The following is a 57,671-nucleotide window of genomic DNA, read 5'->3' as shown; positions in this document are numbered from 1 at the left end:
GTAATGAGATTGAGTTATAATTTGTGATATTCAAATGTAAACCCAATTATAAAACTGTGTAAGGGGAAAAACACCCTTTTGATGAAAGATTATTCTTAGTAGCTATACAATAAAACAAAGTGTTTAAAACGTATGTTAAACACTACTCACTTGTATTTCTTTTAACCTGGTCCGGGCTAGGATAGTTATCATCCCAATCCTTGACCTTAGGATCTCCCAGTTTATCCACACTTTTTGCAACCATCATAGAAACGGCAGCGTCTCCTGTTACGTTCACCGTGGTTCTACACATATCCAAAGGTCGATCTACTGCAAAAATAAGCGCCAAACCTGCTTCTGGAATTCCGGCTTGCGCTAATACGATCACAAGCATCACCATACCTGCTCCGGGTACAGCCGCTGATCCAATAGATGCTAACGTAGCCGTAGCAATAATTCCCAGCTGAGCTCCTAAACTCAAATCCATACCAAAAGCCTGGGCAATAAATACTGCTGCAACTGCCTGATATAAACTTGTTCCATCCATATTAATGGTAGCACCGATAGGTAATACAAAACTTGTGACCTCCTTCTCTACTCCTAAATGCTCCTCTACACGTTCCATAGTTACAGGTAATGTAGCTGCGCTGGAGCTTGTAGAAAATGCTAAGAGCTGTGCTGGAGATATCCCGTTGATAAAAAACAAAGGAGACCTTTTAGTAAATATCCAAACAATTAAAATATATACACCAATCATTAATAGAAGTCCTAGTACAACGCAAAAAGCGTACATCGCCAAGGCTGCAAATAAGTCAGTACTTGGAGACTCCACAATGAGCGCGGCAAGTAGTGCAAAAACACCGTAGGGAGCAACTAACATGATTAAATCAATTAGTTTCAGGATAACTTCGTTAAAGCCATCAAAGAATGCCTTAACGGGTTTTGATTGTTCTTCCGGAATCAGAATTAAACCAATACCAAAGAAAATTGCGAAGAATATAACTTGTAACATATTACGATTATCTCCTGCTGCACTAAAAATATTGCTAGGCACCAGATCCTCTAATGCTTGTAATGGTCCTGCATCTTTCTGTCTTTGAGCATCTGCAATTTTGCTGTTGGCATCGCCTTTATAACTCTCTATAAGCTCGGTTCTGGTTTCTTCAGTAATAGCACTTCCTGGTTTGATTATATTAACCACTAACAATCCAATACTAACAGCTATAACCGTTGTTACAATATAAGTACCTATGGTTCTTCCTCCCATTTTTGAGAGTTTTGAAATATCTTTTAAATCAGATACACCTTTGATCAAAGATGCTAGAATCAACGGAACTGCAATCAGTTTAAGAGCATTAATAAAAATAGTTCCAAAGGGTTTGATCCAATCCCCAATAAAATCAGCACCCCAGCTAAATTTAGAGAGTATGATGGCAAAAACAACTCCTGTTACCATTCCTATTAATATTTGCCAATGCAGTGCCAGTTTTTTCATAGTATGAGGTTCCTTAATTTTTGATGTTGCCGAAGATATAAATTTATAGTTTAAAAAGATAATATTCCCTTAATAACTAATTTACACTTGAATCTAACCGTTATTTTGATGATTCATAATCTTTTCAAAGTACAAATACAATTCTCCTTTAGTTATCGATGCACCTTGTTGTATGATATTGAATTTATCCAGATTCTTATCTTCGTTGTATGGCTTATTTGCATTAAAAAACACAACACGATCATCCAAAAGATTTTCTCGTAACCAGTCATACCCCCCTTGCGTAGTGATATCAATGGTGTCGTCTTCCACTTTGATAGCAATTAGTTTCATCTCGTCTTCCAAAAGCCTGAAAAGATGAATTTGATCTTTTGAAAAGTGTTCTAAAAACTCAGCTTTCGCCAATACTCCTTCCCAAACTAAATCACTAAAAATATCGATTTCTTCTTCAGCAACTGCCGGGCTATTTTGTTTAATAGTATCCCACTCCTCTGCAGTGATAGATTGTGTCGCCAGAAAGTTTATAAACTCCGGATGTAACTCTTCTAACTGCTCCTTTGTTAATCTCGTATACTTCATGATACTGTATTTAAAATTCTTAGTTAAAAAATCCGTCCCCAAGAAGATGGGAACGGATTTTAATCTCTATGTAATTAGATTTTTTTAGAAAATATATCTCAATCCTACTTGTGCTTGCCATCTGGATTGCAATGAAGCGTCATATCCAAATGTCTCTGTCAAATTAGGATCAAAAGTATAGGTTGGTTGATTATTATCATCAACCGTTACTCCTAAAATTTGAACGTTATTAGGTTGTTGCACTAATCCCCAATCAGAATTGATCATGTTCCCGATATTCAGTACATCGACACTAAATTGAATCGTATTAGTACGCTCTCCTACATTAATATTGAAATCTTGTAAAAACTTAAAGTCAATCTTGTTTCTCCATGGAGCTAAAGCTGCATATCGTTCAGCATATTGACCTCGATTGTTGCTTAAATACTCATCTTGTCTGATGTATTGCTCAAAAGCGGCTGCTTGCCCAGGATTACTAAAGTTCATTTGCTGAACTTCAGCTGCAGTAGGAATGTACATTAGGTCATTCACTGATGATCCGTCATTATTAATATCTCCTCCATAGGTATAGTTAAAACGTCCCCCTTCAGCAAATTCAGCAAATCCAGAAATGGTTGTTGCATATTTACCATCACCATACGTCCATTTCTTAGAAGCTACTGCAATAATACGATGACGATCTCCGTACTTAGAATTTCCTAAAACATCATTATTTACATTTCCGTTAGCCGGGTTAAATGCAAAAGCATCTCCGGTAATTTCTGCCTCTATCGAATTTACATCTTTAGAATCCAAATAACTATAGGCGACACTTGCGTATAAGTTATTTTTGAAATTCTTAGCTGCTTTAAAAGAAGCATTGATGACTCTACCTTTACTAGAGTTTGTTAAGACAAAAGCACTATTAGCTCCTTTATCATTAGCGCCATAAATTGCTCTATTATCAACACCCTGTAAAGTTTGTGTAGGAGCTCTCAATCCCCAGTTTTGAACGTGTGCCGCGTTGATGTCTTCTGTATAAGAGAAATCACCAGTTAAGATCACTCCATTTTTGAGTTTATAATCTGTCCCAAAACTAGATCTCCATACTTGAGGGAATTGAAATTCTGGATCCACAATCTGGAAAAATCCATCATCAGCTCCACTCACTTGATTTCCAACCCAAACAAATGGCAAACGTCCGGTAAAGATTCCTGTACCCCCTCGTAGTTGTAAAGTTTTATCACCTAGAACATCAAAGTTAAATCCTAAACGCGGAGATAATAATAAACGATCCGTTGGTAAGGTAGTTGAACTTAAATTTACTTCGCTATTCGTCTGCGGATTGAAATAGGTAATACTCTCATCACGACTGGCACCATTATCTGTATCTATATATTTTTGTATTAAATCAGAGGTGTCAAAGTATAATGGCTTATCAACACGTAATCCATAACTCAATTTGAAATCTTCGGTTACATTCCATTCTTCCTGTAAATATACCGCTAACTGGCCTACGTTTAGTTCTGCCAACTTCCAACCACCATCATTCCCATCTCCAGCTGCATTAAAAGCTGCATTTTGGTTTTGAGCATACTGTATGTTCTCTGCTAAACCTCCGGCTGGATTAGTAGCATCGGTCAAAAATTCATTAACACTACCATAAGGTCTGAAAAGTCCGTAATAATTGGACCCTCCAAAATTCTCATAAGCCGTTAAATTAAAAGAATTTTTAAATCTAAACATTTCAAAAGAAGCTCCTGCAGTAATCGTATGGTCTCCCACAAAAATGGTTAAGTTATTAGTGGCCTGAATAACTTTTTGATCTAGTTTGTTATTAATTGAAAAAGGTTCATGACCCGCAATTATGTAATTAGATCCACTTCCATCTTGTATAGTGATTACAGGTGCCGGGCTTGATAAAGGATTTCTAAAGTCATCAAAATGTGTATATCCCGCCTGAAACTTGTTAGAAACTTTATTAGAGAATGTAGAATTCACTTCTAATTGAAAAGAATTGATACGATTATTAATTTCATAACCAGAATTCTCAAACTGTAAAGTTGCTGCATTAGGTCCTCTAAAACCTAAAGCCGTTGGATGCGCAGGTTTCTCTTTTGAAGCCGTTAAGAAATTATAAATTAACGCAGCTCTGTGCTTATCATTAATGTTCCAATCTAGCTTAAAAATACCTTTTGTTGATTCAGATTCGTACGTAAAACCTTGGTATGCTCCAGGATTGTATCCTAAAGATTGTAACGCATCGCTTACCGCGATTAAATCTGACTCCAATACTCTAGATTCATTGACAGCGCCACTGTTAGTGTTTGGAACCCATGCAGAACCTAGATCTGTTCTTTGATCTCTTTCTGCGTTTGCAAAAAAGAATAATTTATTTTTTATAATCGGCCCACCAATACTAAATCCATATTGAATTTGCTCTAAGTCTGCTTTAAAAACCTCATTACCTTTTACCTCACCTCCGGTTAGATCTTCATTTCTAAAAAAACCATAGGCAGTTCCTTTAAATTCATTAGTTCCACTTTTGGTAACAGCATTTACAGATGCTCCGGTAAAGCCAGACAACGTAACGTCATACGGTGCTGTAGATACCTGAATTTGCTCAATTGCATCCAGGGATATCGGTTGAGAATCAGTTTGCCCTCCGGGTGTTGCAGCATCTAAACCGAATGGATTGTTAAAAACCGCACCATCAAGGCTAAAGTTGTTATACTGATCATTACGCCCTCCAAAAGAATTTCCACTCGCCGTAGGCTCTAATCTAGTAAAATCTGCAGCAGATCTTGAAATTGTCGGCAATGTAGTAAGCTCTCTTCGGCCAACACTAGTCTCTGCTCCTGTACGTTCACTACTAAAAGTAGCACTCTTATTAGAAGTAATTACTACTTCTTCTAACTGGTTATCATCTTCTACAAGATACACATCAAAATTTGATGTTTCACCTAGTTGCAGATACACATCTGTAATGGTTTGTTTTTTGAAACCTAAATAGCTAATAGTGATTTTATAAGGTCCGCCAACACGCATGTTGATAAGATTGAACCTTCCATCAAAGTTAGTTACTCCCCCATAATTAGTTCCTGTAGGTGTATGGAGTGCGGTGATGTTAGCGCCCGGTAACAGCTGTTTAGCATTGTCGTATACCACACCAGAAATATTGGAAGTAGTCACCTGTGCAGAAACTGCGGTAACCAATCCAAATAATAAAGCAAATAAAAGAATCCCCTTCTTCATGTTAAAATAAATAAATTAATTAATAGCTTATTAATAAAACACAAAAAATCGCTCTAACGAGCGATTTTTTGATATGTGATTGAATTTTTCAAGTAGAATTATGCTTGAGGAATTATTTCAAACGCTACCGATGTTATCACAGCTCTATGCAATCGCACAGCAGCTTCATATTGACCAAGTCTCTTTATAGTTCCACCTGGTATCGTGATAAACTTCTTTTCGATGTCAATTCCTTCTTTAGCGAAAGCTTCAGCTACATCTGCATTAGAGATCGATCCAAATAATTTGTCTCCACCACCAACTTTTGCAGTTAACTTAATTTCAAGGTTTCCTAATTTCTTAGCAATCTTTTCTGCTTCTTCAACTTCTTTCTTTTCTTTGAAAGCACGTTGCTTTAAGGTTTCAGACAATACCTTCTTAGTAGATGGAGTTGCCAAAACTGCTAATCCTTGAGGAATTAAATAGTTACGACCATAACCATTTTTCACTTCTACTACATCGTCAACGAATCCTAGATTCTCAACGTCTTTCTTTAATATAAGTTCCATAATGTTATGACGAATTTTATTTTAATAAATCTCCAACATAAGGCATTAAAGCCAAATGACGAGCTCTTTTTACTGCTACACTTACTTTACGCTGGTATTTTAAAGAAGTACCAGTTAATCTACGAGGTAAAAGTTTACCTTGTTCATTTACAAAAGCCATTAAAAAGTCTGGATCTTTATAATCGATATATTTAATACCAGATTTTTTGAAACGACAGTATTTTTTAGCTTTTGTTGTATCTATATTAAGAGGAGTAAGATATCTAATTTCTCCGTCCTTCTTTCCTTTAGCTTGTTGTTCTATAGATGCCATACGAATTACGCTTTTTGTTTGTTTCTATTTCTTCTTTTTTCAGCCCAAGCAATTGCATGCTTGTCTAGACGTACAGTCAAATAACGCATTACACGTTCATCTCTTCTGTATTCTACTTCTAGAGTATTGATAGCTTCTCCTGGTACGGTGTATTCAAATAAGTGATAAAACCCACTTTTTTTGTGTTGAATAGCGTAAGCAAGCTTTTTAAGCCCCCAGTCCTCTTTTGATATCATCTTGGCGCCGTTAGAAATAAGAATATCTTCGTACTTCTTAACTGTTTCCTTTATCTGTTCATCAGATAAAACGGGATTCAAGATGAAAACAGTTTCATAATGATTCATAAAAATGTATTTTAATTAATTTGCTGCAAAAGTAAGACTATTTTTAATATATTCAAATAATAAATGCACTTCGATGAAACACTCTTTTTTATCGGTTAAATGCGAAAATTGTTTGTCCAAATAAGATATATTCCTTAATATTGTAAAGTAATTAACTCAAACAAGTGGAACAAACCCAATTAAAATGCGCCGTTGTAGACGATTCGCGCCTTCAGAGACTGGCTATCGTTAAGCTGATAGATGAGCACCCTTCATTAGAATTGGTGGCAGAGTGGAACAATGCAATTGAAACTAAAAATGGCCTGCTGGATACAACGGTAGACCTTTTATTCCTTGATATTGAGATGCCTATTCTTACCGGATTTGATTTGCTTGATGATTTAGAGAATAAACCTCACATTATATTTGTTACCGGAAAAACAAAATACGCTTTTAAAGCTTTTGATTATGATGCAGTGGATTATTTACGTAAACCTTTAAAAAAGGATCGTTTTAATGCTGCTGTGGATAAAGCCCTGAGCATGACACGTCTCAATGCTGAACAAGCTGTTGTTGAAGATGACGATTATATTTTTGTAAAAAGTAATTTAAAGAAACGTAAAATTTATTTGAGTCAATTGAAGTATGTGGAAGCTCTCGGTGATTACGTTAAGTTAATTATGGAAGATGGTGATCCAATAGTTGTGCTTGCAACTATGAAATCATTTGAGGCAGAGTTGCCAAGTGAACGTTTCTTAAGAATTCATAAGTCTTATATTGTTAATCTTGATAAAGTAGAGCGCTACAACTCTAGGAATATAGAGATTGCAGATGAAAAAATACCATTGAGCAGACACAAAAAGCACTCGCTTATAGAGGCCTTGAACGGTTAATTTCAGTTTAATTTATTTTTTTTTATTAACCGCGTGGGAATTAGTAGTTTCCTTTTAGTATAGTTACATATATGGTATCTAATAGGTATCCACATTTATAATTATCCGTACTCCCGAGAATTCTTTAATGCTTTGAAAAGTTGCCAGTATCTTAGTGATAAGTTGCTTGGTCTTTTGTAGTGATTGACCTTGCGGAATTTTAATTAGTACATGTTTATGGTATTGATTTCTGATTCTCGCTATAGGTGGAAATTCCGGTCCCAAGACATTTTCCTTAAATACTGAAGTCAACGATGTGCCTAACCAGCGCATACTGTCATTTACGCGATTATAATCTTTATGTCTTGCTGTAATTTTAATTAATCGATAAAAAGGAGGGTATTTATACTGTCGACGTTCCTCAATTTGATCATGATACATGCTTACATAATCATTCACTGTAACCTGTTGCAATATTTGATGATAGGGATTGTACGTCTGAATTAGAACTTTACCTCTCTTCTTTGTTCTCCCCGCCCTACCCGATACTTGCTGAATCAATTGAAAACTTCTTTCGTGTGCTCTAAAATCTGGAAAATTCAGTAAGTTATCTGCATTCATGACCCCTACCAAGTGTACGTTTCTAAAATCTAAGCCTTTAGACAACATCTGAGTACCAACCAAAACATCTATTTCTTCTTGTTCAAAACTGGTAATAATTTTTTCATATCCATGCTTACCACGTGTAGTATCCTGATCCATTCTGGCAATAGTATGATCGGGTAATAATTGTTGCAACTCTTTCTCAATTTGCTCAGTACCGAAACCTTTAGTAGAAAGTTCTGAGCTGCCACATGCCAAGCATTGAAGCAGCATTGCCATATGATATCCGCAATAATGACAACGTAACTGATCTTTATGACTATGAAAAGTTAAACTTACATCACAATTTGGACATTGCGGTGAGTGTCCGCAAGTAGTACATTCAACAACCGGTGAATACCCTCTGCGATTCTGAAATAAAATAACCTGACCGCCTTCACTCAACGTATGTTCTATCACTTTAATAAGGGTGTCACTAAAGTGACCTGTCATTTGTTTTTTCTTGTATTTTGTTTTTATGTCAACCAAATTCATTTCTGGCATCATCACCTCACCATATCGGCGATCCATCACTACAAGACCATATTTTTTTTGCAATGCATTGTAATAAGTCTCTACAGATGGCGTTGCTGAACCTAAGAGAATTTTAGCCTTAAACATATTTGCTATAACTACTGCTGTATCTCTGGCATGATAGCGTGGTGCGGGATCAAATTGCTTAAAACTTGTTTCATGCTCCTCATCAACTATTACCAATCCCAAATCCTGAAATGGTAAAAAAATGGATGAACGCGCACCTATGATGATCTTAGCTTTTTCAGAATTTTTCTTGACATTATTCCAAACTTCAATACGTTCATGAACATTAAATTTAGAATGATACACACTAAGAGAAGTACCAAAATACTGTTGTAATCTGGTTATTAATTGTGTTGTCAATGCTATTTCCGGCAGTAGATAGAGCGTTTGTTTGCCTCTTTCTAATTGCTCTTTAATCAGTTTTACATATACCTCGGTTTTACCGGATGAAGTTACACCATGAAGCAAGCACACGGCTTTACTTTCAAATTCCTTTTTAACTTCATCAAAGGCTTGAACTTGTGCACTACTCAAGGTTTTGATCGAAACATCTTCGCCACCATCATAAACAATACGATCCTCTCTACGCTCGAAAATTTCTATAATATCTTTCTCTGCTAAACTTTTAATTGTAGTCGTTGTCGTAGCAGCTTTATCTTTTAAGTCATTTAATTTGATAGGTTTTTTTGAGGAAGCCTCCAGAGAAAATAAATTTAAGACTACTTCCCGTTGCTTTGGGGCTCTGGACAATTCACTCAATAATATTTTGAGTGCTTCGTCCTCACTATACTTTTGATGTAGCCGCACAAACTTTACAAGCTTGGGTTTGTATTGTTCGTATAATTCTTCTTTAATTAACACCACACCTTTTTCAATTAAGGTTTTAATCAAAGGGAGCACTGTTTTTTTGCCGACAATAGTTATAATTTCATCTATCTTGAGTAAACTTTGGTACTGAAGTGCTTCAAAAATCAGAAACTCCTCATCAGTTAATGTTTGCTCATCGCCTGAAAAATGTTCGTTTTTTACTACCAGTGTTTCACTTTCCAACAAAAATGCACTTGGCAGTGCTGCTCTCATGACTTCACCCTGCGTACACATGTAATAGTCAGCAATCCATCTCCATAAGTTCAATTGTTTTTCTGTCACAATAGGAGTCTCATCCAGGATATGCTCAATCTCCTTGGCCTCGTACACAAGAGGCGCTGTATGATGAAGATTTACTACCAAGGCTGCATATACCTTACTTTTGCCAAACTGAACAGCAACTCGCATCCCTAATTCTAAAAAACCATGCTCTCTTTCTGATACTTGGTAGGTAAAAGTATTGGACACGGGTACAGGAAGAATTACATCAATGAAATATAACATATAGTACGCAAAAGAAAATTAATCAGGTATTACGAGGTAAAGGTATGCAGCTTATAGAGAAGTTGAAACTTTAAACTAAAAAGATAGTACGTATTTCATAGTTTTTTCCATTGCTGCGTTCTATAAAAAAAGGCGATATAACCTCTAACATTTAGAATATCCGGATTATCGTCATCTATCCAAAGCTTACAACGATAGGTTTTTCCATTTTCTGGATCTGTAATAGTTCCATCCTCATAACTACTTCCGTCAGGTTCCATATTCTTAATAATCTCCAACCCTTCGATCGGTTTATTATAGTCACTACCGCTACAGTAAATACACGTTTTAGAACGATCAGACTCCTTCAAAACGCGAATAATTTTTCCGAATACCTTATTCCCTTTCTTATATATTTCAACAATTGACCTTTCTTTTCCTGTTTGATCATCTATCGTTTTCCATTTTCCAATAATTGCAGATTGTGCGTTGGCAAAAGTTACAGTTAAAAAAAAGATGAAACATATTCTATAGAGCATTGTGTGAAAGTGTTTATTAATACAAGGTAAAAGATAGTGAAATATCAAAATAAAAAAAACGATCTAAAAAAAATTTAGACCGTTTTTTTATATGATAATGAATTGAAGAGCTATTGCAATCCAAGCATTCCATCCTTAATTCCTTGACTGGCAGGTTCATCACCTAACCAAATTTTAAAGAGCGCATATTTAAAGTCTCTTCCTTCAACAACACCTAATTCTTTTCCATTCTTGTAGGCCTTAACTCCAACATCTTTGATATATACAATATCAAAAATATCATTCTTTACAATAGGTTCATTAAAGAAGTTGATAAACTTATTGATTCTTTCTTCAAGCGGCTTAATATTACCGAAGGTAGCTTTTTCAAAGCCATCCTGCACAGCCTTTATCATTTTTGACTGTGTTACGAAACCTGAAACAATATTCAATTTGATCGACATGGTTTCATCAAGATCTAAAATTGCTTTAGGGTCTTTATTTTTGTTTTGTAAGTAGAGTCCTCCTGCATAGAGATCTATCCATAACATTTCACGCATACCAGCCCCATTCAATTTTAAGGTGACATCTCCTCGCGTTTCTTCATAAGGCAAGATAGCCTTTCCGATTCTAATTTGTGCAGTAGCACTTGATAATGAAACCAATGCCACGATTAAAAGAGTAATTTTTCTCATACTGTATTTAAGTTTATCGGGGGTATTAAAATAAATTTTTACCTTGCAAATATATAAGATTTATACATTCAATTACGTATAAACCGTAATAAATTTATGCATTTTAACGTTAAAATATGTATTTCAACCTTAAAATGATCCCAAAAGCTCAGCTTTTAGTCCTTTGTCAGCAGGTTTATGTCCTATCCAAATATTAAATAATGCCTTTTTAAAATCCAAACCTTCAACATATCCTTTTTCTTGTCCGTTTTTATATATGACGCTACCTTTTCCCTTTTCATACACCAAATCATAGGTTTGTCCCACTTCAATCTCATCAGAAACAAAACCTACAAATTTATTGATTCTTTTATCTAGAGCCTTCGTATTATCATTAGTAGCTTTTTTGAATCCTTCCCTTAATGCATCTTCCATTTTACTTCTAGACATCATACCTGACAAAATGTATAATTTAATTGCCATGGTTTCGTCTGCGCTTGCGATGGTGCCGGCAGACTTCCCCTTTTGTTTTACATACAGTGCGCCTGCATAAATATCGAAAAAGAATTTTTCTCGAAGCCCTGCTCCATTAATAACTAATTCTTCATTATTAAAAGTAACTTTTTCTGGCAAAGAAGCGTCACCTACTTTAATTTGAGCATTCGCAAAAGAAATCGATAAGAAAAGTGTCAAAAGGGTTGCAATTTTTTTCATGTGTTAGATGTGTTTGTGTTTGTGTTAGAAATTCTTACGTAATTTAGTCAATGAAGCGTTAAGCTCAAAACCCAACAGTAAAATATTTGAATTAAGCCAAATATAAATCATCAATATTAACATAGCTCCAATAGAACCATATAATTGATTATAATTTGAAAAATTATCAATATAGACTCCGAATAAATACGTAGTTATAATAATTAAGATTGTAGTTAAAAATGCTCCAGGAGAGAAAAATCGATTCATTTTACCCTCCGTAGTTCCAAAATAAAACAAAGTAGCGGTTATCAAAAAAATCATAATAACCAACAATCCATATTTACCTATAGTTAACCACAATAAAGTATCACTAACCATTCCCAACCGACTTAAATTATCTACCAAATACGTGAGATACAAAGTACCTACTACAGTAATTAACAACAACAATGCCACTATTAGAGAGACTCCTAATGCTACTAAATATTGCCGTATAAAACTACGATTGAGCGTGACATGGTAGGAGTATTCAAAACCTGAGAATACTGCATTAATCCCATTGGTCATCAAAAAAAGTGATAAAATAAAAACCGTTGATAGTAAGCCTCCTCTTGGATTGGAGGCAATATCATCAAAAATTCCTTTAAAAAAAATTGCTGATTGTCTGGGCAATGCACCACTTATAAATTCGAAAAGGTTTTCCTGAAAATTTTCAATCTGAAGATAGGGAATCAAATTTAGAAGAAAAAGTAAGAAGGGAAACAAGGATAAAAAGAAACTCCAAGAAATCGCGCTCGCCCGAGCAGAGAAAGTGCCTTTAAGGATCCCAAGAAAATAAATTTCAAACAGATCGTATAGTGATAACCCTTCAAAGCCTGGTAGAATAATTTTTTTACCGGTTCTAACCAAAAAATTAATTCCTGGAATCTTTTCTAATTTATCTTCAATAGTTTTTGACATGCTTATGACTATACAGCTTTCAAACTAAGATCTAAATTATATACCGAATGTGTTAGCGCTCCGCTACTGATATAATCCACTCCGCACTCGGCGTACTTACGAATTGTTTCCTCATTGATACCACCACTGGATTCTGTGAGACATTTGTCTCCTATTAATTCAACTGCTTTTTTAGTGTCTTCGTAATTAAAATTGTCAATAAGAATTCGATATACCCCACCTGCTTTTAAAATTGCATTTATTTCTTCTAAATCTCGTGCTTCTACGATTATTTTTAAATCTAAATTGTTATTCTTCAAATACATCTTCGTAAGCTCAATAGCTTCATCAATTCCTCCCGCAAAATCAATATGATTGTCCTTAAGCATAATCATGTCATACAATGCAAACCTATGATTTACACCCCCACCAATTTTAACCGCCCATTTTTCCAAAGCTCTAATTCCAGGCGTGGTTTTACGAGTATCAAGAACTTTTGTACCTGTTCCTTCCAATAAACTGACGAAATGATTGGTTTTTGTTGCAATAGCACTCATGCGCTGCATCGCATTCAACACTAAGCGTTCTGCTTTGAGAATAGATTGAGAACTTCCGTGAACATAAAAAGCAATATCACCATACTTAATCTGATCTCCATCGTTTAGCAGAACTTCTATCTCTAAGGTTGGATCCACGTAGGCAAAAACCTGTTTCGCAAATTCCACTCCCGCCAAGATACCTTCATCCTTGACCAATAACTTGGCTTTTCCTTTTGCTGTATCAGGTATGCATGCCAGCGAACTGTGATCTCCCTCCCCTACATCTTCTCTAATTGCATTACTGATGATTAATTCTATTTCTTTCTCAAATTGCGCTTTGCTAATCATATTGAATAGTTATTTTTGCTAAAGTAAAAAAAGATAAGAACAGTAGCTTCGCTCCGGTAGTTGTTTTTCTGAATATTTTATCTTCGTATCACCTAATTTATTAGCGCATCGTTTAAACAATTATATGCATATTAAAATCTTAGCCATCGGCAAAACAGATGATAAAGCTTTAACTCAATTAATTGCTGATTATGTAAAACGCTTGAGTTTTTATGTCAAATTTTCTTTAGAAATTATTCCGGATCTAAAAAAGGCAAAAAACTTAAGTGAAACACAACAGAAGGATAAAGAAGGCTCCTTGATTCTGGACAAGATAACAACTGCCGATACCTTAATTTTGTTAGATGAAGGAGGAAAACAATATAGTTCTGTAGCTTTCTCAGAATACCTGCAAAAGCACATGAATAGCGGAATAAAGCAATTAGTATTTGTAATTGGCGGTCCTTATGGTTTTAGTGATGCGTTGTATGCCCGTGCCAATGGAAAATTATCCTTGTCCAAAATGACTTTTTCTCATCAAATGATTCGATTATTTTTTATCGAACAGATATATCGTGCCTTTACAATTTTAAAGAACGAACCGTATCATCACCGTTAATATACGAACCCACCAAGTCTAATTTATATGCTAATTTTATGAATCACTACCTCAAACTTATCAAAATTGAATCCTTGCTTCTCATATTACTTGTGCAAATTGCAATCAAATTTGGGTTATTTCGACCTTTTGATGTTGCGATCACACTCAATGGATATGGTTTTATACTTTTACTAATTGCAACCCTGTCGATTGCTGCCGGTGGCAATGCGCTAAACTTTCAAAACAGCAACAGTAGTACTCGCGTATTCTCTGAACGCTTTATCAATCGTTTTTTTGTTGCGCTAAATATACTCGGAGTCGGACTTGGCTTCTATTTATCAAATATTATTGGTAGACCCGGTTTTGCAGCATTATTTATCATTGCCTCGGGCCTTTATTATAGTTACAGTATTTATCTAAAAAATATCGTGGTAGTCAACATTCTGGTAATAGGCCTCTTAAGCATGCTTCCTATTCTGATTGTTGGAATTTTTGATTTGATTCCCGTTTTGAACGCAAACAATCAGGCTTCTCAAAAAGTAATCTTCTCAATTCTTTTGGATTATGCATTCTTTGGTTTTATGGTGGTGGTTATCCGAAAAATGTTAGTAGCCTGTACCACAATGGATACCGATCATCGTCAAGGAAAACAAACAGTTGCCCTTGTTTTAGGCAAAGATCGTACGCTTCAGCTTGTTGGTGCGCTTACAATACTACCTGTTGCCGGGGTCATTTATTACTTATATAGCTATCTATTTTCTAATAGCTTAGCTGTGTTTTTAGTATTGATTGGTATCGTAGCTCCGCTGCTCTATGTAGCTATCAAATCATGGATCGTTACCTCTAACAAATCAATAAAACAGTTGACAGGCGTATTACAAATCATCCTTTTTATAGCGGCCGGATCTTTATTTTTATACCAATATATTCTTCTTTAATATGATACAATCATTTCTGAATAATCACACAGTCATTCTCGCTTCAGGTTCGCCCAGAAGACATCATTTTTTTAAGGAACTTGGAATTGATTTTAAGATAGATGTACGAGAGGTTGAAGAAATATATCCTGAGCATCTCAAACGTGAAGCAATATCCAACTATTTAGCCGAATTAAAAGCTGAAGCATTTAATGAACTTGACCCACAAGAAATCCTTATTACCAGTGATACTATTGTGTGGCATAATGAGGAGGCTTTGGGTAAGCCAAAAACATTGGACGAAGCCAAAACAATGTTACGATCTATGTCGAATCAAACACACGAAGTAATTACCTCTGTATGTTTTAAAACTGCGACTAAAACAATCGTAAAACATCATACTACTCAGGTTACCTTCAAAACACTTACGGATCAAGAGATTGAGTACTATGTAGAGACCCACAAGCCCTTGGATAAAGCCGGAGCGTACGGAATACAGGAATGGATCGGATATATTGGTATTACTTCTATAACCGGTAGTTTCTTTACCGTCATGGGCTTACCTACACATATTGTGTATGAAACGTTAATTGAACTTGCCAAATCCTGAGATTATTGTAATTTGAGATTCATTAAAAAATTAATCCGGTCATGCGTATTTTAATCAGTTTATTGTGCTTGAGTCTAGTGAGTTGCGATAAAAAAACTACAGACACTACAGATACTTCTATTGCTTCTATACTTCCTGTGGAAAATACCTTAGCAACAGAAAAAGAACTTTCCGAAGAGTTTAAGAACTATTGGTATGCCGGTAAAGCCGAAATCACCTCGTACGCATTAGAACAGGTACGTTATGGGGAGCTTCGCAAAGGAACAGCTGCATTGATCTATGTGACTGAAGATTTTTTGCCCGACATTCAGGTAAAAGCGAATCAAAAGAGCGCATCTACCGTATCCGTGCTCAAACTAAATGCAACTAAAAAATTCAATACCGGGATTTATCCTTATTCGATTATGCAAAGTACCTTTTATCCTGTTTCTGACAATCAACACGCGCTAAAAATAAGCAGCTCCATACAGGAATGGTGCGGACAGGTATATGCTCAATTGAATACTAAAGAAAAATTCGAAATTTTATCGCATTCCTATTTTCAAGGTGAAGCGGATCAAACGTTTTCTTTGAAAAAAACTATCCTAGAAAACGAACTATGGACAAAGCTTCGTATAGCTCCGAACGACATGCCACAAGGCGAATTATTTATCATTCCATCTTTTGAATATTGCAGGTTATTTCACAAAGAGATACAGCCTTATTCTGCAAACGCAAAAATAGAAAAGCAACAAGATTTTAGCACGTATACCATTACATACCCCGAACTCAGCAGAAGTTTAGCTATTACTTTTTCCAACAAATTTCCATATGAAATTGAATCCTGGACTGAACGGTATAGCTTAACTGATACTACAGATGCATTAGTAACCAAAGCTACGCGTTTAAAAACTATAACTTCAGATTATTGGAGTAAAAACGGTACACGGCATGATGCCTTGCGAGACACCCTTAAATTAAATTAAAACTATAAGTAGACACGCTATGAAAATGACAGAAATAGAGATAAAAAGTGCTTTAAAAGACTTGAAAGAATGGGAATATCATGAAAATGCAATTCACACAACCTTCGAGTTTAACGATTTTAAGGATGCCTTTTCTGTGATGACGCGCATCGCTTTTGAAGCAGAAGCACAAAATCATCATCCTGATTGGTCAAATGTGTATAATAAATTGATGATTACTCTTACAACACATGATGCCGGTGGTATTACAACAAAAGATATACAATTAGCTAAAACGATAGATCAAATTATTGAGGGCGACGAGTAAGCGGTATTTCTGAAAATATAGCTCCAAAAAAGTGGCTTTTAAAATCATAGAGCAGAGTTTGTTAAAAAAGGGCATTCTGCTTATGTTTGTAACACAAATTAAAATTTAGCATATGGGAAGAGCTTTTGAATTTAGAAAAGCACGAAAAATGAAACGATGGTCTGCAATGGCCAAAGCATTTACACGTATAGGTAAGGATATCGTAATGGCGGTGAAAGAAGGCGGACCTGATCCTGATTCTAATTCAAAATTGCGTGCTGTTATTCAAAATGCCAAGGCAGTAAATATGCCAAAGGATAACGTAGAACGTGCTATCAAAAGAGCTTCAGACAAAGATCAGGGCGATTACAAAGAAGTGCTTTTTGAAGGCTATGCACCGCATGGTATTGCTATCTTGGTAGAAACAGCTACCGATAATAATAATCGTACTGTTGCCAATATACGTTCTTATTTTAATAAATGTGACGGAAACTTAGGTACTTCCGGTTCGGTAGAATTTATGTTTGACCACACTTGTAATTTCAGAGTTGCCGGTGAGGGAATCGATCCTGAAGAATTAGAGCTTGAGTTTATCGATTTTGGTGCAGAGGAAGTTTTTCAGGATGATGACGGAATTTTAATTTATGCCCCTTTTGAAAGTTTTGGTGCTATTCAGAAAGAATTAGAACGTAGGGAGATTGAAATTTTATCTTCCGGATTTGAAAGAATTCCGCAGGTGACCAAAAAACTAACCGAAGAGCAAGCAGCTGATGTCGAGAAACTCCTTGAGAAGATTGAAGAAGACGAAGACGTTCAAAATGTCTACCATACCATGGAAGAATCAGCATAACGCTATATCCTATAAAGTTAAAAGCGCGGAATCCAATTGGTTCCGCGCTTTTTTTTTATTTTTAAATAATATTACTTATTATTTTGGATCAAAACTATAGGCTTTAACTTTTCCTTGTACCCCTTCAAAAAACTTATACATCGTAGTTAAGTCTTCTTCCATATCACCGGTTGGATAATACGGTTTTGAAATATGATTTTGTTTCTTTTCAAAATCAAAGGTGACCATAATGATTGGTACATTTGCCGCTTTGGCTATAAAATAAAAACCCGTTTTCCATTCAGTTACCTTTTTTCGGGTTCCTTCGGGTGCTAAGGTTAAACGAAGTTCATCCCGCTTCTCAAATTCTTTAGCTATTGCTTCCACCTTATTTTGTCCCGGAGTTCGATCCAATGCAATCCCTCCTACTTTTCTAAAATATAATCCCAGTGGCCATCTGAATAATTCTTTTTTGGCCATAAAACTAATTTTTATTCCGCAGATCTGCCGTAATAAAAGGCCTATATAAAAATCATGCCAGCTGGTATGTGGTACTGCAATTACAACACATTTCTTAACAGTATCAGCACTAAAATCTCCAATGATTTTCCACCCCAATATTTTATGATAAATAAATGATGAGATTTTCTGCATATGGTGTAGTCTTCTTATTTTTTAGTTTAAAGCTTTCGGTAAATTGCTTTAAGAACATCGGCATTCACTTTATCCTTCCAATCTGCACCTAATGCATTTTCCCACAGAGGATCAAGACTTAAAGCTACAGCGGTCATGGTATCAAGTTGTTCTTCAGTTACATCAGCACATATGCCCGTAGGTAAGGTAATATTGTGTACTTTTTTCATTTCTTTAAAAAGCGCCACTCCTTCCGGATAGTATGCATCTAATTTATCAAAAACGATGCAATTACCGATTCCGTGTTTGGTTCCTAAAACATAAGCGAGACCATAACTCATGGCATGCGCAACACCTACTTGAGAATAGGCAATACTCATACCGCCGTGCCAAGAAGCCATCATCAATTTTGCATCAGCATCATTTTTATCCAATGATCCATCTAAAAAAATCTCTTTACATAAATCTAACGCTTTCTCTCCATAACTCTGGCTAAAAGCGTTGAGATAAGTACCGTTTAAAGATTCTACACAATGAATATAACAATCCATTCCTGTATAAAACCATTGATCATTTGGTACGTTCTCAATCAATTCAGGATCTAAAATTACCTGATCAAAGGGCGTATAATCTGAGTTAATCCCTAGTTTACGATCCGGACCTGTAAGTACGGTCGTACGAGAGACTTCTGCCCCTGTTCCTGATATTGTAGGCACACCCACATGATAGACTGCTTTGTTCTTAACCAAGTCCCAGCCTTGATAATCTGCGGCACTTCCCGGGTTAGACAACATAATGGATACAGCTTTGGCTAAATCCAACACCGATCCACCACCGATACCGATAATACCGCTAGGTAGAATATATTTATCCTTAATTTCTTGAACCAGAGTATCTACTTGTGATGTTTTTGGTTCCTCTTTAGTAGAAACGTAGATTATTTTGTCTCCATTTTTAAGGGCTAAACGATCTTCGATAAAAGCCATGTTGTTCTTAAAAACATCATCGACTAAAAACACAAATGGTGACAAGCCTTTCCGTTCTGTTGCCAGAATACTGTCGATTTGGTTAAAGGACCCATTCCCGAAGACTACGCGAGGTACCATCGGAAAGTTCTTATGTGTAGCTATAGTAGCACACGGTTGAGTGGTAGTTGTTGTACTCAAAAGATTTTCTTTTTTAATAATTCGTTTTGCTTTTTCTAAATCTTCTGGGGTATCGATTTCTACACCTTCATGGTGTGTTATTACCATTTTAATATTTTTACCGTATTCCAAATAGCGAATACATTCCACCTTTTCTGAGGCTTCAAGGGTTCGCATAGGAAGCTTATAAAAATCTAAAATAGCTTCTTTTCTAAAGGCATAAATACCTTTATGTTTATAATATGTTGTGTCTACTTCTTTATCACGAGGGTATGGTATGGGTGCTCTTGAAAAATAAAGCGCATAATTATCCTTATCCACTATTACTTTTACACTATTAGGATTTAAGATATCATCCCACTCAGTCATCGGTTTCATCACGCTGGCCAAATCAATACGATCAGCATCTTCTCCATGAAATACATTAAGTACTTTTTCCAGACTTTCCCGATCTGTAAAAGGTTCGTCACCCTGAACGTTCACCACAATATCAACATCCATATCAGCTACCGCTTCAGCAATACGATCACTCCCACATTCATGTTCTTTTATACTCATGATAGCTTGACCGCCATTGGTGGTAATTTCGTCAAAAATGATCTTACTATCGGTAACCACATACACCGCCTCAAAGAGTTCTGATCGGACAGCTGCCTGATAGGTGCGAAGAATTACAGAGGTTCCTTCTAAATCTTTCATTAACTTACCGGGGAATCGGGTAGCCGCAAACCGAGCCGGAATCATGGCAATGGTTCTGAGTTTATTTTTGTTCACTAGTTTTGCTTTTTATACCGCCAAAAATAAGGTATTTATTTGAGTATTTTGGGCTTTTATCCCTTGTTTCTTGTAATTCAACGAGCCTATAACTTATTGATTGGTGTACATTCCTGCTCTACATGAACTATCTCCATAATGCAGTTGTATTACCTTTTTCCACAAAGTATTCATCTTTAAAACCTATGAGATAAAGTTTTTGTTTTGCACGGGTAACCGCAGTATACAGCCAACGCAAATAGTCTTTGGATACACCATCAGGTAAATATGGCTGCTCTATAAATACCTGGTCCCATTGACCACCCTGTGATTTATGACAGGTAACGGCATAGGAAAATTTAACCTGTAGCCCGTTAAAGAACTTATTATTTTTGACGCCTAGAAACTTCTTGTATTTTGAACTTTCATTTTCATAATCCTTCAGTACCTCCTGATACAAGCGATTGGATTCTTCGTAGGTAAGCGAAGGTGTTTCCGTTGTCAACGTGTCCAAAATAAGTACTGTCTCAAACGGTTGTTGATCCGGATAATCCACCATACTCACTTTTACTTCCGCAAAGCGAAAACCATACAACTCTTTAATCGCAAAGATTTCTAATATTTTAATAATATCTCCGTTGGCAATAAATCCTGCTTCACTTTTAGTATCCAGCCAATAGTAGTTATTCTTAACGACCATCAAGTAATCTCCGGAAGACAATTCCTCTTCCTGAAACAGAATACGTGTTCTGATTTGCTGATTATACAGATTGGCTCTTTTATTAGAACGCAAAATAATTACAGATTCTTCATGGCCCGAGTTCGCATACGCATCATTTAGTGCATCCATAATCTCATGCCCATCGATCAAACGTACAATATCCGGGAATCCTGCAATTTCAAACTGAAAAGAATCATAAAATCCATCGTTGAGTGCCTCTCGTAATCGCGTAGCATTCATTAAAATACCACTATCCTCTGCCTGTCGTACTACTTCGTCTAATTCGATTTGCGTTACCTCTTTATTAAATCCAAGGGATAAGGTATCCGGATCCAATGCCGGACTCACCTCTAATTTGACCGGGGGTAACTGCGCTGTATCTCCGATAAATAATATTTTACAATTGTGTCCTGAGTATACATATAGCATTAAATCATCCAACAACGAACCGTTTTCAAACAATTTACTATCAGTAGCTGTGTCCGAAATCATCGAAGCTTCATCAACAATAAAGACAGTATTACGACTTTTATTTTGTTTCAGTTGAAAGGCTAATCCCCCACTACCCGTCTTTTTAGGATAGTAAATATTGCGATGAATCGTCTGAGCCTGCCTGCCAGAATAGTTGCTAATCACTTTTGCAGCACGACCTGTAGGGGCTAATAATACCGCATTGAGCTTTGCTTTCCACAGATTTTTGACCACTGTACCTATTAAGGTTGTTTTTCCGGTTCCAGCATACCCTTTTAACAAAAACAGCGCATCTTTGGTGCCTGTGAGTAAAAAAGAAGCTAGCTTTTGAAGAACAATATCCTGTTTTAGAGTGGGTTCGAAAGGGAAATCTTTTTTTAATTCTTGATAAAATTCTGTTTCCCGCATTGAATTTTTATGAGTGATTGGTTCTTGTTTCAATTAATAAATCAAAGATACTAATGATTTTTTGGCTATAAACTTTTACGATTGAAAAAAAATTGTAGATTTGCGTATACACTAATGTTTAAAAGCTATATCATAAAATGAAAATTGTTATTCAATTAGTTCTATGGGTGGTTATCGGATTTTTAGGATACTTGGTATTCAATTCGATTAATGGTCCTGTAAAGTTCAATAAAATTAAACAGGCGAGATACGCTAAAGCAATTGAAAATCTAAAAGATATTCGAAATGCTGAACTGGCTCATAAAACTGTTGTTGGTAAGTTCCAGAAAGATCCTGCCAAATTAATCGCTTTTGTAGACACGGCTAAATTTACGTTGACGCAACGTAGAGATTCAAGTTTTATTCGTTACAACAAAGTATTACGAATTGATGAGCCAAAAGATACGGTAGTGGTGGATACCCTTGGGTACGCTTCTGTTAGAGATTCATTATTTGGTGGTACAGATCGTTATAAAAATATGATGAAAGTTCCTGTTGAGGGTACTGATGCGATGTACGAGCTTAACGCTGGTTACCTTAACAAAAATGGTTTAAACATCGCTGTTTTTGAGGCTAAGGTTTCTAAAGATGTGCTTTTACACGATCAGGATAGAGATCTTGTTCTTCAAGAAAAAGAAGTACGTTCTGCTGATGGTGTTAATGGACCTTATTTATCTGTAGGTTCTATGGAAGAAGTTAATACAACTGGTAACTGGCCAAAGACCTATGGCGCAAACGATCAATAAGATAACAGACGATACAGTCTATACATTGTCCATTCAGGTTAGCCTGAATGGACTTTCTTTTTGTTGCAAAAACAGCGATAACGAGGTTTTAACACTGGTGTCAAAAAGCTTTGACATGCAACTTTCTCCAGAACTGGTGTTAGACAAAATCAAGGGATATTTTGACGAGTTAGAGGAATTGCAGGCAGATTTTAAGACCATTGAAGTAATTTATCAAAATGATCTTTACACACTGGTTCCCGCTCCTTTATTTGATGAAGGAATGCTCAAGGAGTATCTAAGTACTAATATAAAGGTATTGGATACTGATTTTATCGCTTTTGATGAACTGCCACAACGTGATATGGTAATTGTATATGTGCCGTATGCTAATATCAATAATTACTTTTTTGAGAACTTTGGTAGTTTTACCTATAAGCACTCCACCACTATTTTGGTTGATACCTTATCTGGTTATGAAAAGCATGCGACAACGCAACGTATCTATGTTAATATCCATACAGTATCCTTTGATTGCATTGCTTTTGAAAAAGGAAAGCTGCTATTGTGTAATACCTTTAGCTGCGAGTCAAAAGAGGATTTTTTGTATTATCTTATGTTTGTTGTAGAACAACTCAGTTTTAATCCGGAAGTTTTTGAATTAATCTTTTTGGGCACTATTACCAAAGACGACCCATATTATTTAATAGCTTATCAATACATCCGTCATTTAAGCGTAGGTACTCCTGATAATAAGGCTAAAATTCTAAATACTACTGATAGTACTCCACATCATTATTTCACTTTATTAAATTATTAGTCTATGCGTATTATCTCGGGAATGTATAAAGGAAGACGTTTACAAGCACCAAAAAAGTTACCTGTACGTCCTACGACAGATATGTCAAAAGAAGCCTTGTTCAATATTATCAATAATACCTATACATTTTCTCAACTCACCGTATTGGACTTATTTGCCGGTACCGGCAATATAAGTTATGAGTTTGGTTCTCGCGGAACCAAGCAAATCACGGCTGTAGATGCACATTATGGTTGTGTAGGGTATATAAAAAAAACCGCTGAAGAACTGGAATTACCAATCCAAACCATAAAAAGTGATGTCTATGCCTATTTGGAAAAAGTGAAGCAACAAGCGGATTTAATTTTTGCAGATCCACCCTATGATTTTGCTACTGAGCAATTTATCAAAATTGCCGAATTGGTTTTTCAAAATGAACTTTTACTCGATGATGGCGTATTAATTATCGAACACTCAAAGCATACAGATCTTAGTGCTTCTCCGCATTTTAGCCAAGCCCGAAAATATGGAGGTTCTGTGTTTAGCTTTTTTAAAAAATAGGGTTTTAGGTAGGTGTTTTAAAAGGAAACCTATTTTAGATAATATTATTGTTTGTAATCTCAAATCTTTACCGTTACTCATCACAGTCTAGTCGTTACTTTGTATTTTTCACTGTTTTAATAGCGCCTGAGTAACAAACTAGCTTCAATGAGATTATTTAGTCAAGCGTTTCCTAGCTATTTCTGGATTTCTACTGGTATGCAAAACTCCAAAAATTACAATTTGCTTTAATTCCTCTTCTACTAGATAAAAGATTGCGTATGGAAAACGAGTTACTAAGGATTTTCGTAACTCTCTATATTTCAACTGATATTGTTCTGGGTGTTATACTATATAATCTATCTCTTTTTCAACTTCAGTTTTGAATTCTGCGGCTAAGCTTTCATTTTCATCTTTGTACCATTTTTTAGCCTTGTTGAGATCTACACGTACAATTGGAAGTAATTTAATTGTATAGCTTATTACCTACCAATCATCCCGCTGCCGCTAGTCTGTGACTAGTGGTATCATTATTTAACTTCACCAAACATAGATAAAAAAACGATACCATAGCCTTTACTTGCCCCCGCTGCCGCTAATCTGTGACTAGTGGTATCATTATTCAACTTCTCCAAACATAGATAAAAAAACGATATAATAAATGTTACTTACTATCATATATACTATTTGTGAACTGCAAATCTCTACTACAATTAGTCGTAGATTAAGGTATTAATTGACAGCACTCGTTACAAACGAGCGCTAGCGAGCTTTTAAACTATTTTACAATTAACACTACAAATCGACTTTTGCACAAATTACAACCATTAAACTAGCCTGCGCTTAATAACATTGGTAGCGTTTGTTACATGTCCCATACAAATATTGCGTTCAACCCGTATCTGTTGTATATCTCTTTTTGCTATATTGCTATTGAAAATTTTATTGATACGATAAAATGAATAGAATTATCGTCTAATCTTTTAAAACCAATTTATATGAAGTCTATTTTTTTAGAATTATCTGAAATGAAAACTATTTCAAAAGCTGGTCAAGCTAAAATTAAAGGAGGAAATCCAGATCCAATTGGTGGTGATGGTGGTGGCGGATCCGGCGGCGGTGGTAGCAGTTCTAATACTGGTATTTGCTATGAAAATGGGAACAGTGTAAGAGTTCCTTGCGATCAGTATTGTAGCGATGGTACACAACCAATTTGTGGGTTTTAGTGCTTTAATTAAAGTAAAAAATACATGAAATAAATACGATTAAGGTCTGGCCTCAAACACCAGACCTTTTATTTTTTAAAAATAAGAAAAACGAGCTTTACTCCTACTTTAGCCCCTTTCACCTTTTTGTTATAATCATCTTATTATGAAATATTTAACGTATTGAATTAAGTTTTTATACGTATATTCATAATCGTAAATAGTATAGATAAATAGCTTACAATTTTGATATCTATATTTTACAATCACTTCCCAATCGCTATAGAACTTTGGTTACTCTAAGCATGGATATTCATAGGAATGAATTTCCTGATAGTATCTTATAACCAGATGAATTCTAACACTTCAAATGTCATACTATTCTTTATCATCTTTCCTATGTTTTTTTATGGGTGTAAAACTTCCGAAAAACAATCTTCTGCAACCACATCAGTCTTACCCATAGCTACAATGAATTTTCAGGACACAATCACCACTACCAAATTAAACGGTGATAAAACGATGAAATTAGTTGTAAAAGAAGTGCGTAAGCAAGGTGATCCAGCAGCACATTTCGCATACAGCGTTTTTAATACTACGGATCAAACACTGCTCAAGCAAGGAACTTTTAGAGGAGAACTCGTGACTTGGAACGACAAAAACTCTCTCAAATTAATTCCTTATGTGGGAATAGAACAAAAACCTTCTTCTGACAATCCTGAAGACTTTCTGAAATCCAAAAATAAAAATCAAACAGATATAATAATTATTAAACTGGATACTTTATGACACGCAAATTTTACTTTCTCAGGCTTATTACAATTTTTTCCTTTGCTGCACTTCTTTCGTGCAATCAATCAGAACAGCAGGAAATAACTGCTCCGGAACCGATTAAGGTTCTTGAACAAAAGAAAAAAAAGAAAGACCACAATTCAATAAAAGGAATTGAAATTATAGCCGAATATCAGGCTAATTTAATGAAACCGATAGATGCCGTCGAGTCTACTTATAAGGACGGTTACTTAATGACCGAACATCAAAAAGCTTTGAAAAAAGCTGCAAATAATACGCTGAGAAGTTCGGTATCTAATGTCACATGGAAAGAACGAGGTCCAGTCAACGTCCCCGGTAGAATACGACGCGTGGTGGCTGCTCCCAACAATAGCGACAGATGGTATATAGGTACTGTTGGCGGTGGTATCTGGGTAACAGATGATGCCGGAAATACATTCAAAAATCTTACTGATTATAAAATTCCTAGTTTATCAACATCTACAATTGCCATTAGTCAGGTATGTCCGGAAACTGTCTATGTGGGTACAGGAGAACCTTTTGGTAATCTGGATGCTGTTGGCGGAATTGGTTTATTAAAATCCAATGATGCCGGTAATTCATGGAACTACCTTGAAAATACTAAGGATTTTGGAGGAATCGGCCGACTCGCTGTGAATCCTCAAAACTGTAACAATCTGATCGTAGCTAGTAATAATGGTGTGTATGTGACTCAAGATGGTGGCCTAACTTTTAATCAAACATATAATGGCGGGAATGTACAGGATCTAGATTATGCTCCGGGAAATTTTAATATACAGTATGCAGGAGTTAATGGTGTGGGAGTGATCAAAAGTGTGGACGGAGGTTTAAGCTGGAACCTTGTGTTTGACAAAGCTAACTACAATCCAAACCATCAACGTTTCGAATTAGATATATCACCAGTGGATCCCAATGTTGTATATCTTTCGGTATACACCCCGGGGGGAGCTGCTACAGTAGCGGTAAACACCGATTTTTATGTTTCGCAAGATGCCGGTAACAGTTTTCAGCTTTTAGGGTTCAATGGAAATCCTGCCGCTGCTAATTTAATTACTGGTCAAGGTTGGTACGACAATATTATTACAGCACATCCTTTTGATAAGAATATCTTTTATGCCGGCGGAGTTGTCATGTATAAGGTAACCATCACAGGAAGTCCTAAAAGGGGTGCCGCCTTTACCTTTGAGCCTATAGCCGCAGGTTATAATAACGAACTCAATGATTATGTACATGTGGATCAACATAGCCTATTTTTTCAGATAGATGAAGCTGAAAAAAAATTCAGACTTATCTTAGGAAATGACGGTGGGGTATATTCGACTGATTACTTAAGCGATCCTGGAACTACAGAAGGAGACTGGTCGCAAGCTGCATTTGGTCTAAATAACACTCAATTTTACGGAGCTGATAAACGTAATGGAGCTGACGATTATATTGCCGGAGCACAGGACAACGGGACGTGGATATCTTTTACGGGCGGGACGGCAGATGAAGCCACCTCATACCTGAGAGCAATTGGCGGAGACGGATTCGAAAGTCTTTGGAATTATAATGATCCCAATAAGTTCATAGGTGGATCACAATATAATGGTTATGTGAGATATGTGAACGGAAGAGGGTTCAATGCGAGACATCCGGAATCAGGAGCAGGCACTTCTCCATTTTACACAAAAATAGTAAGCTCTACTAACAATCCTGATGTGTTATTTAGTGTGTCAATTAGCGGAATATGGAGATCTACTGATTTTGCTGAAACTTGGAATCTTACAGCAATACCCTCAGCATACAATCCTGGTTCCAATGCCACCAGTGCGTTAGATGCATCTGTATCTGTTGCGAATCCAGATATTGTTTGGGCTGGTAGCGCCATGACTGAAAGCGGAAGCTTTGCATTACATGTATCAAAAGACAACGGAAGTACCTTCGAAAAAACAAACACTTTCGTAGACCCAAGACCGGATCGGTCTCATAATTATTTTATGGCAGGATTAGAAACCTCTCCTACCAATGAAAATAGAGCCTATGCCCTATTTGGTGGTCAGGGAGCTGCAAAGGTTCTTAAAACTGAAGATTTAGGTCAGACATGGGAAGATATTTCAGGTTTTTCATTGGGTGAAGATAGAGGCTTCCCGGATGTTTCTATTCATAGTATGATAGAAATGCCATATGATGAAAATGTGATTTGGGTAGGAACCGATATTGGTATTTTTGAAACCAGTGACGGAGGTTTGAACTGGTCGCTTTTAACAGGTATACCGGCAGTTTCTATTTGGCAAATGAAAATAGTAAATGACCAGGTCATCTTAGCCACTCATGGTCGGGGTGTATGGTCTGCTAAAATTTCGGAACTTTCCGGATATGAGCCACCCACCTACTTTGCACCTCCTGTGATTGTTACAGCTAAGCAAGAAGCTATAGAAAACAAGAATATTTTTGCAAAATATCGACAGGTTAATGCCGATGTTACTGCGGTAAAGGTGTATCTAGATGGTGAAGAGGTTGCCGAAATTACAGAAAATACAGAACAGGGAGCTGAAGGAAGCTATGTCTTTGAGGATCTGAGTGAAGGCTTACACACTATAGGCTTTCAGGCGATTGGTTCAGACGAAATGAGCTCCATAATATCATCAGCTGATGTAAACGTAGTAGCCTTTGCGTCTCCCGCAGAAGAAGTAGTCATCAATACCTTCACTCCGGACGATGTATACACATTTAATAACGAATTTGTAATAAATACGGTCGGCAGTACCGTAAGCCAAGATGTCCTTAATAATGCAGATCATAATTATCAGGACAGCAGACAATATAGAACTATTTTAAAACGACCTATTACGGTTACTGCTAGTTCTGCAAATTTTAGATATGAGGATGTTGCTTTAACCGAGTTCAACCCAAATCCGGGTGCATTTTATGACTATGTAACTATTGAGGCTACCAAAGATTTAGAAACCTGGGTGGAACTGGATAAGTATGATGCAGAACGCTTTCCTGAATGGACAGAAGCTTATGAATCCAGTCCGACACCTACTATTAACGATGACTTATTTAAAGAGCAAACATTGAATTTATTGGATTATTTTGCTGTAGACGATGTAATTGCTATCCGATTTAGATTGGTTTCTGATCCTTTATTTAATTCCTTCGGATGGGCGATTCGTTCCATAAATGCAGAGAATGAACCAGAAATTGTGGTTGAAGAAGTACCGGACTTCAAGAATGCGGAAGTTGTGGTATATCCTACGATTTCAAGAGGAGAAATTTTTATTCGTTCCAATCAAACGATGAAAAACAGTATGGTAGAAATTTTTAATCTTGGCGGAATCAGTATGTTTTCTAAAAACATGTCGCTATACGATTCATCTGAAGTACCCCTAACTTTAGGCAATCTAAATCGTGGCATCTATTTAATTAAAATTACTTCAGGTACGTATACGAGTACCAAACGTATTATTCTAATGTAGTATAACAAGTTTTAAAATTAACAGAAATTGAAGAACAGCTGTCTCAAAAGACAGCTGTTCTTTGTTTATCTGTATAGAGAAATAAATTATTAGTAGCTAAATATAGTTAAGCCAGTAATATTCTTATATCAAGCCACCTCTTCTCCGGCAGATGCCTCCCAGATCATAAACCATTCCTGGTCACTTAATACAATCGCTTGTGCATCAACTGCTGACTTAATTCTGTCAATCTTTGTTGAACCTACTATAGGCAATATCCTAGCAGGATGCTTCAGTAACCAGGCGATTAAAATCTGATCAACTGTTGCGTTATGGCTATCAGCCAGACGTTCAGCCACATTATATACACGTGACACACGTTCGTCTTTCTCTTTAGCAAAAAAACTTCCGCCAGCTAATACAGAATATGCCATGGGCTGTAACTGCTTCTGTACACATTGATCTAACGTCCCATCAATAAAAGGATTTAACTGTAAAGCAGATATTTCTATCTGATTAGTAACTAAGGGAAAAAGCGAGTTGAGCATCTCAAATTGACTCGGAGTAAAATTTGAAACGCCAAAATGTAATACTTTGCCTTCCTTTTGTAATTGATTAAACGCTTCAGCAATTGCATGAGTATCCATAATTGGGCTGGGCCTGTGAATTAACAGCACATCAATAAAATCAGTGTGTAGATTTTTTAATGACTGCTCCACAGACTCGATTATATATGCTTTTGACAACGCATAGTGCTTTATCGAATTTTCAGGTCGGTTGGGAGTCATTAATTGAATTCCGCATTTGGTAATCAGCTGCATATTCTCTCGTAGCGCTGGATTTTCCTTCAGTACCTGTCCAAATAGTTTTTCGGTAGTATAATGTCCGTAAATATCTGCATGATCAAAGGTGGTTACCCCAAGATCAAGACAGCCTTCAATCAATTTTTGGGTATCAATAACTGAGAGATTTGCTCCCCACTCGCCCCAGTACATACATCCCGATATAATTTTTGATGTTGTTAACGCCCTCATTTACTTTGTTTATATGTTTAGTAGATAATCGCGTCGTAAATAAGTCGTTGTATTTCTGAGCGAATATCATTTGAAATTAATTTTCTATTGGTAGCATCCGGAAAAGTACGATTGCTCAAAAATACATACACAATCTCTTGTTCAGGATCTGCCCAAGTAAAAGTACCGGTAAATCCACTATGCCCAAAACTCGTCATAGAGATACAGCCACAGGTCGGACCAACATCACCTAATTGGGGTTTGTCAAAGCCAATACCGCGTCGTACATCGTCATCGCAGTAATAACAGGTATTAAACTCCTCGAGGGTTTCTTTTTTAATAAATGTTTTCCCTCCATAGGAACCTCCATTCAAATACATCTGCATTATTTTTGCGACATCATTGGCATTTGCAAAAAGCCCTGCATGACCTCCTATTCCACCAAACATAGCCGCCCCTTGATCATGGACATACCCTTGAATCACTTGTTTCCTGAAAAACTGATCGTCCTCGGTTGGAACTATACGGTTTTCATCGAATTTATTAAGCGGTAAGTATCCGGTGTTAGAAGCACCTAAAGGTTTGTAAAAGTGCTGTAAGGTTAAAGCGTCCAGAGAATTTCCGTAATGATTCTCTATAAAATTTTTAATCATATAGTAGGGCAAATCACTGTACTTGTAGCGTAAGCGATCTCTCAAATCACTATCGCGTATCTGAAGCATCAAGGAATCTTTCATATCGCTTCGTAAAAACAATTGATTCGCAACCTTTATATTAAATTGCTCTGAAGGTTTATTCCTGTAGTACTTGGCAGAAGGCTTTGAGGTAACCGAGTCTAAAGTTTGCAGATAAAAAGGAATCCAGGCACGCAATTTTGCATAATGGGATAACATCGATCGCAAAGTTATATGTTCTTTATTAGATTCTTTAAAAGAAGGCAGCATCTCACCTATTCTGGTGCCTAAAGAGATCACTCCCTTATCTTTTAACTCCATAGTAAGTGGTAGCGTAGCCAGAATTTTAGTAAGCGAGGCTAAATCATAAATATCCGAAGATTTGACTTCGCGCTTTTTGTTATAAGTGTGATAACCATAGCTCTTATTGAAAATTACTTTTCCTTTTCGTGCAACAATCAGTTGAGCTCCCGGCGTCATATTATTGGACAACGCATAGTCCATTATCGAATCTATTTTATTCAGCTTATACGAATTTACCCCCACTCGTTCAGGAACACCATAGGATAAACGTTGCAATGCTTTTGTGTGAATACCGGTACCTGCCGGATACTCTTTACCAACTCCAACCGGTAGTTTACCGTTTGCCTCAATACTACCAAATAAAATTTGTGCCGCTTTTTGCTGAGCGATATCGCTATTTTGATACGCCATAACAATACCTTCAAAATTTGTAGTTGTTTGAAGATCTAACATGGCATAAGGCCTTGAGAATAGAGTCAGCACCGTGGTATTAAGCCGAGCAATTTCATATAGCCAAACCAATTCTTTGTCCTTAAACTTATATTCTTTCCACGGAGAAGCATTTGATTTATGGTAACCCACAACGACATAATTGTACTCGCGCAACTGAATCAAAATATCACTTAATAAACTTCCTGTTATTACATCAACCTGCGCATACTTATTCATCTCCTCAACAAATGCATCTCCCGTATCATCGCCTAAAGCGACGTATGCTATCTTTTTTAAATCCAAATTTTTGACAGGTAGAATCGCTCGGTCATTTTTTACTACCGTAATAGCATTTTCAAAGAGTTCCTCTTGTAAAACCTTATTATGAACGGTGTTTAGCTCTTCATATAAGTAATGTGTATCAATCGGCGTATACTTATTTAATCCTACTTTATACTTGGCGTATAATATTTTTTTAACCGAATGAGAAAGACGTTGTTCGCTTATCTGACCGGCATAATAGGCTGAAACCATTTTTTGAGTCGCTAACGGAACGTTTTCTGAAATCAGTAACACATCATTACCTGCCAGAAAGGCTGCCAAATCAATATCACCGGGTTCTTTAAAATCTGAAGCTCCCTTCATATTGAGCGCATCGGTAAAAATTAAACCTTCAAAACCAAGACTATCTTTTAACAGATCACTCACGATACGTTCTGAAATAGAAGAAGGAAAATTAGATCTTCTTTCCAGACTTGGTACATTAAGGTGTGCTACCATAACGCTCGACAATCCTTTTTGTATTAGTCTGCGGTAGGGATACAATTCTATACTATCAATACGTGCCGCATCAAAATTGATTGTCGGTAAGGTTTTATGCGAATCACTATCGGTATCTCCGTGACCAGGAAAATGTTTGGCGCTGGCCAAAACACCTTCTTTTTGCATACCACGCATAAAGGCTAAAGATTTTTGGGTCACATTATTTTTAGTTTCACCAAACGATCGATTCCCGATAATTGGATTTGCCGGATTTGTATTGATATCCACGACCGGTGCAAAATTTATATGCACTCCCAAACGTTTGCAGTGTTCGGCAATTTGTTGTCCGGTTTTTTCAATTAGTTTATTATCCTGAATAGCACCCAACGTCATATTCCACGGAAATGCATGCGTGGAATCCAGACGCATGGCCAACCCCCATTCTGCATCCATAGCTACCATTAAGGGTATTCTTGAGAGTGCCTGATATTCATTAGTGAGCTTAGCTTGTCGCTGGGGACCGCCTTTTGAAAAGATGAGACCTCCAATATGGTACTCTGAGATAAGCTGTTTTATTTTGTCTGTTTTCTCTTTGGGATCAGATGAGAAAACATCAACCATAAAAAGTTGACCAATCTTCTCTTTTAGATTCATGGTATTATAGACACTGTCCACCCATTGCTTTTGTTGCTTATAATCCGTTGTATACAATGGATTTTGGCTCTGTGCATTGAGGATGAAACTAAAAAAACAAATTAAAAGTGTTAGGTACTTTTTTATGCTATGCATAAATATTATAATTCTATTTTATTTTATAAAACGACTATGCCAACTATCTTTAGCGGGAACTTCCCAGTTTTCAAGATATTCTGCCTTATTGGTTACCAAATTATTAAAAACGACCGTATTTGCGGAAACCGAACGGTTTTTGGCCATTTTTTTAAAATCTGTTAAGGGCTTATAGGCTACAAACTCCCCTTGCTTATAAGAAACATTCATTTTATCTAATAAATCCACGTTATACGTATCCTGTAATTCTAAAATGAAACGTACCGAAGCATCGATTGAACATCCTGTTGCTGCATTTATATCCTGATCAAGACCAATGATAATGAAGCGCTTATATTTTATCTCATAGCCGGCATTCAGATCAGCCCCATGAGCCGTCCAATCCGTCAAAAACTGATCTAACTTTTGTTGTATCTCGCTCAACTCTTGTTCAGAGAACGAACGGTTAGCTTGATAAATCCATATTCTTGCGCTTTCCGGAAGCGCATTAAATTCTACTAGCATTTATTATTTTTTTACTAAGGTAACTAAATCTCACTTTCTTTATTGTACAAAAAAGAGTTAATATGATCTTCATATTAACTCTTTTAACGCTTTATTATATTTACGAAAGAAATCTATTACAAATCCTGAGCGTTTGCAATGAGTTCTGCTATATCCAGCACCTCTACTTCTGCTTCCTTCTCTTTACTTTTGACACCATCAGTCATCATCGTATTGCAAAACGGACATCCTGCTGCAATAATATCCGGTTTAAGCTCCATTGCCTCTTCAGTACGTTCGATATTTACATCTTTATTACCAGGCTCAGGCTCCTTAAACATTTGTGCTCCTCCTGCTCCGCAACATAAACCTTTTTTCTTGCAACGTTTCATTTCGACTAATTCCACTTCGAGTTTACGTAATAAATCTCGGGGTGCTTCATAGACGCCATTGGCTCTACCCAAATAGCAGGGATCGTGAAACGTAATACGTTTTCCTTTAAATTTACCGCCTTCTACCGTCAATCTACCTTCGTCGAGTAGTGATTTTAAAAATTGTGTATGATGCATTACTTCGTACGCTCCACCTAAAGAAGGATATTCATTCTTTATGGTATTAAAACAATGCGGACAAGCAGTAACTACTTTTTTAATTTCATACGCATTCATTACTTCTATGTTAGTAACCGCTTGCATCTGAAATAGAAATTCATTTCCGGCTCTCTTAGCAGGATCTCCGGTGCAGCTCTCCTCTGTTCCCAATACAGCAAAATCAACGTTGGCATTATGCAATAATTTCACAAAAGCCTTTGTTATTTTCTTTGCCCGATCATCAAAACTTCCGGCACAACCTACCCAAAATAATACTTCAGGTTTTTTACCTGCAGCCATATACTCTGCCATCGTTGGCACCTTAATTGTTTCGCTCATAGTAGTAACTATTTATATGAAATTAGCTGTACTAACTTCGTATTCAATTCGTTTTTATTCTTTAATCGTGTTTTCCGTCATCAAAAACCTCTATGGTAACTACACGTTCTACCAACTCGGTAAATTTACCGGTATAGCGTGTTGCTTTCACCAAGTGATTATCGATCCAGTGATAGTTCCCGCCTCTGGGTTTTCCCATCAAAAGACTGTGATATTTAAAACCATGCTTTTTTAGCCAGGTTTCAGTAACTTCTCTATGATCTTCGGTTCTAGACGTAAAAAAACAAATAATATGTCCTTCTTCAAACCAATTATTGAGTGTTACTAATGCATCAGGAAAGGGCTTACAAGTAACCATACGTTCCGGTTCTTCATTAGGAACATCCTCGGTTATAGTACCATCAATATCAATAAGATAATTTTTAATACCTTCTGGCAATACTGGACTTATATGCTCTCCTTCTTCAACTTTGTCATGTAATATTTTTTCTACATCTTTCTGGTTCATAATCTTGGGTTTGTGGTGATTTTTGGTATTGGTTATAAAATTATTTTTCCTGGCTCCAGTTCATACGGTCCATTTGGTTAAATGGCCAAGGTGCTCCGTTATTTTCTACATTTGACATCATAACGTTGAGATCCGATGGTGCAGCACTTTCTTCCATCACCAAATATTGTCTCATATCAATGATAATAGACAAAGGATCGATACCAATCGGACAAGCTTCTACGCAGGCATTACAACTAGTACATGCCCATAGTTCCTCTGGTGTTATATAATCATTTAGCAACCGCTTTTCATCAGCAACAAAACTGCCATTCTTATCAATATTTTTACCTACTTCTTCCAATCGATCCCGTGTATCCATCATGATCTTACGCGGAGATAATTTTTTACCTGTAATATTTGCAGGACATTCACTTGTACAGCGTCCGCACTCGGTACAGGTGTAGGCATTGAGCAACTGCACCCAATTTAAGTCTGTTACATCGGCTGCACCAAATTTCTCCGGTTCCCCTTCTTCTCCTTCGGTTTCCGGAGCTGCGGCAAATGGATCTGCACTTGGATCCATCATCAATTTTACTTCTTGTGTTACCGCATCAAGATTCTTAAACTGTCCTTTTGGCTTCAGATTTGCAAAATACGTATTAGGAAAAGCTAATAATATATGTAAGTGTTTTGAAAAATATAAGTAGTTCAAAAAGATTAAAATTCCCAAGATGTGTAACCACCAAGCTGTGCGTTCTAAGATTATCAAACTTGACATTGACATTCCGTCAAACAAGGGTGTTATAAAAGAACTTATTGGGAAAGATCCAGCTTTTACATAATGCTCAGCCCCAAGGTTTTGAAGTTGCAAATCTGCAGCATTCATCGTTAAAAACAGCACCATTAAAACGACTTCGAAATATAAAATTATGTTCGCATCGTTTTTTGGCCATCCTTCCATCTCATTGGCCCAGAATCTTCTGATTTTAGAAATATTTCTTCGTGTCCAAAAGATGATAACTCCTACAAGTACCAAAAATGCAAGTATCTCAAAGGATGCAATTAGAAAATCATAAAATCCACCTAAGAAAGAGAATATACGGTGTGTCCCGGCGATACCGTCGATGATTATTTCTAAAACCTCAATATTGATAATAATAAATCCTACATATACAATTACGTGCAAAATTCCGGCGATCGGACGACGTACCATCTTTGATTGCCCTAAAGCTATCATCGCCATGTTTTTAAAACGTTCGGATTTGTTGTCAGAACGATTGATATCTCTACCCAATCTGATATTACGTATGATTTTACGAATATTATTAGAGAAAAAACCGATTCCCGCCAAAAGCGCGATTACAAATAAAATATTAGGAATGTACTGCATAGTTAATTAGTTTATTGAATCTCCTGGTTGCTCATAAGGTTCACTTTTTTTACCGAAAACTGAAATATGGACGTATCGCTTTGGATTGAGACGTAAATCCTCCAGCAACAATTCTAATTGTTTAGTGGTGCGCTCTAAGTTATCGTATAATTTGTCATCTTTAATCAATTTACCAATAGTTCCCTGGTCAAGCTTGCTAACAGTAGCATTGATATTGTTAAGCATGGTCTCCACATCGGTGGCTAATTTATCCACGTCTACTTTAGATAAATTGGTAGTAAACTGGTTAAGATCTGTAGACATTTCATCCAGATTGGTGAAGGTACGATTCAGCTTTTCTTCGTTTCCGGAAAGGATATTTTTAAGAGACCCCGAAGCTCCTTTAAAATTACTAACGGTAACGCTTAGATCACTTACCAATGAATTTATGTTATCTTGTGTTTTTGGTGAGAGAATACCATTAACGGATGTTAATACAGAATCTGCACTTACGATAGCTACTTCTAACTTTTCCTGAAGTGGTGTCAAACGATCATTCACCAATTCAAGAAGTCCTTCTTCAACCCTTCCCGGTAGCGTATCCTGATCTTTTGCTTCGAGCCCTTTTTCATATTTAGGAATGATTGCCAAGGATTTACCTCCGATAAGTCCGCCGCCATAAACTTTGGCCAAACTGTTACGAGAAAATTCAAATTCACTATCCACATTAAATTCAACAACCAAGCTTCCCTTCGAATTAGCAAAATCAATAGAAACGACTTTACCTACCACAAGACCATTTATTGTAACCGGTGAAGAAGGAATTAACCCTTCTACATTATCATAGATGGCATAAAATGTACGATCGTTTTCTAAAAGATTCTTTCCTTTAAGAAAACTATATCCAAAAATCAGAAGCGCTATAGCAGATACAGCTAAGATTCCTGTTTTAACTTCACGAGTAAATTTCAAAATAAATTTGTTTTAGCGGCAAATTTAGAATAAAAATTATACTTCTACTGATTATTACTAAAGCTTTTAACAGTATTTATTTAGATTAATTCGAAGAAGTGTTGACTTTCAAAGCTTCAGCTAACGGAATCATTTTTTCATTTTTAAAAGCAACCACAAAACTTGAGGTATATCCTTTGCCAACAGCAATATTTTTAAGTTCCTGAATCTCTTTATAATCAGAGGTTTGTCCAAAATAGTATTTGTAAATTGCATCAGAATGCTCTTTACTTAACTCATCCAACCCTTTAAAATTATAAGGTTTCAATTCGATATCACTGGATCCGGCAGCAATTTGAACTTTAAAAGTGACGCCTTCGTACAACTCTTTTTCTCCACTATCCTGAGCAGCATCCGAACTTAAAAAATCTTTCGTATCCGGAAAATTATAAATAGCATCCAGACTTTCCTTATAATCTACCACAGAGGTGATAATCGAAGCAGCCATCTCTTGTTGCCCTTTTTCAGAATTAAGGTAGCGTCCTTCCTGATCATTGGTTAGGAACCCTAGCTCAATCAGTACGCTTGGCATATATGTTTGGTGCAGTACGACAAATCCTGCTTGTTTCACACCTCTACTCTTACGTGCCAGGCGTTTTTTAAATCGATTCTGAACAAAGCTAGCTAACGTAAGACTCTGCTCCAGATACTCCTCCTGCATTAAAGTGAGTCCAATAATGGATTCAGGCGAATTGGGATCAAAACCATCATAGTTTGCTTGATAATTGTCCTCTAAAAGGATTACGGAGTTTTCATTCTTTGCAACATTAAAATTCTCATCATTCGCGTGCAATCCTAATACAAAGGTCTCGGTTCCCAGTGCTTGAGAACGGTGGGAGTTACAGTGTACAGACACAAAAAGATCTGCTTTGGCATCATTTGCAATTTTGCCGCGCTCATGCAATTCTATAAATTTATCAGTTTTGCGGGTGTACACTACTTTGAACCGATCGTCCTTTTCTAGCGCCTCCCCGATACGCAATACTACGTTAAGCGCTATATCTTTTTCACTATAACCATTGCCACGATTCCCCGAATCATGACCGCCATGACCCGCATCTAATACAACTACAAATTTCTTTTTATCATTGGGCAACTCGTTATATGTTGTAAACGAAAGACTTACCCCTATAACAACTAATAAAACCGATACTACATACAATCTTTTCATCTTCAATTTTTCTTCAATCTTCGACAAATTTGAAACATTTACTATTACTATTCGTTACTTTTGACATAGCCTTAAGATAATTTTATTTATTCATACAAACCATATGTGTCAGCATATTGAATTCAAATAAAATAATACTTTTAGCACTATTGCTTTATTTTTCTATTAATAACGATTACTACATTAAAAATATATGTAATTTTGGGACTTCAAAAACTAAGCCATAGTTTTACAAAAATAGTATTTAAACCATTGCAAACCTCGGTACGACACATACTTTATTCACTAAGTTTTACACTACTTTGTATTCACTATACAAGTGGTCAAGAAACCAATAGTTCCACAGAAGTTTCTATTCCTGCCCAAGAAGACAGCACCCAAGTTATCACTCAGCAACTTAAGGATTCTATTACGAACGCTTCACTCAGAGAAAATACAGAAATTTTACAGGATACTGTAAAAAAAGATTCTGTAAAACCTGAAAAACAACTCCTTACCGATAAAGTAACATATAAGTCCAAAGACTATATGCGGCTAAGCAGTAAGGAAAACAAGATGTATTTGTACGACGAAGCCGAAGTGGTGTATGGAGATATGAAGCTAAACGCCGGACTTATTATTATGGATAATAATAAAAATGAAGTGTATGCTTTTGGTATTAAGGATTCCTTGGGAGAATATACGCAGACTCCTGTTTTTGAACAAGCACAAAATGTAGTTGAGCCAGATTCCATTAGATTTAACTTTGACACGCAAAAGGCGTTAATTTATAATTCGCGGACGGAACAAAACGGTTTTAAAATCAAAAATGAAGTCTCAAAGAGAGAAAATGATTCGGTGATTTATATGAAAAATGTAAAATTTACAACTTCAGATAATATCGATGATCCTGAGTATTACTTTTATGCCAGGCGTATCAAATTAGTACCCGAAAAGAAAATTGTGACCGGACTGGTTAATATGTTTATTGCTGATGTCCCCACTCCTATTGGGTTACCATTTGGATATTTTCCGCTTACTGACGAGAGAACCTCTGGTTTTATCATTCCGAATCCGGGAGAAGAAAGCCGACGAGGCTATTTTTTACAAAACGGAGGGTACTATTTTGCTATCAGTGACTATGCAGACCTGACCTTGATGGGAGATTATTATACGAACGGAAGTTACACCTTTGCGATAGAATCTGCTTATGCGCTACGCTATCGATATCGTGGAAATCTTAGGTTTCGCTACGAAAACAATCTGACAAGCGAACGGGGTTTTCCTGATTTCTCTCAAGCGACTACATATAACATTCAATGGACCCACAGTCAGGATGCTAAGGCGAATCCGAACTCTAGGTTTTCGGCTTCTGTGAACTTTGGAAGTAGTAATTTTTACCGACAGTCCACCAATCAGTTAAATACCGGAAACTTTTTAAACAATCAAATTAGTTCCTCTATTTCCTACGCCAAAACTTTTCCCGGAGATCCTCAGGTAAACGTAAATGCTGCAGCTACGCATAACTCTAATACCAATACTGGTGTAGTCAACCTATCGTTACCTAATGTATCTGCCAGTGTTTCCAGAATATTCCCTTTCGCTCCTAAAGAAGGGATCAAAAAAGGAATTATCCATAATATTAATACACAGTACAACTTTAGAGGAGAAAACAGAATACAAACCAACGATGATGACTTACTCTCTGCCGAGATGTTTGATAATGCTCAGATAGGGATGCAACATTCTATTCCTGTAAGTACAAATTTTAAAATATTTAAATACTTAAGTGCTTCTGCCGGAACCACCTTTCAGGAAAATTGGGTATTCGAAACTATCGAGCAACGCTATGATTCTGATGCTAATGAAGGTGCCGGTGAAGTTGTGAGAGACACCATAAGCGGTTTTGATGCGTTTAGAACCTATAACTTTTCTACCAGTTTGGGTACGACCATCTACGGAACCTTTAATTTTAAGAAAGACAAGAAAATTCAGGCAATTCGACACACTATGCGTCCGTCGATCAGTTATAGCATCAACCCTAAGTTTGATCAATATTATGATTCCTACGTGCGTACTGACAATCCTAATACGATTGATGTTGACGAAACTGAAGTTGTAGAATATTCACGATTTGATGGCGGTTATTTTGGAGCACCCAGTAATACGTTTTCCAGTAATATCGGTTTCTCGTTAAGTAATAACCTCGAAGCCAAGGTGCGTAGCAGAGATACGACTGCTACCGAGCCCAAAAAAGTGAATCTGCTAAATAACCTTACGCTATCTACTGCTTATAATTTGGCCGGTGATTCCCTTAAATTGAGTCCGTTATCCATACGCGGTAATATTCCTATTGTACAAAATAAGCTAGACATTAATTTTAGCATGCAACTTGATCCCTATGCTTTGGATAATAACAACAGAAAAATTGATGTTTGGAACATCGATAATGGCGGAAGTCTTTTTAGATTAACTAATGCCAGTGCAAATTTTGGCTACTCGTTTAGCAGCAAAGATTTTCAGCGTAAAACGAAAGAAACAGATCCGCTGGATAATCAAACCCTGCGTAATGGCGGACGTGCCGATAATCTTTTTGGCAGTACGACAGACTTTAGTGATAACCAGGGCGTATATGAAGATGATGGTGTTGACGAAGATGTATCTGATGTCAAGTTTTATAGTTACAAAATTCCGTGGTCCTTGCGATTAGCCTACACTATCAATTACTCCAATAGTGCCAGGCAAAATGAAATCTCATCACACTCCCTGATGTTTTCGGGAGATGTAGAGCTGGCGCCGCGTTGGACCGTGGGCGTCTCCTCCGGTTATGATTTAAAAAATCCGGGCTTCACCTTTACCAATTTACGTTTTCAGAGAGATTTAGAGAGTTGGCAAATGAGTTTTAACTGGATTCCGTTTAGTGAACGTACCTCATGGAATTTCTTTATTGGGATAAAATCATCTGTCTTGAGCGATATCAAGTACGATAAACGAAGAGAAGCCGACAGAAATTTATAATTAGCATTTATTTATTTGTCAAAAGTATCGCTACTTTTACACTACACACGTATCAATACTCATATTATGAAAAAAATCATTACTACCTCGAATGCACCGGCACCCATAGGTCCGTATAACCAAGCAATTTTAAGTGGAAATACCTTATACACTTCCGGGCAAATTGCAATTGATCCTACTACTGATGAATTGGTTTTGGATGATATTACCAAAGAAACGGAGCAGGTAATGAAAAATGTAAAAGCCATTCTTGACGAAGCAGGTTTTACCTTTGAGCAAGTCATCAAAACCACTATTTTCTTAAGCGATATGAACAATTTTGCCAAAGTGAATGCGGTGTATGGTGAATATTTTGATGAAGCCACGGCCCCTGCAAGAGAAACTGTCGCGGTAAAAGCGTTACCAAAATTTGTTAATGTAGAGATTTCGGTCATAGCGGTACGCTAAGCCTACTGATTTTGGCTAGGTGTTTTGATACCTTAATACTTTATAGTTTCTATGGAGGCAGGTGATTACAACTTAAATGCTGATGATCGGTTGACGCAATTAGTGCGATCCAAGAGAATTGTAACCTGGTCTCAACTACTCTGTTATGTCAAACACTTACCTTACGGAAGAATTACAGACAAGACGGATTTGAGTCTTATGTTAAAAGAACATACAGGTACATGTAGCACCAAGCATGCATTTTTAAAACAAATCGCAGATTGCAATAGTATAGCCGTTGATTTAGTCATAGGAATTTATAAAATGACTACTGTTAATACTCCCGGTATTGGTACCGGTTTGAGAGAAGTTGGTCTCGAGTATATACCAGAAGCACATTGTTATCTTAAGAGAGAGAGTACAATTATCGATGTAACCGGTATCGATAGCAACCACACATTTGCAGAAGATCTCATGGAAGAGATACATATTACTCCTGATCAGGTTGGTACATATAAAGTAGCCTACCATCAAAGTTTTATCAAAAAATGGTTAGCTACCAATCCGGCAATAACTACCTTGACCTTTGACGAAGTATGGGCACTTAGAGAACAATGTATTGCTAATTTGTCTGAATAGACTAAGACCGCACCCCATTATACCCTGATTCTTAAAAGATTTGCTATTTTAGCTAGGTATATAATCGATATATAGTTACCTGAGGTGGTTATATAAAGATATATGGTTACCTTAGTTAGTACCAATGTGACATTGTTAGCAACATTTGATATGACAGAAAAGCAAATCGAAAAATATATAATTCCATTTTACTTAAAAGCTGACTTATTAGCTAATGAGCAAAAATCTATTTTGACCGAATTATTGAATTCCCCCGATTATGAATCAATATTGGTTGATTTTATTACGGCAAAAGGATGGAGAAATCGAGTTGTGGGTTCCACAATTATTGGAGGATTAAAAATGGAAAAATATATCGATCAAATTTTTTCACAAGCAAAAGAATTTAGTGAATATCATCAAGCAAAATCTTATGCTTTTGCTTTGACTAATATGAATTCTAAAAAAGCCGATAGTTATATGAAAAATCTGGCCGAAACGAAACTTGATTCTGATTATTCAAAAAATCTTCAAAAATATTATCAAGCCGGACTTTGTATACGAAATATAAAATACAAACCAGAAATTGATTTGGTGAGTGAGATTTATAAACTAAACTCACGAATAGAAAAATGGAAGAACATTACCTAATAAGATATATGAAATCAGAACAATTTAGTGCTAGATAGAAAGGTCGTTTCCTTTTTGCAATGGCGCTAAATTTTTATAAGTTTAATAAGGAATAGAAATGCGCAAATAATTCAATTGGTTCAAGTGTATTTTCTTGCCCCAATTTATGTATTTGTCATTGGCATTCATTTAAAACAAACTAAATGGTATTTGATCTTGATAAAATAAAAGACGTATTTGGCCTAAGTAAGCCTTTAACAAAATTGATAGAGGTTATAGCTCAAGGAACTGGAGCTATTTCACAGCCATATCTTATTAAAAAAAATGCAGATGCAAAAGCTTATGAAATTGATGTGATTGCAAAAGCAATAACTAAAAATCAAGATACTTTACAAAAAATTGACTATAGCGAAGAAAAAGTGAGCTTGAGGTCGTTAGATAAAGAAAGTATAAAAGAAATAATCTCACTAACTGACCGAGCTGAAAATAGAATACAATATCAAGAGCAAAAACGACAACAAAATATTGAAAATGTTACTCAGATTGCAATAGAGCAGTTAGAAAATGAGAAAGAGGTTAGCGATGAAAAAGTAAATGAAGATTGGTCAACAAGATTTTTTAATTATGCACAAGATGTTTCTGATGAAGAAATGCAAGGCTTGTGGGGAAGAATTTTAGCAGGAGAGGTTAAAAACCCGAAATCATATTCTTTAAGAGCACTAGACTTAATTAGAAACCTCTCAAAAAATGAGGCAGAGGTATTTACGAAAATAGCTAACTATGCAATAACGACGAATAATGACTATTTTCTATACAAAGGAGAAAAGTTTGAAATGTTAACAGATTTCAACATTACATTTAATGACATAGCTTTGATGGAAGAATTGGGTTTGATGCATCCTGGCGGTTTTACAACTTACAACTATCAACAAACTAAAGATGTCAATAGCGCTCATCTGATTTTTGGGGATACAGTAGTAATAATGGAGCGTAAAGCAAACTCACCTCAATTTGAAATTAGTATTCAGTTATTTACAACAATTGGTAAAGAACTATTAAAGTTGGTTGATATTAAACCTGATTTTGATTATATAAAGAATTTTGCTCAAGATATTAAATCTGATAATACTTCTTTAAAGTATGCAAAAATCATCGAATTTAATAAAGATAACATTAGGCATTCAGTACCCCTAAATGAATTTATGGAATAAAAAGGAAATGCCAACAATTGGCATAAAATATAGCGTAAGTCATTGCTAAGACCTAAGGTTTGGGCATTTTTAGAAAGTCACCAAAATTTTAAATTTGAAGATTTAAGAAAAAAAGGACAAATAGTAAAATTTGAAGATTCGGCTTGTATTTATCCGAAAAGTTGGTGTCTTTTTACACGCTACGTTTCATACACAAGTCCGTTAGGTGCAATATCACGGAACCGATAAACTGCGAATAAAATATGAATCAAGAAATCAAGGACGAAGCAATTGAACAACTCGAAAAAGATATTCTTTTTGGATTTGAGAATGGAGACGATTTACTAGAAAGTATAAGTGAAATGTTTTATGATGAAGATAACTTCGATGAAAATTGGTTGAAAAACGAAATTGAAATAAGGTTAAAAAAACACCAAGCTGAAAGTCTTAATTGGGAAAAACCAACTGATTTCGAGAAGTTGGTAAAATCCTTTGACCAACTGAATAAAGAAAAAATCGTATCACTTCACAGAGCTAGATATTCAAGGCAAGATGGCGAAAGTGATTGTTCTGAAATTATAGACGAATTAAAGACAATTGGAATAACCGCAAAAGGATATTGTTTCTATCATACTCAAGATTTAGAAAGAGCTATTGGAGATGAAAAAATGCTATATATTGGATTTGATAGTTATAATGGTGAAGATGAACTAGCAAAAGAAGTCGCTGAAAAAATAGTCGGAATTCTAAAAAAGAACGGATTTAATGTCAATTGGAATGGTTCATCGGAAACTAGAATTGAGATTTTAAATATTAACTGGAAAAAAGCAGTTGACAATGTTGATTACAACTATAGTCGAGTTTTTGAGATAATGGAAAAGTATAATACGATTGAAAATCCTGAAGTGAAAGAAGGGAATAAAAAACCATTTTGGAAATTTTGGTAATATAAAATACTACACACAACAACTAAGCATTTATGTGGTCGGTATGACCAAGCATGAATGCAGTGTTGAATAAACCGGGTCGATATTAGTCTGTATGGGGATTGCTATGTGTTTATATAGATCTTAGGCATATATCTTGATACATATCTCCCTTCTTAAACTTTTACCTTCTGCCTAGTCACTTTTGCCTGTTATTGGCTTATGTATGATAAATTATGTAGTTTAGTCACATTAAAACGCATAACTAACCTCACTTGGTATTTTATAGGGTAGTGATCGTAAAAGAGAAATATAGTTACCAAAGGTGACTATATAACATTGTTGGGGTTAATAATAAAAAAATGAAATACTTTACAATTATCTTACTATCAATAAGCCTATTGTCATCTTGCTATGACTTTGCAAAAAAGAATGAGATACTTATTCTTAATAATGATTTAAAAGATACAAGCTTAAAAATTGATGGACAAGAAATACCATTAGATACATTAAATCAATTTACAAAATTGAGTCTTAAAAACGGGAATTACAAAATAGAGCCTCAAAAGATATATGGCGACTCTATAAAGATTAAGGAAAATTCATTAATAACTAGCAATCATAATCAATTTGTAATATTTCCCATATACTATGAATCAAAACCAATTTCTGGCGCCTCTACTTTTCCAAATCCATCTGGACCAATAATACTTGATAGTACAATTGTGGTTTTCGATGCTGAAAAATTTAAAAATATTGACGAATTAATAAAAGGAATTGAAGTTTACTATGATTTTGAGAATGTTCGAATCAAAAAAGGATACCCAAAGGCTGATGTAAATGAAAAACCAAAACTTAGATTAATTACTCCTAAAAAAAGTATTGTTTCAAAGAGTTGGGATAATACACTTCAAGATTTACCGGAATATGTTGAAGTAAGAAAAACTACAACAAATGAAATTTTTGGAGTTTCAAAAAATTTAGAAGTTCTAACAGAGTTAAAAAACTTCATGTATTTATCTAAAGAAACAAAGGCTTTCAAAGGCGTAAGAGTTAAAGATTCTAACAAACTTGCTTTAATAAAAAATTATCTCAAAAAACGTTACGATATAATTTACTAACCCCAACACGATATATAGCAAATTGGGCGATTAGTTTTTAACCGAAAGGTTGTTGTCTATTTGCAAAGTCGCCAAATCTTTTGATTTACGACTTCGTTTTTATTTTATATTTTGGTAGTCGTAGTCCTTCGGTGGGTATTAAAAGAGAAAAAATAAAACCAAATACAACGCTTTGGCTCAATGCAAACCCGAAAGTTCATCGCTTTCTACTTCCCTACTTCCCAAATACTAAAACTAAACGTTATACATTATATTTAAGCGAAAATGTCAAATCAATTGTTCAAACATTTTAATCAAATTGTAGAAGTTCATGAACACGAATTTCAAAAGATAGTACCTTTCTTTGATTCATGTCATTTGAGCAAAAAAGAAAACATATTGGAGGCTGGCAAGAAATGTCATTTAAACCATTTTGCATCAGCAGGGTGTCTTCAAATGTTTTTTATTAGTGGTGATGGTACAGAACGAACTATTCGATTCGCTACAGAAAATCGATGGATGACAGATTATCTAGCCTTTCAAAATGGAACCATCACAGATTTTTATATTCAAGCTGTTGAAGACACACAAGTTCTAAGCATTACGTATGATAAGCAAGAAAAATTATTAACCCTATTTCCAAAACTTGAAAAATATTTCAGATTTGTTTACCAAACTTCCTATGGGAAATCTCTAACAATGATGAAATATTTGTATGATTTTTCCAAAGAAGATATTTATTTCCATTTTATAGAGCAATCGCCCGAATTGGCAAAAAGACTACCTCAATATTTGATTGCATCCTTTTTAGGATTTACACCTGAATATTTAAGTAAAATTAAAAAGCGTTCTTAAACCAGATTAAGATTTTTTCAGATTGATGTATCTAACTTTACTTCAAATTATAAATAATAGTATTATGAAAAAATTTGCGTACAGTTTTCCAATATTGAATGAAAAATTAGATGAATGGCTAGCTTTTGCTAAAGAAGTTAATACGTCCAGAAACTCAGAATTTACAGAAATGCATGCTCGTATCGGGGTTACAAAGGAAAGTTGGTATTTACAGAAAACAAGCACTGGACATGATGTAGTGATTTACACAGAAGCGAAAGATGAAAGTTTTGTGAAAAATTTCAAAAATGACAAATCAGCGTTCTCTAATTGGTTCAGGAATGAAGTTGCAAGAATTCAAGATATAGACTTGAACGCACAGTCAGTAATCCCGGAACTAATTTTAGATTGGAGTGAATAATAACACTCAAATAAGAAATGTTTCATTAGATTTAAAAATGAACATTTCAATCTTACAATTATAAATAGCAAATCTGATTTAGAAAAAAAGAACAGATAACTGAGATTCGGGATGAATACTACTTACAATCGAGTAGACGGCTCCGTCCCTAAATAGGAACGGAGTGCGTTCTCACACCGCCATATTAAATACCATAACTATTCCACCTATGCTATAATCATCAACCCTTTATTTTTACTTGAATAAAACAGTATTGCACCCAACAGTGAAAAAGAAAACATGTATATAAGTTAAATGAGTAGCTACGGTAGCTAAAACAACAAAAGATAGTAACCAAAATCCCCCGAATCCGTATGGGTTTGGGGGATTTTTAGTATCAGCAATACAGCAATTACTCTGCAGCGATATCATTAGGTGTTGGATTATCAACATCCACATCGATATCAGTTATAGCGTCCGGTTTGGTTCGGGTACGATTCTCGATTAAGGTATTGTAATTATCTGTGAGCGCATTAAGCTTATTAATCAAATTGGTAAGCGCAGCAGAGCTGTTAAGTGTGGCGTGCGCTGTAATATGATCCATAAGCACGCGATATGCCGTCACCGCCTCATCACGCATCGTACTGAGATTTTCCTTATTAGTCGTAGCATACTCACTATTACGTTCTAAAAACTTGGTATTGAATACGGTATTCACCGTTTTCATATGGGCTATCCAGTCGGTAAGCTGTAATAACGTCACCGCTTTTTTGAGCGTTGCATTTTGTTCCCACTCACTTATCAAATTACGCAACGTAGTAGTTTGTGCCTGATAATTTAATTTGTAGATACGCGCACCATAAAGGTCAATACTCTCTAATAAGGCTTGAGCAGCCTCACGAGACTTTTTATCAAAATGATAAGTATAGCCTTCTATCACGGCACGGATCCCGATAATAGCAAAATCCCGAGCCTCATCATAGGCTTCGAGTTCTTTGGTTGTTGGACTGCTCGTTTGTTGTTTAAAAACATCGTCGAGAGCGGTGACCGGAGTACTGTAAGCTTTTACCTGATCAGCGATTTTTAATTTTTCTGGATCCGCATCTGTAACGATGGAAAGGACATTGGCGTGAAACTGAATAAACTCACTGTTTCTATACGCACGTTGCATAGGAATTGTTATCATAATATATTATAAATGGTTAATAATAAGTTAAATATAGAATGTTCTCCCGACAAACCAAAGTTTTTTTAGAAAATCCTTGATTTCGCCAAACCCTTGCTACCACTGCTTGGAAAGTTGCCGCCCGTGTCCTGAAGCTTTCCCGGAGGTGGGAAAGTTGCCGCCCGTGTCCTGAAGCTTTCCCAGTGGTGGGAAAGTTGCCGCCCGTGTCCTGAAGCTTTCCCGGAGGTGGGAAACGTTGCCGCCCGTGTCCTGACGCTTTCCCGGAGGTGGGAAACGTTGCCGCCCGTGTCCTGAAGGTTTCCCGGAGGTGGGAAAGTTGCCGCCCGTGTCCTGAAGCTTTCCCGGAGGTGGGAAACGTTGCCGCACTTGTCAGGAAGGTTTCCCGATGGTGGGAAACGTTGCCGCACTTGTCAGGAAGGTTTTAAAATCTGTTGGATTGTTAAGTGGCTTATGTATGATAAATTATGTAGTTTAGTCACATTAAAACGCGTTACTAACCTCACTTGGTATCTCATAGGGTAGTGATCGTAAAAGAGAAATATAGTTACCAAAGGTGACTATATAACATTGTTGTACATAATTTAACAAAACCTCGAAATGCCATTTCCAATTGACGAAAAATATATAAAAGAAACGGAATCTGAATTGAATGTAGAATTCCCAACTGAATTTAAAAACCGAATGATAAAATCAAATGGTGGAGAATTAGTAACGGACGAATTTGAATTTGAACTCTATCCCTTTTTTGACAAATCTGACAGAAAAAGAATAAGTCGGACTTGTAATCACATTGGACTTGAAACAAAAAATGCTCTTGAATGGCACGGATTTCCAAAAAACGGAATTGCAATCGGCTCTGACGGATTTGGGAATTTAGTAATCTTGACTCATAATGGAAACGGAATTCTGACTGACGAAATTCACTTTTGGAATCACGAAATCGGACAAATGCAAAAAATAGCGGAATCTATAAACGAATTGGATGAATAAAAAAGAAACCCCAATTTTAGACTTTATCGATGGATTTATAACTAATTCTGAAAGCATTTTATTTGCAATTCCATATTTGATTTTAACATCAACTGGAACTATAATTAAATTATTGTTTTTAACATTAACAGCAGTCTTGTCTTTTAATCAATGGATTAAACTAAAAGATTTATGGAATAAAGAATTTTTAAAGAAAAATATTGGTAATCCTTGGAATTTTGTATTGTCCATCGGATTGTTTATTATTTTACTCACGATTTTATAAAAAAACTATGCACAACAATGGTAACCGTTGCACAAGTCCTCAAAAAAGATAAAATCGATATAAAATCTTGAGTCTAAGCGCTGGTTTTTTAAAGCGATATACTAATAACTACTGCAATACAAATTGCTCTAAACGCTTTATTTCAGGCCTTAAAAGACATTCAAATCGAAAAATATGGGCTAAATGCACTCCCGCTTTACTTATTGAGTCTTTCTTGATGAATTTTAAGTACTTCTTCAAATTATACGCTATAGCGGATAGATGCATTACTTTATTAGCCTGTTTTAGACCTATAGTATTGATTTTTCGTAAGCCCATAAATTGTGTGAGTGTCCCAAAGACCGGCTCAACTGTGCTTTGTCGTTTGCCTTTCATATACCTGCCCTGTGGGCTATGCACTCTTTTTATATTTCGCTCGTATTCTTCTCGGTAATAGGTAACACTAAACTTTTTCTCTTGTGCACTTTTGCCCAAACAGGATGTTCGCAATGGGCAACCAACACAGACAGCCTTTCTCGCTCTGTATTCCTTCTTCTTAGTGCCTGTACGGTAATCATTAAATACTTTAGTAAATGGAATGATTTTACCTTGTGGACATAGATAAAAATCTTGTTTTTTGTTATAATCAAAACCTTTTGGACCACCTTTATAAGTACCATGTGGGGGAATAAAACTTTTAAGTCCCTGTTGCTCTAAATAAGCATAATTCTCCCCACTACTATATCCTGTATCGGCTACACAGTTCTCCCATAACAAGCCTTGTTGCCACAAGCGTCTTTGTAACCTATTAATAATGTCTGGTAATTGTTGGTTGTCTTTACCGTCGGCGTGGTATGCCTGTATATCGGTGATCACGTGATGGGCTGTGTCTACACTCAGCTGGCTAAGGTAATTGAGCTTTCTGGCCTTCCCTGGTTTTACGCTTATACGTGCATCAGGATCTGTTGGACTATAATGAGTTTTATTGCTTGTATATTTACTACCCTTATTGCCCGCGCCAGGACGCTGATCTTGATCCTTACTCCATCGTTTGGTACGATTCTTTATAGCATCTAATTCATTCTGGTTTGCCGTGATACTTCGTTGTATAGTATCTGATTTATCTTCCTTATACTTGCGCAGCGGTTTCTTATCCATAGCACTTATGTGACGCACCCGACGAAGATGTATCTCAAGATCCTCCTCTGGGACTTTAAGTTCAAGAGTATCCATACTAGCGTTGGCTTTAACGGGTGCCGAATCTATAGTTTGCGTGTGACCACTAACCATCCCTTTCTCTATACAAAGATGTAATACTCTAGTGAAAACAGATTCAAAAATGATCTCTGGAAATAATTGGCGTGTGCGACTTATTGTACTGTGCCAAGGAAATTCTTCATCTATATCATAACCCACAAAATACATAATATCAAGACGCATAGAACAATGATCAATAAGCTTACGGTCACTGATGATATTTTCTAAATATCCAACCAAACATAGCTTAAAAAATACAACAGGGTCGATACTCTTCTGACCGCTAGTACCATAAAAGTCTTTTGTAAGTTTATATAAAAAATCAAAATCACATGCCTCCTTCAGACGACGGTAGAAATTATTCTCGGGAACACGCGAACTAAGACTAAAAGAATTAAACAATTTTTCCTGATACACTTTTTTACCTTGCATACAGTAAGTTACGAAATATCCATATATTTATCAAGTTGTGCAACAGGCACAATGGCTATAAGTAATTGCTTGTTCTCGCCTACTTCTGAAAATCCTCGCGGATTTTCAGCTTGGTGTGTACTTACAAAAGTTAATGCTAATCCACGCAACTACTCATAGCCGAGACCGTTGTAACACATTTGACCAAATCAATAAAAATTGAAATTAACTAAAAAACATTTAGGAATTTATAATACTTACGAGGGAAAAAAATCCTCGTTGGAAAATGTAGGAACTCAAAATGAAAAGGAATTGTTTCAAAATGGAGAATTTGAGAAAATAACGAATTTAATAAAAACTGAATACAAAATAAAACGAAAAGAACTATCGGAATCAGAAATACAAAATCACAAAACTGAACTGAATTTAATATTTGATAGCAATTGGAATAAAAAATCGTTGAAATACTTATCGAAAAAATATTGTGAACCTGAAAAAGGACAAAGCACTTTTGACTCAATAATGTCTATGCTTTGGGCGATGTTTGGATAAAAATAAAATATGACTGAATTCATAATTATATCTGTTTTGATAATCCTTTTTGGAGGATTTTTATATTGGGCTTATCTTCCAGATTATCGAAGAAATCCTAAAGAATTTTGGCGTACTTTAATCGGAATGCCAATTGGAATACTACTTGGAGGAATCGGATTTAGAGATTTAAACGAACAAATAAGAAAATGGGCTGTCGGAGAAAAAAAGGAAAAGGAAACCGAAAAATAAAAACGTGTTACAACAACTAAGCATTTATGCGGTCGGTACGACCGAGCATGAAGGCCGTGTTGACTAAACCGGGTCGATATTTGTTTGTATGGAGATTGCCACCAGTTTTTATAGATCTTAGTCATGTATTTTGATTCCTGTCTTCTTTCTTAAACTTTTACCTTCTGCCTTGTCCCTCTTGACTGGCATTGGCTTATATATAATAAATTATGTAGTTTAGTCACATTAAAACGAGTTACTAACCTCACTTGGTTACCTAAGGATAGTGAATAGTAAAAAAGAATAAATTGTTACCTTAGTTAATTATATATCATTATTACCCAACATTTGAAAAAGAAACTACAAATAGAAATCGGAAGTGAATTAAGAGTCATAAACGGAATTGGATTCTTATTGACAATTATTGGTGTCCTAATATTCCTTATTACTGGAATTATTCTTTTAGTGGGTACTTACCTTCCACTGGATGTAAAGATGATTTACTATGTGGAAGTAATTAGCGGAAATTTCTATCTGGCTTTTCTTTCTTCAAGTTTGAAAATAATAATTGGAACTAAATTAATGTTATTGCGAAAGTATGAACTAACAGATCTAGAGCTATACGACGACCGAATGGCATTTAATAAAGGAAACGACAGAATTGAATTGTTAAATCAAAAAATCCATAAACTTTTACCAAAAAAGAATAGTCGAAATGGAAAAAAGCGTCTGAATATAAAGACAATTGGACTAATAATGTATGAATCGCAAATGAATGAAATGGCTTATTTGGAATTGACTAATTTGTATTCAGAAAAAGTATTTAAAAACTAAAACCGTTGGGTAACGCAATATATTTGCCATAGCAGCTAAATGGTGAATCAAATGGTTGTAATATTTTGGTAAGGTGAAATACTTGCAGATAATAAAAATTAGCAACCAATGCGCATCCGCCTGCCGGATGGGTAGAGAGAAATCGTAGAATAAGGTAACATTTTTTTTTGCTCCGCTACTATACATACTTATAAGGTCGTTCATACTATTGACAAAACTAAAAGCTTAATGAAAAAAACAGTAATCTTAATAGCAATAATTCTACTTGTCGGAATAAATATCAATGCGCAGGAATTAACTTGTGCGGATTTTAAAATTGGTGCTTTCTATATTCCTACAAGTGACGATATGAAGAAATATACAATAACATCTAACGATTCTATAAGCAAAATTAGTACGCCAAGAGATGTTACAATTAATAAATATATTGTAATACGTGAAGAGAACTCTCAAATCGAATGGATAAACGGAGTAGATATAGGGAATCCGGAATATGAGATACTTGAATGGATGGATGATTGTACTTATCGTTTAACTTACGATGAATCAAAAGCAGAATTGAGTGACGAGAAAAAATGGATCAATGAAAATAATGGAATTGTCGTTTCGAAATCTAGAATTGAAGGAAAATGTATGTTTTATGACGCCATAATGACAACCAATGACGGAAGAAAAATATCCCAAAAAGGTGTAATCTGTGCGGAATAATAATATTATACATAACAACTAAGCATTTATGGTCGGTACGACCGAGCATGAAGGCCGTGTTGACTAAACCGGGTCGATACATGTGAGTATGGGGGTTGCTATATTTTCTATAGATCTTAGTCATGCATCTTGATTCCTGTCTCCTTTCTGAAACTTTTACCTTCTGCCTAGTCACTTTTGCCTGTTATTGGCTTATGTATGATAAATTATGTAGTTTAGTCACATTAAAACGCATAACTAACCTCACTTGGTATTTTATAGGGTAGTGATCGTAAAAGAGAAATATAGTTACCAAAGGTGACTATATAACATTGTTGTGCTTCATTAAACCGAAACTGAAATTTGAAATGGTTAACTAACATATTCAGGAGTAAAAAGCAATCTGAAAGGAAGATTGACTATTTTCAAATTACAAGTGATTGGAATGCTGACCCTGTATCTCCAGAGGTTCAATTAGAAATTAATGGAGATCACTTGACTATGGAAATATTTGTCAATCATTTAATGTTTGACGATTTTGACGAAGGAGATAAAGCCAAAATTACATTTCAAAACTGTTCTATTTATTCGCTAAACCACTGTAACGATGAAGGATATTATTTTGGTCAATATCGAACAAACCCAAACGAATTACCTTGGGGCGAATTCTACGAAATAAAAAGAGGACTGGACAGAAAATTCCCTGACCCGATAACAATAGTTAATAAAGAAACAGAGGGAAAAAGACACTATGTCTTCTTCTTCAAAGATGAGACTTTTGAATGTTTGGCAAACGATTTTGCACTTGAACTTCTCGATAAGCAAGGCAATCGAAAAAGGTTGAATTATAGCTACAAATTAAGACCTGCTTACAACTCGAGCGAACAACTCATTGAATTCGTTAAAATTGGGAATGCGGACAGATTTATTGAAAAATTACTTGAATTGTTATCTAAGAACGGATTTTCATTTGATGATATGACAGATGTTTGGATGAATGACGAAGTTTGGATTCATCTGAAGTCTATTAATGGAAAGACGACTATTACCAAAGACATTTGGGATATGATTTTCATTCTTGGAGAACAGAATCAAATTGACATTCAAAAGATAAATCACATATTGATTGACTCAGGAGAATTTAAAAAAATTGAGGTCAATCCAGAAGATTATAAAACAAAAGAAAACGAAAGCACAATCGAGTAGACGGCTCCGACTAAAATAGTCGGAGTTCGCCTCTCACACCACCGTACGTACGGGTCTCGCCTGCCTGACGGCAAAGGCAGGTATACGGCGGTTCAACAATGAAACATCAACGTTTGTAGTATTCTACCAAACTAATATAACCTCTCTTTTTCAACCGTTCGATTGTGATTGTAGTTCCTAAAATTGGACTCTGGGCTACTGCCCATCCTCCCATTCTAGTTCTGCTCCATGCATACGCTTGTCCTTGGGTTATTCCTAATCGGATTAGGTTTTTCCTTTTCCGATCGGGCTTTTTCCAATGATGCCATATACAATATCTCAATCGGTTTCTTAGCCATTCTTCCAATTTTTTGAGTTTAGCTTGAATGGATGCTTGTTTGTAATAATTTATCCAACCTCGAACCAATAGATTGATACGGTGAATCCGTTCATCAAATGCAGCAGGAATTGTCTTTTTGGTTAACCTTTTAAGCTTTGCTTTAAAGGCTTTCCATTTGGACTTCTCAACTACTAGTTGATACTTCCCCTTTGCTCCCTTCTTGTAAGATGCCACAAAGGAGTGACCTAAAACATTAAAGTTTAAGGGGCGGCGAATACCACTCTTTTCTCGATTAATTGGCAATCGAAGTTTTTGCTTTAAATACAAGTAGAGATTATTTCCTACTCGTTTTGCAGCCTTCTCACTTTTCACATAAACACTAAAGTCATCGGCGTATCTTACATAACGTAACCCTCTACGCTCAAGTAATTTATCCAACTCATTGAGTAAGATATTTGAAAGTAATGGACTTATAGGCGAACCTTGAGGAACTCCTTTTCTTCGTTTTTGCAGTTTACCTTTTATGAGTATTGGTGCTCTAAGAAATGAACGTAATAACTTTAGGGTTTGCTTACACTTTACTTTTCTGTATATCAACTCTAAAAGCACATAGTGTTCTACTTCATCGAAGAAAGACTTCAAATCAATGTCCACAATATGCTGGTAACCTGAATTGATATATTCCAAGCTTTGTGCAATGGCTTGCCCCGCATTACGTTGCGGTCTGAATCCATAACTATGCTGTTGGAAGTCTACTTCAAATTTTGGCTGCATTACTTGATGTAACGCTTGTTGAATTACCCTGTCTGTTGCAGTTGGTATGCCGAGTAATCTCATTTTCCCATTGCTCTTGGGTATTTCAATACCTAATATCGGAAGTGGCTGATAAGTTCCAATTTCTATCTCTTGGATGATTCGCTTTCTATTTGTTTGAAGAGTAGACCTTAGCGTTTGCACACTTAAGCCGTCAACTCCCGCAGCTCCTTTATTGCGATACACCTTTAAATAGGCTTCGTTTAGATTCTCTTTTGATGTTAATTGTTTAATCATTAATACTTCATTTGTTTTTGTTGTCTCGCTTAATCAGCGGCTACTTTGGTATTAGATTACTATCCTTAGCATACCAATGCTCCATTGTTTATTAAAGACCATTATTGTTCAGTCCTTCGCTAGTATTCAGCTCACTAACTACTATGACTTCGGCTGACTTCTCCACTCTGCCAACTAGTGGCTACGGAGATCTCCCTTGGTAAGATAAATATCCTTTAAACTATGCCTGCTGAATCTACTACTTCGATTATGTCTACTTCTCAGTAGCTTAGGACTTCGCAATGATGTGTTTACTCATCCAATCTAATAGCCTCATATTCAGTTTCTGTTCGTCAGTACAGTTTACGCAGTCTGGCTTACTTCAGTCTAAACCTCACGGTTAGCAACCTTGCCACTTGCTTTGCTTCCAGGCACGACCCTAGCGCATAAGGGACTTGCACCCTTTGGATTAAATTCGATATTTAAAAGAACTTATTTATATTTACCATTCAAGGCACACACAATGGCTAAAAAATCATAGCTGCCCTTCGGGACAGCAACGCTTTTTAGCCGGAACGTTAGCGATAATAAAAAATAAATTGATAAAAGGAGAAGATTTTAAATACATTACAATTAGAGGCCGAGTCTCCTATGCTATATGTTGTTTAGAAAATGCTGTAACTTTTTACAACCTAAAAAACTTAGACTGGTCATTATTATTTGAGTTTTTA

At 35.9% G+C, this 57,671-nt stretch carries 54 protein-coding genes and 2 pseudogenes; 29 read left to right on the top strand and 27 right to left on the bottom strand.

What is annotated here, in order from left to right:
* Positions 1-142: 142 nt before the first annotated feature.
* From ACJRPK_RS05600 to rpsF, 6 genes are all read right to left on the bottom strand, one after another.
* On the bottom strand, positions 143-1,474 hold the full coding sequence (locus ACJRPK_RS05600) for a dicarboxylate/amino acid:cation symporter (protein ID WP_407138882.1): 1,332 nt from the start codon (positions 1,472-1,474) through the stop codon (positions 143-145).
* A gap of 93 nt (positions 1,475-1,567) precedes the next feature.
* Positions 1,568-2,053: a DUF6495 family protein gene (locus ACJRPK_RS05595; protein WP_407138881.1), complete on the bottom strand. Its 486-nt coding sequence runs from the start codon at positions 2,051-2,053 to the stop codon at positions 1,568-1,570.
* A gap of 84 nt (positions 2,054-2,137) precedes the next feature.
* A complete protein-coding gene (locus tag ACJRPK_RS05590) occupies positions 2,138-5,287 on the bottom strand; it encodes a carboxypeptidase regulatory-like domain-containing protein (RefSeq protein WP_407138879.1) in 3,150 nt (1,049 codons plus the stop codon).
* A gap of 98 nt (positions 5,288-5,385) precedes the next feature.
* Entirely contained in the window at positions 5,386-5,835 is a 450-nt protein-coding gene (gene rplI / locus ACJRPK_RS05585; protein WP_407138878.1) for a 50S ribosomal protein L9, read from the bottom strand.
* Between the two features lie 16 nt (positions 5,836-5,851).
* Positions 5,852-6,148 carry a 30S ribosomal protein S18 gene (gene rpsR / locus ACJRPK_RS05580; RefSeq protein WP_148783354.1) on the bottom strand — a complete coding sequence of 99 codons (297 nt, stop codon included), beginning with the start codon at positions 6,146-6,148 and terminating at the stop codon, positions 5,852-5,854.
* 5 nt (positions 6,149-6,153) lie between these two features.
* Positions 6,154-6,492, bottom strand: coding sequence for a 30S ribosomal protein S6 (gene rpsF, locus ACJRPK_RS05575; RefSeq protein WP_148783355.1), 339 nt, complete (start codon positions 6,490-6,492; stop codon positions 6,154-6,156).
* A 164-nt stretch (positions 6,493-6,656) separates the two neighbouring features.
* Here rpsF and ACJRPK_RS05570 point away from each other — a divergent pair, with 164 nt between their 5' ends.
* Positions 6,657-7,364 (top strand): LytR/AlgR family response regulator transcription factor, encoded by a 708-nt coding sequence (locus ACJRPK_RS05570; RefSeq protein ID WP_407138877.1) that lies wholly within the window; start codon positions 6,657-6,659, stop codon positions 7,362-7,364.
* 78 nt (positions 7,365-7,442) lie between these two features.
* Here the strand turns inward: ACJRPK_RS05570 and priA are convergent, their stop codons facing one another.
* The 6 genes from priA to nadC all read right to left on the bottom strand — a co-directional run bounded on the left by priA (position 7,443) and on the right by nadC (position 13,589).
* Positions 7,443-9,896: a primosomal protein N' gene (gene priA / locus ACJRPK_RS05565; RefSeq protein WP_407138875.1), complete on the bottom strand. Its 2,454-nt coding sequence runs from the start codon at positions 9,894-9,896 to the stop codon at positions 7,443-7,445.
* A 95-nt stretch (positions 9,897-9,991) separates the two neighbouring features.
* Positions 9,992-10,414 (bottom strand): DUF2147 domain-containing protein, encoded by a 423-nt coding sequence (locus ACJRPK_RS05560; protein ID WP_407138873.1) that lies wholly within the window; start codon positions 10,412-10,414, stop codon positions 9,992-9,994.
* Positions 10,415-10,524: 110 nt separating this feature from the next.
* A complete protein-coding gene (locus ACJRPK_RS05555) occupies positions 10,525-11,088 on the bottom strand; it encodes a chalcone isomerase family protein (RefSeq protein ID WP_407138872.1) in 564 nt (187 codons plus the stop codon).
* Between the two features lie 129 nt (positions 11,089-11,217).
* The gene (locus ACJRPK_RS05550; protein WP_407138871.1) at positions 11,218-11,781 is read right to left on the bottom strand and encodes a chalcone isomerase family protein; all 564 of its coding nucleotides are present in this window, start codon (positions 11,779-11,781) and stop codon (positions 11,218-11,220) included.
* A 24-nt stretch (positions 11,782-11,805) separates the two neighbouring features.
* Positions 11,806-12,723: a YihY/virulence factor BrkB family protein gene (locus ACJRPK_RS05545; RefSeq protein ID WP_407138870.1), complete on the bottom strand. Its 918-nt coding sequence runs from the start codon at positions 12,721-12,723 to the stop codon at positions 11,806-11,808.
* 8 nt (positions 12,724-12,731) lie between these two features.
* A complete protein-coding gene (gene nadC, locus ACJRPK_RS05540; RefSeq protein WP_407138869.1) occupies positions 12,732-13,589 on the bottom strand; it encodes a carboxylating nicotinate-nucleotide diphosphorylase in 858 nt (285 codons plus the stop codon).
* Positions 13,590-13,713: 124 nt separating this feature from the next.
* Here nadC and rlmH point away from each other — a divergent pair, with 124 nt between their 5' ends.
* The 6 genes from rlmH to ACJRPK_RS05510 all read left to right on the top strand — a co-directional run bounded on the left by rlmH (position 13,714) and on the right by ACJRPK_RS05510 (position 17,797).
* The gene (gene rlmH / locus ACJRPK_RS05535; protein WP_407138868.1) at positions 13,714-14,187 is read left to right on the top strand and encodes a 23S rRNA (pseudouridine(1915)-N(3))-methyltransferase RlmH; all 474 of its coding nucleotides are present in this window, start codon (positions 13,714-13,716) and stop codon (positions 14,185-14,187) included.
* A gap of 38 nt (positions 14,188-14,225) precedes the next feature.
* Positions 14,226-15,107: a UbiA family prenyltransferase gene (locus tag ACJRPK_RS05530; protein ID WP_407138867.1), complete on the top strand. Its 882-nt coding sequence runs from the start codon at positions 14,226-14,228 to the stop codon at positions 15,105-15,107.
* Position 15,108: 1 nt separating this feature from the next.
* The gene (locus ACJRPK_RS05525; protein WP_407138866.1) at positions 15,109-15,696 is read left to right on the top strand and encodes a Maf-like protein; all 588 of its coding nucleotides are present in this window, start codon (positions 15,109-15,111) and stop codon (positions 15,694-15,696) included.
* A 41-nt stretch (positions 15,697-15,737) separates the two neighbouring features.
* Positions 15,738-16,661: a septum formation inhibitor Maf gene (locus ACJRPK_RS05520; RefSeq protein WP_407138864.1), complete on the top strand. Its 924-nt coding sequence runs from the start codon at positions 15,738-15,740 to the stop codon at positions 16,659-16,661.
* 19 nt (positions 16,662-16,680) lie between these two features.
* Positions 16,681-16,968, top strand: a complete 288-nt coding sequence (locus tag ACJRPK_RS05515; protein WP_407138863.1) for a 4a-hydroxytetrahydrobiopterin dehydratase — start codon at positions 16,681-16,683, stop codon at positions 16,966-16,968.
* Positions 16,969-17,080: 112 nt separating this feature from the next.
* Positions 17,081-17,797, top strand: a complete 717-nt coding sequence (locus ACJRPK_RS05510) for a YebC/PmpR family DNA-binding transcriptional regulator (RefSeq protein WP_407138862.1) — start codon at positions 17,081-17,083, stop codon at positions 17,795-17,797.
* A 78-nt stretch (positions 17,798-17,875) separates the two neighbouring features.
* Here the strand turns inward: ACJRPK_RS05510 and ACJRPK_RS05505 are convergent, their stop codons facing one another.
* The 4 genes and pseudogenes from ACJRPK_RS05505 to ACJRPK_RS05490 form a co-directional block, all read right to left on the bottom strand.
* On the bottom strand, positions 17,876-18,430 hold the full coding sequence (locus tag ACJRPK_RS05505; RefSeq protein WP_407138861.1) for a 1-acyl-sn-glycerol-3-phosphate acyltransferase: 555 nt from the start codon (positions 18,428-18,430) through the stop codon (positions 17,876-17,878).
* Positions 18,431-18,456: 26 nt separating this feature from the next.
* Positions 18,457-19,494: pseudogene (locus ACJRPK_RS05500) on the bottom strand (iron-containing alcohol dehydrogenase family protein); the annotation flags it as partial.
* A gap of 93 nt (positions 19,495-19,587) precedes the next feature.
* Positions 19,588-20,298: pseudogene (kdsB, locus tag ACJRPK_RS05495) on the bottom strand (3-deoxy-manno-octulosonate cytidylyltransferase); the annotation flags it as partial.
* A gap of 157 nt (positions 20,299-20,455) precedes the next feature.
* Positions 20,456-21,907 (bottom strand): ATP-dependent RecD-like DNA helicase, encoded by a 1,452-nt coding sequence (locus ACJRPK_RS05490; protein WP_407138860.1) that lies wholly within the window; start codon positions 21,905-21,907, stop codon positions 20,456-20,458.
* A 137-nt stretch (positions 21,908-22,044) separates the two neighbouring features.
* Here ACJRPK_RS05490 and ACJRPK_RS05485 point away from each other — a divergent pair, with 137 nt between their 5' ends.
* The 6 genes from ACJRPK_RS05485 (at position 22,045) to ACJRPK_RS05460 (ending at position 29,489) form a co-directional block, all read left to right on the top strand.
* Positions 22,045-22,692, top strand: coding sequence for a hypothetical protein (locus ACJRPK_RS05485; protein ID WP_407138859.1), 648 nt, complete (start codon positions 22,045-22,047; stop codon positions 22,690-22,692).
* A complete protein-coding gene (locus tag ACJRPK_RS05480; protein WP_407138858.1) occupies positions 22,673-23,491 on the top strand; it encodes a DUF3822 family protein in 819 nt (272 codons plus the stop codon). Before ACJRPK_RS05485 ends, ACJRPK_RS05480 begins: the two co-directional genes overlap by 20 nt.
* 3 nt (positions 23,492-23,494) lie before the next feature.
* On the top strand, positions 23,495-24,031 hold the full coding sequence (locus ACJRPK_RS05475) for an RsmD family RNA methyltransferase (RefSeq protein WP_407138857.1): 537 nt from the start codon (positions 23,495-23,497) through the stop codon (positions 24,029-24,031).
* Positions 24,032-25,008: 977 nt separating this feature from the next.
* Positions 25,009-25,236 (top strand): hypothetical protein, encoded by a 228-nt coding sequence (locus tag ACJRPK_RS05470; protein ID WP_407138856.1) that lies wholly within the window; start codon positions 25,009-25,011, stop codon positions 25,234-25,236.
* 330 nt (positions 25,237-25,566) lie between these two features.
* Positions 25,567-26,004 carry a hypothetical protein gene (locus ACJRPK_RS05465; RefSeq protein WP_407138855.1) on the top strand — a complete coding sequence of 146 codons (438 nt, stop codon included), beginning with the start codon at positions 25,567-25,569 and terminating at the stop codon, positions 26,002-26,004.
* Positions 26,001-29,489: a T9SS type A sorting domain-containing protein gene (locus tag ACJRPK_RS05460; protein WP_407138854.1), complete on the top strand. Its 3,489-nt coding sequence runs from the start codon at positions 26,001-26,003 to the stop codon at positions 29,487-29,489. The genes ACJRPK_RS05465 and ACJRPK_RS05460 overlap by 4 nt, the downstream gene beginning before the upstream one ends.
* 128 nt (positions 29,490-29,617) lie before the next feature.
* Here ACJRPK_RS05460 and ACJRPK_RS05455 read toward each other — a convergent pair whose 3' ends face one another.
* From ACJRPK_RS05455 to ACJRPK_RS05420, 8 genes are all read right to left on the bottom strand, one after another.
* On the bottom strand, positions 29,618-30,502 hold the full coding sequence (locus tag ACJRPK_RS05455) for an aldo/keto reductase family oxidoreductase (protein WP_407138853.1): 885 nt from the start codon (positions 30,500-30,502) through the stop codon (positions 29,618-29,620).
* A 17-nt stretch (positions 30,503-30,519) separates the two neighbouring features.
* Complete coding sequence (locus tag ACJRPK_RS05450; protein WP_407138852.1) at positions 30,520-33,441, bottom strand: glycoside hydrolase family 3 N-terminal domain-containing protein; 2,922 nt, start codon at positions 33,439-33,441, stop codon at positions 30,520-30,522.
* Between the two features lie 18 nt (positions 33,442-33,459).
* A complete protein-coding gene (locus ACJRPK_RS05445) occupies positions 33,460-33,945 on the bottom strand; it encodes an ABC transporter ATPase (RefSeq protein WP_148783436.1) in 486 nt (161 codons plus the stop codon).
* A gap of 116 nt (positions 33,946-34,061) precedes the next feature.
* On the bottom strand, positions 34,062-34,853 hold the full coding sequence (locus ACJRPK_RS05440) for a (Fe-S)-binding protein (protein WP_407138851.1): 792 nt from the start codon (positions 34,851-34,853) through the stop codon (positions 34,062-34,064).
* Between the two features lie 61 nt (positions 34,854-34,914).
* Positions 34,915-35,361 carry a phosphoheptose isomerase gene (locus tag ACJRPK_RS05435; protein WP_407138850.1) on the bottom strand — a complete coding sequence of 149 codons (447 nt, stop codon included), beginning with the start codon at positions 35,359-35,361 and terminating at the stop codon, positions 34,915-34,917.
* Positions 35,362-35,401: 40 nt separating this feature from the next.
* Positions 35,402-36,733 carry a 4Fe-4S dicluster domain-containing protein gene (locus ACJRPK_RS05430; protein WP_407138849.1) on the bottom strand — a complete coding sequence of 444 codons (1,332 nt, stop codon included), beginning with the start codon at positions 36,731-36,733 and terminating at the stop codon, positions 35,402-35,404.
* 6 nt (positions 36,734-36,739) lie between these two features.
* Positions 36,740-37,684: an MlaD family protein gene (locus ACJRPK_RS05425; protein WP_407138848.1), complete on the bottom strand. Its 945-nt coding sequence runs from the start codon at positions 37,682-37,684 to the stop codon at positions 36,740-36,742.
* 85 nt (positions 37,685-37,769) lie between these two features.
* The gene (locus ACJRPK_RS05420; protein WP_407138847.1) at positions 37,770-38,894 is read right to left on the bottom strand and encodes an N-acetylmuramoyl-L-alanine amidase; all 1,125 of its coding nucleotides are present in this window, start codon (positions 38,892-38,894) and stop codon (positions 37,770-37,772) included.
* A gap of 201 nt (positions 38,895-39,095) precedes the next feature.
* Here ACJRPK_RS05420 and ACJRPK_RS05415 point away from each other — a divergent pair, with 201 nt between their 5' ends.
* The 9 genes from ACJRPK_RS05415 to ACJRPK_RS05375 all read left to right on the top strand — a co-directional run bounded on the left by ACJRPK_RS05415 (position 39,096) and on the right by ACJRPK_RS05375 (position 48,036).
* Positions 39,096-41,891: a putative LPS assembly protein LptD gene (locus ACJRPK_RS05415; RefSeq protein ID WP_407138846.1), complete on the top strand. Its 2,796-nt coding sequence runs from the start codon at positions 39,096-39,098 to the stop codon at positions 41,889-41,891.
* A 66-nt stretch (positions 41,892-41,957) separates the two neighbouring features.
* A complete protein-coding gene (locus ACJRPK_RS05410; RefSeq protein ID WP_407138845.1) occupies positions 41,958-42,338 on the top strand; it encodes a RidA family protein in 381 nt (126 codons plus the stop codon).
* Positions 42,339-42,389: 51 nt separating this feature from the next.
* Positions 42,390-42,956, top strand: a complete 567-nt coding sequence (locus ACJRPK_RS05405; protein WP_407138844.1) for a hypothetical protein — start codon at positions 42,390-42,392, stop codon at positions 42,954-42,956.
* A 150-nt stretch (positions 42,957-43,106) separates the two neighbouring features.
* A complete protein-coding gene (locus ACJRPK_RS05400; RefSeq protein ID WP_407138843.1) occupies positions 43,107-43,586 on the top strand; it encodes a hypothetical protein in 480 nt (159 codons plus the stop codon).
* Positions 43,587-43,768: 182 nt separating this feature from the next.
* Positions 43,769-44,776, top strand: coding sequence for a DUF2806 domain-containing protein (locus ACJRPK_RS05395; RefSeq protein WP_407138842.1), 1,008 nt, complete (start codon positions 43,769-43,771; stop codon positions 44,774-44,776).
* A gap of 242 nt (positions 44,777-45,018) precedes the next feature.
* A complete protein-coding gene (locus ACJRPK_RS05390) occupies positions 45,019-45,702 on the top strand; it encodes a DUF6891 domain-containing protein (protein ID WP_407138841.1) in 684 nt (227 codons plus the stop codon).
* A gap of 341 nt (positions 45,703-46,043) precedes the next feature.
* Positions 46,044-46,802 carry a hypothetical protein gene (locus ACJRPK_RS05385; protein WP_407138840.1) on the top strand — a complete coding sequence of 253 codons (759 nt, stop codon included), beginning with the start codon at positions 46,044-46,046 and terminating at the stop codon, positions 46,800-46,802.
* Positions 46,803-47,066: 264 nt separating this feature from the next.
* Positions 47,067-47,636 carry a Crp/Fnr family transcriptional regulator gene (locus ACJRPK_RS05380; protein WP_407138839.1) on the top strand — a complete coding sequence of 190 codons (570 nt, stop codon included), beginning with the start codon at positions 47,067-47,069 and terminating at the stop codon, positions 47,634-47,636.
* A gap of 64 nt (positions 47,637-47,700) precedes the next feature.
* Positions 47,701-48,036, top strand: coding sequence for a hypothetical protein (locus ACJRPK_RS05375; protein WP_407138837.1), 336 nt, complete (start codon positions 47,701-47,703; stop codon positions 48,034-48,036).
* A 391-nt stretch (positions 48,037-48,427) separates the two neighbouring features.
* Here ACJRPK_RS05375 and ACJRPK_RS05370 read toward each other — a convergent pair whose 3' ends face one another.
* Positions 48,428-49,201, bottom strand: a complete 774-nt coding sequence (locus ACJRPK_RS05370; RefSeq protein ID WP_407138836.1) for a DUF6261 family protein — start codon at positions 49,199-49,201, stop codon at positions 48,428-48,430.
* A gap of 597 nt (positions 49,202-49,798) precedes the next feature.
* Between ACJRPK_RS05370 and ACJRPK_RS05365 the strand changes: the two genes are divergently transcribed.
* Both ACJRPK_RS05365 and ACJRPK_RS05360 read left to right on the top strand, forming a co-directional pair.
* The gene (locus ACJRPK_RS05365) at positions 49,799-50,191 is read left to right on the top strand and encodes an SMI1/KNR4 family protein (protein ID WP_407138834.1); all 393 of its coding nucleotides are present in this window, start codon (positions 49,799-49,801) and stop codon (positions 50,189-50,191) included.
* A complete protein-coding gene (locus ACJRPK_RS05360; RefSeq protein ID WP_405207132.1) occupies positions 50,184-50,456 on the top strand; it encodes a hypothetical protein in 273 nt (90 codons plus the stop codon). Before ACJRPK_RS05365 ends, ACJRPK_RS05360 begins: the two co-directional genes overlap by 8 nt.
* Positions 50,457-50,564: 108 nt before the next feature.
* On the opposite strand, the gene ACJRPK_RS05355 is transcribed toward ACJRPK_RS05360, so the two are convergent.
* Positions 50,565-52,124, bottom strand: a complete 1,560-nt coding sequence (locus tag ACJRPK_RS05355) for an IS1182 family transposase (protein ID WP_407138833.1) — start codon at positions 52,122-52,124, stop codon at positions 50,565-50,567.
* Between the two features lie 198 nt (positions 52,125-52,322).
* Here ACJRPK_RS05355 and ACJRPK_RS05350 point away from each other — a divergent pair, with 198 nt between their 5' ends.
* The 5 genes from ACJRPK_RS05350 (at position 52,323) to ACJRPK_RS05330 (ending at position 55,592) form a co-directional block, all read left to right on the top strand.
* Positions 52,323-52,655: a hypothetical protein gene (locus tag ACJRPK_RS05350; protein WP_407138832.1), complete on the top strand. Its 333-nt coding sequence runs from the start codon at positions 52,323-52,325 to the stop codon at positions 52,653-52,655.
* Between the two features lie 9 nt (positions 52,656-52,664).
* Positions 52,665-52,886 (top strand): hypothetical protein, encoded by a 222-nt coding sequence (locus ACJRPK_RS05345; protein ID WP_407138831.1) that lies wholly within the window; start codon positions 52,665-52,667, stop codon positions 52,884-52,886.
* A 327-nt stretch (positions 52,887-53,213) separates the two neighbouring features.
* Positions 53,214-53,699, top strand: coding sequence for a hypothetical protein (locus tag ACJRPK_RS05340; protein ID WP_407138830.1), 486 nt, complete (start codon positions 53,214-53,216; stop codon positions 53,697-53,699).
* A 348-nt stretch (positions 53,700-54,047) separates the two neighbouring features.
* On the top strand, positions 54,048-54,407 hold the full coding sequence (locus tag ACJRPK_RS05335) for a hypothetical protein (RefSeq protein WP_407138829.1): 360 nt from the start codon (positions 54,048-54,050) through the stop codon (positions 54,405-54,407).
* A gap of 342 nt (positions 54,408-54,749) precedes the next feature.
* Entirely contained in the window at positions 54,750-55,592 is an 843-nt protein-coding gene (locus ACJRPK_RS05330; protein ID WP_407138828.1) for a hypothetical protein, read from the top strand.
* Between the two features lie 106 nt (positions 55,593-55,698).
* Here the strand turns inward: ACJRPK_RS05330 and ltrA are convergent, their stop codons facing one another.
* Positions 55,699-56,961, bottom strand: coding sequence for a group II intron reverse transcriptase/maturase (ltrA, locus tag ACJRPK_RS05325; RefSeq protein ID WP_407138827.1), 1,263 nt, complete (start codon positions 56,959-56,961; stop codon positions 55,699-55,701).
* Positions 56,962-57,671: the final 710 nt, after the last annotated feature.

The sequence above is a fragment of the Aquimarina sp. 2-A2 genome (assembly GCF_045505135.1).
In the GTDB taxonomy this organism is placed as follows: domain Bacteria; phylum Bacteroidota; class Bacteroidia; order Flavobacteriales; family Flavobacteriaceae; genus Aquimarina; species Aquimarina intermedia.
Note: the sequence above shows the minus strand (reverse complement) of the source record. Positions and strands in the feature narration are given on the sequence as shown.

Bases quoted from the DNA above. Each gene is read 5' to 3' on its own strand.
- ACJRPK_RS05335 (WP_407138829.1), top strand. From the start codon at position 54,048: ATGAAGAAATATACAATAACATCTAACGATTCTATAAGCAAAATTAGT.
- ACJRPK_RS05420 (WP_407138847.1), bottom strand. From the start codon at position 38,894: ATGAAAAGATTGTATGTAGTATCGGTTTTATTAGTTGTTATAGGGGTA.
- nadC (WP_407138869.1), bottom strand. From the start codon at position 13,589: ATGATTAGCAAAGCGCAATTTGAGAAAGAAATAGAATTAATCATCAGT.
- ACJRPK_RS05590 (WP_407138879.1), bottom strand. From the start codon at position 5,287: ATGAAGAAGGGGATTCTTTTATTTGCTTTATTATTTGGATTGGTTACC.
- ACJRPK_RS05370 (WP_407138836.1), bottom strand. From the start codon at position 49,201: ATGATAACAATTCCTATGCAACGTGCGTATAGAAACAGTGAGTTTATT.
- ACJRPK_RS05355 (WP_407138833.1), bottom strand. From the start codon at position 52,124: ATGCAAGGTAAAAAAGTGTATCAGGAAAAATTGTTTAATTCTTTTAGT.
- ACJRPK_RS05505 (WP_407138861.1), bottom strand. From the start codon at position 18,430: ATGCAGAAAATCTCATCATTTATTTATCATAAAATATTGGGGTGGAAA.
- rpsF (WP_148783355.1), bottom strand. From the start codon at position 6,492: ATGAATCATTATGAAACTGTTTTCATCTTGAATCCCGTTTTATCTGAT.
- ACJRPK_RS05395 (WP_407138842.1), top strand. From the start codon at position 43,769: ATGGTATTTGATCTTGATAAAATAAAAGACGTATTTGGCCTAAGTAAG.
- ACJRPK_RS05525 (WP_407138866.1), top strand. From the start codon at position 15,109: ATGATACAATCATTTCTGAATAATCACACAGTCATTCTCGCTTCAGGT.
- ACJRPK_RS05435 (WP_407138850.1), bottom strand. From the start codon at position 35,361: ATGAACCAGAAAGATGTAGAAAAAATATTACATGACAAAGTTGAAGAA.
- ACJRPK_RS05375 (WP_407138837.1), top strand. From the start codon at position 47,701: ATGAAAAAATTTGCGTACAGTTTTCCAATATTGAATGAAAAATTAGAT.
- ACJRPK_RS05490 (WP_407138860.1), bottom strand. From the start codon at position 21,907: ATGCGGGAAACAGAATTTTATCAAGAATTAAAAAAAGATTTCCCTTTC.
- ACJRPK_RS05510 (WP_407138862.1), top strand. From the start codon at position 17,081: ATGGGAAGAGCTTTTGAATTTAGAAAAGCACGAAAAATGAAACGATGG.
- ACJRPK_RS05450 (WP_407138852.1), bottom strand. From the start codon at position 33,441: ATGCATAGCATAAAAAAGTACCTAACACTTTTAATTTGTTTTTTTAGT.
- ACJRPK_RS05515 (WP_407138863.1), top strand. From the start codon at position 16,681: ATGAAAATGACAGAAATAGAGATAAAAAGTGCTTTAAAAGACTTGAAA.
- rplI (WP_407138878.1), bottom strand. From the start codon at position 5,835: ATGGAACTTATATTAAAGAAAGACGTTGAGAATCTAGGATTCGTTGAC.
- rpsR (WP_148783354.1), bottom strand. From the start codon at position 6,148: ATGGCATCTATAGAACAACAAGCTAAAGGAAAGAAGGACGGAGAAATT.
- ACJRPK_RS05440 (WP_407138851.1), bottom strand. From the start codon at position 34,853: ATGAGCGAAACAATTAAGGTGCCAACGATGGCAGAGTATATGGCTGCA.
- ACJRPK_RS05360 (WP_405207132.1), top strand. From the start codon at position 50,184: ATGAATAAAAAAGAAACCCCAATTTTAGACTTTATCGATGGATTTATA.
- ACJRPK_RS05555 (WP_407138872.1), bottom strand. From the start codon at position 11,088: ATGAGAAAAATTACTCTTTTAATCGTGGCATTGGTTTCATTATCAAGT.
- ACJRPK_RS05600 (WP_407138882.1), bottom strand. From the start codon at position 1,474: ATGAAAAAACTGGCACTGCATTGGCAAATATTAATAGGAATGGTAACA.
- ACJRPK_RS05465 (WP_407138855.1), top strand. From the start codon at position 25,567: ATGAATTCTAACACTTCAAATGTCATACTATTCTTTATCATCTTTCCT.
- ACJRPK_RS05480 (WP_407138858.1), top strand. From the start codon at position 22,673: ATGGCGCAAACGATCAATAAGATAACAGACGATACAGTCTATACATTG.
- ACJRPK_RS05445 (WP_148783436.1), bottom strand. From the start codon at position 33,945: ATGCTAGTAGAATTTAATGCGCTTCCGGAAAGCGCAAGAATATGGATT.
- ACJRPK_RS05345 (WP_407138831.1), top strand. From the start codon at position 52,665: ATGACTGAATTCATAATTATATCTGTTTTGATAATCCTTTTTGGAGGA.
- ACJRPK_RS05475 (WP_407138857.1), top strand. From the start codon at position 23,495: ATGCGTATTATCTCGGGAATGTATAAAGGAAGACGTTTACAAGCACCA.
- ACJRPK_RS05595 (WP_407138881.1), bottom strand. From the start codon at position 2,053: ATGAAGTATACGAGATTAACAAAGGAGCAGTTAGAAGAGTTACATCCG.
- ACJRPK_RS05545 (WP_407138870.1), bottom strand. From the start codon at position 12,723: ATGTCAAAAACTATTGAAGATAAATTAGAAAAGATTCCAGGAATTAAT.
- ACJRPK_RS05365 (WP_407138834.1), top strand. From the start codon at position 49,799: ATGCCATTTCCAATTGACGAAAAATATATAAAAGAAACGGAATCTGAA.
- ACJRPK_RS05455 (WP_407138853.1), bottom strand. From the start codon at position 30,502: ATGAGGGCGTTAACAACATCAAAAATTATATCGGGATGTATGTACTGG.
- ACJRPK_RS05460 (WP_407138854.1), top strand. From the start codon at position 26,001: ATGACACGCAAATTTTACTTTCTCAGGCTTATTACAATTTTTTCCTTT.
- priA (WP_407138875.1), bottom strand. From the start codon at position 9,896: ATGTTATATTTCATTGATGTAATTCTTCCTGTACCCGTGTCCAATACT.
- ACJRPK_RS05400 (WP_407138843.1), top strand. From the start codon at position 43,107: ATGACAGAAAAGCAAATCGAAAAATATATAATTCCATTTTACTTAAAA.
- ACJRPK_RS05530 (WP_407138867.1), top strand. From the start codon at position 14,226: ATGAATCACTACCTCAAACTTATCAAAATTGAATCCTTGCTTCTCATA.
- ltrA (WP_407138827.1), bottom strand. From the start codon at position 56,961: ATGATTAAACAATTAACATCAAAAGAGAATCTAAACGAAGCCTATTTA.
- ACJRPK_RS05430 (WP_407138849.1), bottom strand. From the start codon at position 36,733: ATGCAGTACATTCCTAATATTTTATTTGTAATCGCGCTTTTGGCGGGA.
- ACJRPK_RS05385 (WP_407138840.1), top strand. From the start codon at position 46,044: ATGAAATACTTTACAATTATCTTACTATCAATAAGCCTATTGTCATCT.
- ACJRPK_RS05390 (WP_407138841.1), top strand. From the start codon at position 45,019: ATGAATCAAGAAATCAAGGACGAAGCAATTGAACAACTCGAAAAAGAT.
- ACJRPK_RS05470 (WP_407138856.1), top strand. From the start codon at position 25,009: ATGAAGTCTATTTTTTTAGAATTATCTGAAATGAAAACTATTTCAAAA.
- ACJRPK_RS05380 (WP_407138839.1), top strand. From the start codon at position 47,067: ATGTCAAATCAATTGTTCAAACATTTTAATCAAATTGTAGAAGTTCAT.
- rlmH (WP_407138868.1), top strand. From the start codon at position 13,714: ATGCATATTAAAATCTTAGCCATCGGCAAAACAGATGATAAAGCTTTA.
- ACJRPK_RS05550 (WP_407138871.1), bottom strand. From the start codon at position 11,781: ATGAAAAAAATTGCAACCCTTTTGACACTTTTCTTATCGATTTCTTTT.
- ACJRPK_RS05405 (WP_407138844.1), top strand. From the start codon at position 42,390: ATGGAGGCAGGTGATTACAACTTAAATGCTGATGATCGGTTGACGCAA.
- ACJRPK_RS05410 (WP_407138845.1), top strand. From the start codon at position 41,958: ATGAAAAAAATCATTACTACCTCGAATGCACCGGCACCCATAGGTCCG.
- ACJRPK_RS05560 (WP_407138873.1), bottom strand. From the start codon at position 10,414: ATGCTCTATAGAATATGTTTCATCTTTTTTTTAACTGTAACTTTTGCC.
- ACJRPK_RS05520 (WP_407138864.1), top strand. From the start codon at position 15,738: ATGCGTATTTTAATCAGTTTATTGTGCTTGAGTCTAGTGAGTTGCGAT.
- ACJRPK_RS05485 (WP_407138859.1), top strand. From the start codon at position 22,045: ATGAAAATTGTTATTCAATTAGTTCTATGGGTGGTTATCGGATTTTTA.